This is a genomic window from Streptomyces inhibens (assembly GCF_003389455.1).
GTDB lineage: Bacteria > Actinomycetota > Actinomycetes > Streptomycetales > Streptomycetaceae > Streptomyces > Streptomyces inhibens.
On sequence record NZ_QUAC01000019.1, the window covers coordinates 1 to 56697 of the forward strand.

The 56697-nt window shown below is 70.3% G+C and carries 54 protein-coding genes and 5 pseudogenes (1 of these 59 only partly in view); 31 read left to right on the forward strand and 28 right to left on the reverse strand.

Annotation, left to right across the window (positions count from 1 at the left end; translation table 11 throughout):
* The 5 genes from DY245_RS44095 to DY245_RS03160 all read left to right on the forward strand — a co-directional run.
* Positions 1 to 2223: hypothetical protein (locus DY245_RS44095; RefSeq protein WP_181923497.1), on the forward strand; the 2223-nt coding region annotated here is incomplete at its 5' end.
* Positions 2224 to 2335: 112 nt separating this feature from the next.
* Positions 2336 to 3238 carry a hypothetical protein gene (locus DY245_RS03145; RefSeq protein ID WP_128503218.1) on the forward strand — a complete coding sequence of 301 codons (903 nt, stop codon included), beginning with the start codon at positions 2336 to 2338 and terminating at the stop codon, positions 3236 to 3238.
* The gene (locus DY245_RS03150) at positions 3235 to 4503 is read left to right on the forward strand and encodes an OmpA family protein (protein ID WP_128503220.1); all 1269 of its coding nucleotides are present in this window, start codon (positions 3235 to 3237) and stop codon (positions 4501 to 4503) included. The genes DY245_RS03145 and DY245_RS03150 overlap by 4 nt, the downstream gene beginning before the upstream one ends.
* A gap of 15 nt (positions 4504 to 4518) precedes the next feature.
* Positions 4519 to 6072, forward strand: a complete 1554-nt coding sequence (locus DY245_RS03155; RefSeq protein WP_128503222.1) for a hypothetical protein — start codon at positions 4519 to 4521, stop codon at positions 6070 to 6072.
* Positions 6069 to 6488 (forward strand): hypothetical protein, encoded by a 420-nt coding sequence (locus DY245_RS03160; protein WP_128503224.1) that lies wholly within the window; start codon positions 6069 to 6071, stop codon positions 6486 to 6488. Before DY245_RS03155 ends, DY245_RS03160 begins: the two co-directional genes overlap by 4 nt.
* A 48-nt stretch (positions 6489 to 6536) precedes the next feature.
* Here DY245_RS03160 and DY245_RS03165 read toward each other — a convergent pair whose 3' ends face one another.
* From DY245_RS03165 to DY245_RS03175, 3 genes are all read right to left on the reverse strand, one after another.
* A complete protein-coding gene (locus tag DY245_RS03165; RefSeq protein ID WP_181923498.1) occupies positions 6537 to 6977 on the reverse strand; it encodes an HIT family protein in 441 nt (146 codons plus the stop codon).
* A 147-nt stretch (positions 6978 to 7124) separates the two neighbouring features.
* Entirely contained in the window at positions 7125 to 7691 is a 567-nt protein-coding gene (locus tag DY245_RS03170; RefSeq protein ID WP_244942805.1) for a GNAT family N-acetyltransferase, read from the reverse strand.
* A gap of 224 nt (positions 7692 to 7915) precedes the next feature.
* Positions 7916 to 8221 (reverse strand): hypothetical protein, encoded by a 306-nt coding sequence (locus tag DY245_RS03175; protein WP_128503228.1) that lies wholly within the window; start codon positions 8219 to 8221, stop codon positions 7916 to 7918.
* A gap of 471 nt (positions 8222 to 8692) precedes the next feature.
* On the opposite strand from DY245_RS03175, the gene DY245_RS03180 reads away from it, so the two are divergent.
* The 8 genes from DY245_RS03180 (at position 8693) to DY245_RS03215 (ending at position 16569) form a co-directional block, all read left to right on the forward strand.
* Positions 8693 to 9304, forward strand: coding sequence for a flavodoxin family protein (locus DY245_RS03180; RefSeq protein ID WP_128503230.1), 612 nt, complete (start codon positions 8693 to 8695; stop codon positions 9302 to 9304).
* Positions 9305 to 9919: 615 nt separating this feature from the next.
* Complete coding sequence (locus DY245_RS03185) at positions 9920 to 10924, forward strand: methyltransferase (protein ID WP_181923499.1); 1005 nt, start codon at positions 9920 to 9922, stop codon at positions 10922 to 10924.
* 29 nt (positions 10925 to 10953) lie between these two features.
* Entirely contained in the window at positions 10954 to 11604 is a 651-nt protein-coding gene (locus tag DY245_RS03190; protein WP_128503234.1) for a thermostable hemolysin, read from the forward strand.
* Complete coding sequence (locus DY245_RS03195; RefSeq protein WP_128503236.1) at positions 11591 to 13159, forward strand: AMP-binding protein; 1569 nt, start codon at positions 11591 to 11593, stop codon at positions 13157 to 13159. Before DY245_RS03190 ends, DY245_RS03195 begins: the two co-directional genes overlap by 14 nt.
* The gene (locus tag DY245_RS03200) at positions 13156 to 14097 is read left to right on the forward strand and encodes a TauD/TfdA family dioxygenase (RefSeq protein WP_128503238.1); all 942 of its coding nucleotides are present in this window, start codon (positions 13156 to 13158) and stop codon (positions 14095 to 14097) included. Before DY245_RS03195 ends, DY245_RS03200 begins: the two co-directional genes overlap by 4 nt.
* The gene (locus DY245_RS03205; RefSeq protein WP_128503240.1) at positions 14094 to 14783 is read left to right on the forward strand and encodes an O-methyltransferase; all 690 of its coding nucleotides are present in this window, start codon (positions 14094 to 14096) and stop codon (positions 14781 to 14783) included. The genes DY245_RS03200 and DY245_RS03205 overlap by 4 nt, the downstream gene beginning before the upstream one ends.
* A complete protein-coding gene (locus DY245_RS03210) occupies positions 14780 to 15310 on the forward strand; it encodes a nuclear transport factor 2 family protein (protein WP_128503242.1) in 531 nt (176 codons plus the stop codon). Before DY245_RS03205 ends, DY245_RS03210 begins: the two co-directional genes overlap by 4 nt.
* Positions 15307 to 16569, forward strand: coding sequence for an amidohydrolase family protein (locus tag DY245_RS03215; protein ID WP_128503244.1), 1263 nt, complete (start codon positions 15307 to 15309; stop codon positions 16567 to 16569). Before DY245_RS03210 ends, DY245_RS03215 begins: the two co-directional genes overlap by 4 nt.
* A gap of 9 nt (positions 16570 to 16578) precedes the next feature.
* Here DY245_RS03215 and DY245_RS03220 read toward each other — a convergent pair whose 3' ends face one another.
* Positions 16579 to 17088 (reverse strand): MarR family winged helix-turn-helix transcriptional regulator, encoded by a 510-nt coding sequence (locus DY245_RS03220; RefSeq protein ID WP_181923500.1) that lies wholly within the window; start codon positions 17086 to 17088, stop codon positions 16579 to 16581.
* A 136-nt stretch (positions 17089 to 17224) separates the two neighbouring features.
* Entirely contained in the window at positions 17225 to 17773 is a 549-nt protein-coding gene (locus DY245_RS03225; RefSeq protein WP_128503248.1) for a DinB family protein, read from the reverse strand.
* Positions 17774 to 17917: 144 nt separating this feature from the next.
* Between DY245_RS03225 and DY245_RS03230 the strand changes: the two genes are divergently transcribed.
* From DY245_RS03230 to DY245_RS03265, 8 genes and pseudogenes are all read left to right on the forward strand, one after another.
* Positions 17918 to 18925, forward strand: coding sequence for an NADP-dependent oxidoreductase (locus tag DY245_RS03230; protein ID WP_128503250.1), 1008 nt, complete (start codon positions 17918 to 17920; stop codon positions 18923 to 18925).
* Positions 18926 to 19293: 368 nt separating this feature from the next.
* Entirely contained in the window at positions 19294 to 19986 is a 693-nt protein-coding gene (locus DY245_RS03235) for an urease subunit gamma (RefSeq protein ID WP_128503252.1), read from the forward strand.
* Positions 19979 to 21940: an urease subunit alpha gene (gene ureC / locus DY245_RS03240; protein ID WP_128503254.1), complete on the forward strand. Its 1962-nt coding sequence runs from the start codon at positions 19979 to 19981 to the stop codon at positions 21938 to 21940. The genes DY245_RS03235 and ureC overlap by 8 nt, the downstream gene beginning before the upstream one ends.
* Positions 21941 to 22021: 81 nt before the next feature.
* The gene (locus tag DY245_RS03245; protein WP_128503256.1) at positions 22022 to 22696 is read left to right on the forward strand and encodes an urease accessory protein UreF; all 675 of its coding nucleotides are present in this window, start codon (positions 22022 to 22024) and stop codon (positions 22694 to 22696) included.
* Between the two features lie 39 nt (positions 22697 to 22735).
* Positions 22736 to 23431, forward strand: coding sequence for an urease accessory protein UreG (gene ureG, locus DY245_RS03250; protein WP_128503258.1), 696 nt, complete (start codon positions 22736 to 22738; stop codon positions 23429 to 23431).
* Positions 23428 to 24237: an urease accessory protein UreD gene (locus DY245_RS03255; protein ID WP_128503260.1), complete on the forward strand. Its 810-nt coding sequence runs from the start codon at positions 23428 to 23430 to the stop codon at positions 24235 to 24237. The genes ureG and DY245_RS03255 overlap by 4 nt, the downstream gene beginning before the upstream one ends.
* A 92-nt stretch (positions 24238 to 24329) precedes the next feature.
* Positions 24330 to 25105 (forward strand): annotated as a pseudogene (locus DY245_RS03260) (IclR family transcriptional regulator).
* Positions 25102 to 25680 (forward strand): annotated as a pseudogene (locus DY245_RS03265) (SMP-30/gluconolactonase/LRE family protein); the annotation flags it as partial. The pseudogenes DY245_RS03260 and DY245_RS03265, both read left to right, overlap by 4 nt.
* Positions 25681 to 25797: 117 nt before the next feature.
* Here DY245_RS03265 and DY245_RS03270 read toward each other — a convergent pair.
* The 5 genes and pseudogenes from DY245_RS03270 to DY245_RS03285 all read right to left on the reverse strand — a co-directional run bounded on the left by DY245_RS03270 (position 25798) and on the right by DY245_RS03285 (position 31072).
* A pseudogene (locus DY245_RS03270) lies at positions 25798 to 26732 on the reverse strand (mandelate racemase/muconate lactonizing enzyme family protein).
* A gap of 22 nt (positions 26733 to 26754) precedes the next feature.
* Positions 26755 to 26958, reverse strand: a pseudogene (locus tag DY245_RS48100) (mandelate racemase/muconate lactonizing enzyme family protein); the annotation flags it as partial.
* Positions 26959 to 27083: 125 nt separating this feature from the next.
* Complete coding sequence (locus tag DY245_RS03275) at positions 27084 to 28376, reverse strand: nucleotidyl transferase AbiEii/AbiGii toxin family protein (protein ID WP_128503264.1); 1293 nt, start codon at positions 28374 to 28376, stop codon at positions 27084 to 27086.
* 142 nt (positions 28377 to 28518) lie between these two features.
* Positions 28519 to 29880, reverse strand: coding sequence for a M64 family metallopeptidase (locus tag DY245_RS03280; RefSeq protein ID WP_128503266.1), 1362 nt, complete (start codon positions 29878 to 29880; stop codon positions 28519 to 28521).
* 277 nt (positions 29881 to 30157) lie between these two features.
* Complete coding sequence (locus tag DY245_RS03285; protein WP_128503268.1) at positions 30158 to 31072, reverse strand: NADP-dependent oxidoreductase; 915 nt, start codon at positions 31070 to 31072, stop codon at positions 30158 to 30160.
* Between the two features lie 227 nt (positions 31073 to 31299).
* Here DY245_RS03285 and DY245_RS03290 point away from each other — a divergent pair, with 227 nt between their 5' ends.
* Positions 31300 to 32559, forward strand: coding sequence for a helix-turn-helix transcriptional regulator (locus DY245_RS03290; protein WP_128503271.1), 1260 nt, complete (start codon positions 31300 to 31302; stop codon positions 32557 to 32559).
* Position 32560: 1 nt separating this feature from the next.
* On the opposite strand, the gene DY245_RS03295 is transcribed toward DY245_RS03290, so the two are convergent.
* Positions 32561 to 32914 carry a hypothetical protein gene (locus DY245_RS03295; RefSeq protein WP_128503273.1) on the reverse strand — a complete coding sequence of 118 codons (354 nt, stop codon included), beginning with the start codon at positions 32912 to 32914 and terminating at the stop codon, positions 32561 to 32563.
* Between the two features lie 121 nt (positions 32915 to 33035).
* On the opposite strand from DY245_RS03295, the gene DY245_RS03300 reads away from it, so the two are divergent.
* Positions 33036 to 33407 (forward strand): hypothetical protein, encoded by a 372-nt coding sequence (locus DY245_RS03300; protein WP_128503276.1) that lies wholly within the window; start codon positions 33036 to 33038, stop codon positions 33405 to 33407.
* A 39-nt stretch (positions 33408 to 33446) separates the two neighbouring features.
* On the opposite strand, the gene DY245_RS03305 is transcribed toward DY245_RS03300, so the two are convergent.
* Positions 33447 to 34310, reverse strand: a complete 864-nt coding sequence (locus tag DY245_RS03305) for an endo alpha-1,4 polygalactosaminidase (protein ID WP_244942807.1) — start codon at positions 34308 to 34310, stop codon at positions 33447 to 33449.
* 219 nt (positions 34311 to 34529) lie between these two features.
* Between DY245_RS03305 and DY245_RS03310 the strand changes: the two genes are divergently transcribed.
* Positions 34530 to 36167 (forward strand): hypothetical protein, encoded by a 1638-nt coding sequence (locus tag DY245_RS03310; protein ID WP_128503278.1) that lies wholly within the window; start codon positions 34530 to 34532, stop codon positions 36165 to 36167.
* A gap of 53 nt (positions 36168 to 36220) precedes the next feature.
* Positions 36221 to 37366: a hypothetical protein gene (locus DY245_RS03315; RefSeq protein WP_128503280.1), complete on the forward strand. Its 1146-nt coding sequence runs from the start codon at positions 36221 to 36223 to the stop codon at positions 37364 to 37366.
* Positions 37367 to 37422: 56 nt separating this feature from the next.
* On the opposite strand, the gene DY245_RS03320 is transcribed toward DY245_RS03315, so the two are convergent.
* Positions 37423 to 38331, reverse strand: coding sequence for a LysR family transcriptional regulator (locus tag DY245_RS03320; RefSeq protein ID WP_128503282.1), 909 nt, complete (start codon positions 38329 to 38331; stop codon positions 37423 to 37425).
* 101 nt (positions 38332 to 38432) lie between these two features.
* Here DY245_RS03320 and DY245_RS03325 point away from each other — a divergent pair, with 101 nt between their 5' ends.
* A complete protein-coding gene (locus tag DY245_RS03325; protein ID WP_244942800.1) occupies positions 38433 to 39770 on the forward strand; it encodes an MFS transporter in 1338 nt (445 codons plus the stop codon).
* Here the strand turns inward: DY245_RS03325 and DY245_RS45730 are convergent.
* The 11 genes and pseudogenes from DY245_RS45730 to DY245_RS03375 form a co-directional block, all read right to left on the reverse strand.
* On the reverse strand, positions 39748 to 40170 hold a 423-nt coding region (locus DY245_RS45730; protein WP_244942801.1), incomplete at its 5' end, for a M55 family metallopeptidase. The two genes, DY245_RS03325 and DY245_RS45730, sit on opposite strands and share 23 nt — an antisense overlap.
* Before the next feature lies 1 nt (position 40171).
* A pseudogene (locus tag DY245_RS45735) lies at positions 40172 to 40586 on the reverse strand (M55 family metallopeptidase); the annotation flags it as partial.
* 20 nt (positions 40587 to 40606) lie between these two features.
* On the reverse strand, positions 40607 to 40996 hold the full coding sequence (locus tag DY245_RS03335) for a 5-carboxymethyl-2-hydroxymuconate Delta-isomerase (RefSeq protein WP_128503284.1): 390 nt from the start codon (positions 40994 to 40996) through the stop codon (positions 40607 to 40609).
* A 134-nt stretch (positions 40997 to 41130) separates the two neighbouring features.
* Entirely contained in the window at positions 41131 to 42282 is a 1152-nt protein-coding gene (locus tag DY245_RS03340; protein WP_128503286.1) for a prephenate dehydrogenase, read from the reverse strand.
* A gap of 91 nt (positions 42283 to 42373) precedes the next feature.
* Positions 42374 to 43309: a DMT family transporter gene (locus tag DY245_RS03345; protein WP_128503288.1), complete on the reverse strand. Its 936-nt coding sequence runs from the start codon at positions 43307 to 43309 to the stop codon at positions 42374 to 42376.
* A complete protein-coding gene (locus DY245_RS03350; RefSeq protein WP_128503349.1) occupies positions 43306 to 44556 on the reverse strand; it encodes an aminotransferase-like domain-containing protein in 1251 nt (416 codons plus the stop codon). The genes DY245_RS03345 and DY245_RS03350 overlap by 4 nt, the downstream gene beginning before the upstream one ends.
* Positions 44557 to 44621: 65 nt before the next feature.
* Positions 44622 to 45539 carry a phytanoyl-CoA dioxygenase family protein gene (locus tag DY245_RS03355; protein WP_128503291.1) on the reverse strand — a complete coding sequence of 306 codons (918 nt, stop codon included), beginning with the start codon at positions 45537 to 45539 and terminating at the stop codon, positions 44622 to 44624.
* Entirely contained in the window at positions 45536 to 46717 is a 1182-nt protein-coding gene (locus tag DY245_RS03360) for an alpha-hydroxy acid oxidase (protein WP_128503293.1), read from the reverse strand. The genes DY245_RS03355 and DY245_RS03360 overlap by 4 nt, the downstream gene beginning before the upstream one ends.
* The gene (gene hppD / locus DY245_RS03365) at positions 46714 to 47823 is read right to left on the reverse strand and encodes a 4-hydroxyphenylpyruvate dioxygenase (protein WP_128503295.1); all 1110 of its coding nucleotides are present in this window, start codon (positions 47821 to 47823) and stop codon (positions 46714 to 46716) included. The genes DY245_RS03360 and hppD overlap by 4 nt, the downstream gene beginning before the upstream one ends.
* A 250-nt stretch (positions 47824 to 48073) precedes the next feature.
* Entirely contained in the window at positions 48074 to 48694 is a 621-nt protein-coding gene (gene dhaL / locus DY245_RS03370) for a dihydroxyacetone kinase subunit DhaL (protein WP_220377850.1), read from the reverse strand.
* 359 nt (positions 48695 to 49053) lie between these two features.
* Entirely contained in the window at positions 49054 to 49830 is a 777-nt protein-coding gene (locus DY245_RS03375; protein ID WP_128503300.1) for an IclR family transcriptional regulator, read from the reverse strand.
* A gap of 58 nt (positions 49831 to 49888) precedes the next feature.
* Here DY245_RS03375 and dhaM point away from each other — a divergent pair, with 58 nt between their 5' ends.
* Positions 49889 to 50281 (forward strand): dihydroxyacetone kinase phosphoryl donor subunit DhaM, encoded by a 393-nt coding sequence (dhaM, locus tag DY245_RS03380; protein WP_128503302.1) that lies wholly within the window; start codon positions 49889 to 49891, stop codon positions 50279 to 50281.
* 43 nt (positions 50282 to 50324) lie between these two features.
* Here the strand turns inward: dhaM and DY245_RS03385 are convergent, their stop codons facing one another.
* The 3 genes from DY245_RS03385 to cynR all read right to left on the reverse strand — a co-directional run bounded on the left by DY245_RS03385 (position 50325) and on the right by cynR (position 52376).
* On the reverse strand, positions 50325 to 50834 hold the full coding sequence (locus tag DY245_RS03385) for a hypothetical protein (protein WP_244942802.1): 510 nt from the start codon (positions 50832 to 50834) through the stop codon (positions 50325 to 50327).
* Positions 50835 to 50868: 34 nt separating this feature from the next.
* The gene (locus DY245_RS03390) at positions 50869 to 51285 is read right to left on the reverse strand and encodes a hypothetical protein (RefSeq protein WP_128503304.1); all 417 of its coding nucleotides are present in this window, start codon (positions 51283 to 51285) and stop codon (positions 50869 to 50871) included.
* 188 nt (positions 51286 to 51473) lie between these two features.
* A complete protein-coding gene (gene cynR, locus DY245_RS03395) occupies positions 51474 to 52376 on the reverse strand; it encodes a transcriptional regulator CynR (RefSeq protein ID WP_128503306.1) in 903 nt (300 codons plus the stop codon).
* Between the two features lie 174 nt (positions 52377 to 52550).
* Between cynR and DY245_RS03400 the strand changes: the two genes are divergently transcribed.
* Positions 52551 to 53183 carry a carbonic anhydrase gene (locus tag DY245_RS03400; RefSeq protein ID WP_128503308.1) on the forward strand — a complete coding sequence of 211 codons (633 nt, stop codon included), beginning with the start codon at positions 52551 to 52553 and terminating at the stop codon, positions 53181 to 53183.
* A gap of 58 nt (positions 53184 to 53241) precedes the next feature.
* A complete protein-coding gene (gene cynS / locus DY245_RS03405; protein ID WP_128503311.1) occupies positions 53242 to 53712 on the forward strand; it encodes a cyanase in 471 nt (156 codons plus the stop codon).
* 95 nt (positions 53713 to 53807) lie between these two features.
* Here cynS and DY245_RS03410 read toward each other — a convergent pair whose 3' ends face one another.
* The gene (locus tag DY245_RS03410; RefSeq protein ID WP_128503351.1) at positions 53808 to 54704 is read right to left on the reverse strand and encodes a LysR family transcriptional regulator; all 897 of its coding nucleotides are present in this window, start codon (positions 54702 to 54704) and stop codon (positions 53808 to 53810) included.
* A 191-nt stretch (positions 54705 to 54895) separates the two neighbouring features.
* Here DY245_RS03410 and DY245_RS03415 point away from each other — a divergent pair, with 191 nt between their 5' ends.
* Together DY245_RS03415 and DY245_RS03420 are read left to right on the forward strand one after the other, a co-directional pair.
* Entirely contained in the window at positions 54896 to 56293 is a 1398-nt protein-coding gene (locus tag DY245_RS03415; protein ID WP_128503313.1) for a M20 family metallopeptidase, read from the forward strand.
* Positions 56294 to 56307: 14 nt separating this feature from the next.
* Positions 56308 to 56697: the 5' end (the start) of an MFS transporter gene (locus DY245_RS03420; protein ID WP_128503315.1), read on the forward strand. Its footprint extends 939 nt past the window's final position; only the first 390 of its 1329 coding nucleotides appear in the window; its start codon is at positions 56308 to 56310; its stop codon lies beyond the right edge, outside the window.

Below are 56697 nucleotides of genomic sequence, written 5' to 3' on the forward strand. Positions count from 1 at the left end.
CAGGCCGATCCCGGCCCGGCCCCGCCGTCCGCCGGCGCCGAAGCGGGCGCTGCCGGCGCCCCGGGCGACCGGGCAGCGGCGAAGAACGCGGCGGCGAAGGACGGTGACGGCCCGCGGGCGGCCCAGGATTCCGGCCGGGCGGCTCCCCGCCGGGAAACCGGCGACGGCGGCGACTTCACCCGCTACCAGCAGGCCCGCCAGCAGAACGGTCTGAACAAGATCCTGCGCAGCGCGGTCGCCACCGGCAGCGGCTCGGCCTTCTACGCCGAGCAGCTGTCCATCGGCGGCGACAACGGCATCGAGATCCAGGTGCTGAGCGTCTCCTCGCTGACCGTCGCCCAGCAGCTGGACTCCCACCAGGACGTCGACCAGCAGCCGCAGATGGCCGCACGGCTCGCGGCGCAGCACGTCCTGGTGCTCGCCGGGCAGCCGGGCAGCGGCCGCCAGTCCACGGCCCTGACGCTGCTCGCCGGCTGCTGTTCCGACGACAGCATCAAGATCCTGCACAGCGAGGCCCAGGGCATCCTGCAGGCGCTGTGCCAACGCGCCGACGAACTGCTCACCCCGGGCGGCTTCATGGTGGACCTGGGTGATCAGCCGCTGAAGCTGTCGACGGTCGAGACGCTCGGCCATCTCGCCCGGAAACAGCGCGCCTTCCTCGTCGTCATCGGCGAACTGGGCCCGGTGGACCCCGACCGGCTCCGGCCGCACGCCGTCGAACACCGGCGTCCGCCCCTCGGCGACGTCCTGGCCGTACACCTGAGCAGACTGCTCGCCGGGCACCCCGGCGCATGTGCGCACCAGGACTGCAGCGCCGAGCACACCGCGGCGTTCACCGCCCGGATGCTGGAGTCCCAGCAGGTGCAGCGCACCCTCGACGGGGCCCCGTCCGTACGCAGTGTCGTGGAGTTCGCCGAGGTCCTCGCGCAGAGCATCCACTCCGAGGACACCAGCCTCAGCGACGTCATCGGGCAGTGGCGCGACCGGCTCCGCCGCCTGGCGAAACAGCTGTTGCAGGTGTCCACCCAGACCTCGCACGGCCCGGTTCTGGACCCGCACCGCCAGGCGTTCCGTATCGCCTATGCGTTCTTCCACGGCCATCCGCTGTCCGATGTCTTCGAAGCGGGGGACGTGCTCAGCGCGACCGTGCTGCCGCGTTACGAAACCCGTGAACCGGCGCCCACCAACCACGTCTTCGAACGGGAACTGGACCAGCTGATACCGCAGGAGATGCGCGCCTCCGTGGACACCACGTCTGTTGGCGGCGTTGACGACAACCCGCGGCGGGCCAGGCTGGTGGACGAGGAGCTGATGCACGCCGTCATCGAGGTCGTCTGGCACGACTACGACAGCCTGCGCGATCCGTTGCGGGAGTGGCTGACGGCGCTGGTCGCCAGGCCGCTGGAGCGGATCCGGGTACGGGCCGCACAGATCGCCGGGATCCTGCTCAGCCATGACTTCGACAGCGTCTACCGGGACCTGATCCGCAACTGGGCCGGAGATTCCGCGGCTTATCGGCAGTCCGCCGCCCTGGCGCTGGAGATGGCGGCCCACGACCCGCGGCTGGTGCAGCGGGTACGGGGCCAGATCAGAAGCTGGCTGGGCAGCCCCCGGTGGCAGTTCCAGGACAGCGCGGCCCGGGCGTACGGAACCCTGGTCGGCGCCCAGGACGTACCGGACACGCTCTGGGCGCTGCGCGAGCTGGGCACGCGGCAGGAACTGGCGTTCAGCAGCTCGGTGGCCTTCTCGATGTCCTGGCTCTATCTGGCCGGCTCGCCGGGCCCGACGGCCGACGCGCTGGACCGCTGGATCACCTCCGAGAACGACCATCTGGCCAAACACGCCATCCGCACCCTGCTGATCCTCAGCCGCTACGGCGCCGGCCCGGACCGCCGCGACCGGCCCGTACTTGCCGACGCCGCCATGGCCGACCCGGACCGTGCGGACGCCCTGGTCCGCCTGTGGCGCCGGGCGCTGATGGGCCAGGACAGCTCGACGCGCGCCTGGGACCAGCTGCGGCGCTGGCTGCTCGCCGCGGACGCCGACAAGGAACTGGCCGCCTTCCTGGAGACGCTCGCACCGCGGATCTGCGCCCGGCCGCTGACCCTTCGTACCGGCTTCTACCTCGGTATGTGGGCCGGCCGCCACCCGGACTCGGGGACCGTCCGCCAGCTGCGGCAGCAACTCGCCAACGGCGGCCCCGCCCCCGACGCCGCGACCTGACGACGCCTCGCACACGGCGTCCCACCCACGGCGCCCGACACACGACCGCGTGCACCCGACGCCTTACACACGACGCCTTACACACCACGGCTGTACGAAAGGGAAGACGACGATGACAGAGCGCAAGGGACTGCGCACCAGGCTGCGCAACTGGTGGCGCAGGGTGACGGGAAAGAGTGGCGCGGAGACCACCACCGATCCGGAGCCCGAGGACGACACGGCCGGCACCGACACCCCGCCGGCCGGCCAAGCGGCGCAGGCCGAGGTAGGGGTGGAGCTGCCGCCCGGCGAGGACGTGCTGACAGTGGCCGCCCGCGGCGATGTCTTCACGTTCGAACTCCTCCCGCACTTCCGCTGGAGCAGCCAGGAGATGACGCTGGACAGCCTGCGCGAGCGCGCGGCGCTGCACGAGGAGGCGGCCCGCGGCAAGCTGCTGCGCCGCGCCTGGCCCATCGCCCGGACCTGCGATCCCGCCGATCCGGTGGCCGCGGAGAAGGCCATCAACAAGGAACTGCGCGGCGGCTGGTGCTACAACGACGAGAAGGGCCTGATCCGCTGCCGCCCGTCGGTACGCCTGCGCATCGACCCGGCCCTGCGCGAACACGTACTGCCCTTCCACCTCGCCGAACTGCGGCTGACGGAGGAGCACCGGCTCGGTGAGCTCAAGGCCGGCCAGGTGCAGGCGCGCACCGAGCGCTGGCTGCGGGTGATGAGCGAACTCGAACTCCTCGGCACCCTGGGGCCGGCCGAACGGCGGCTGTTGGTGCCGTTCGCCGCGGCACTCGCCGACGAGGACTTCTTCAAGGTCATGCAGGCGCTGAAGAACACCCGCCGCAACGGGGCCGAGGCGCTCGCCCAGGTCCTGACCGACGCCACCAGGAACCACGAGCAGGTGGGCCTCTTCGAGTACGCCAACGCCTACGACAAGGCCCTGAGCGAATTCTGCCGCCAGATGGGACTCAGCCCCTTCTCCTGGGTGGACACCGTGGCCGACGTCGAGGAGCCGGCCCCGTGACCCTCGCAGCGACCGGAACCGCCGGTGGACGTGGACGCCGCAGGGGAGCGCCCACGCTCGCCGGTGCCCTGGCGGCGGTGCTCACCGCCGGCCTCACCACCGCATGCGGCGACCCGCCACGTCTGGACGCCTGCGCCTGGATGAAGCAAACAGCGGATACCCCCGGACGTACGGTGGTCCTGGTCGATGTGTCCGCCTCGGTACGGGGCACTGCCGCCGGCCGCGACTACGCCCACGGCGTGGGCCGTCTGCTGGAGGCGGCGGTCGAGCGCAAGGACACCGTCTCGGTGGGCAGCTTCAGCGGCGACTCGGCGCAGATCACCTGGGCAGCCAAGGACCGTTCGGCCGACTGGATCAAGGACAACAAGAACTCGATCAATCAAAAGAAACGAAAGCAACAAGCGATCGGCTGCCTCACCGGATTTGTCGGCAAGGCCGAAAGCGCGGTGCCCAAGAGCAGCGGCAGCAATGTCCTTGCGGCTCTCACGGCAGGTGTCTCCTCGCTGGACGGCGCCTCCGGCCGTCGCAGCCTCGTCGTACTGACCGACGGACTCTCCACGACAGGTTGCGCCGATCTGCGCTCGGCCGCCTTCAGGGACAAGAGCGAGATCAACGCCATCGCCCGGGTCTGCGCGGCCCGCGACGAGCGGCCCGCCCTGAGCGGCGTGCACCTCACCCTCGCCGGTCTGGGCCAGCCCGCCGCCGACCAGCCCGCTCCCACACCGTCCCAGCGGACCTGGCTGAGCAGACTGTGGCGCAAGCTGTGCGACGCCGGAAAAGCGGCTGCTTCCGATACCTCCTGCAGCATCGCACCGACCGCCATCGGCACGACGCGGCATGGGGCGCCGCGGCACAAGCCGCCCCAGGACCCGGTGGTCCACTATGCGAACGACCGCCCCGAGACGTACGAACTCCCCGGCGCGGCGCTCTTCGACACCAATTCGTCCACCGTCCGCGCAACGGCACTCCCGCTGCTCAACGACGTGGCGGTCAACGCCCGCACCACCCCCGGCAGCAGGGTCAGCGTCTTCGGCTACGTCGACCCGCGCGGCCGGTCGGACAACAACCAGCAGCTGTCGCAGGCCCGGGCGGACGCGGTGAAGAAGGTCCTGATCGGACTCGGGGTGACCCGGGTGAACGCATACGGCAGAGGCCTGCCGGAGGGGTGCTCGACGAAGCCGAGCCACACCGCGAAAGGCCGGATGAGCGCCGAGGACAGGCTCCAGTGCGACCGGCGCGTCGACATCGAAATCGTCAGAAAGTGAGGGCCGCGGGCAGCGATGAACACCACCAACGGAACGAACCGGGCCGGGCCTGCCGCCCGCTATCAGTCGGCGGTCGACTGTCCCGGTAGCGACCCCTCCGTCGTCGAACTGGGCCTCAAGCAACGACTGCCCTCCCGGCCGGCGGATCAGACCGACAACCGGGAACAGGCCGCCCTCATGCGTGCCTTCACCGACGCCAACACCGCGCTGACCGCCGCCCAGGCGGGGCTCGGCACCGCCGCTACCGAGGTCGCCGACACCTTCCAGGAGGCGCAGACATCCATCGAAGCGGCCGAGCGGTTCACCATCGCCGGCTCGTCCCAGTGGGCGAGGGAGCGCAACGACGAACTGCGCACCCGCCATGCCGACGACGGACCGGAGAGCCTCCGGCGACCTCCGAGGCTCTGGCAGTGGCTGCTGTGGCCCACCATGATCGCCGGCGTGGCCTTCGACACGATGTTCATCGGCACCCTCATGCAGCGGTTCTTCGGACTGGCGGAGGGAGAAGTCGCCTACTACCTGGCCTACTTGCCCGGATTCGGGATCGCCGTCTGTCTGCTCGCCGCGGGCAGCCTGCTGGCCGAATCCGTCTTCCGGCGACGCACCAGGACCGCCCGCACACTGGAGCGGACACGCCGCAGGGCGAGCGTGGCGCTGCGTGAGGCGATATGGCCCAAGAGCCCGCGTACGGAGCGGCGGACGGCCGGCGAACTGCCCTGGCCGAACGCGGCCGGGCCGGTGCTCTTCGCGCTGGCCATCCTCACGGCGGTGTGCATCTGGGCCCGCATGCGCGCGGCCGACGCGGTACGCGAGCATGTGGAACTGGCCCCGGACCAGAACGCCGTCGTCATCCTCACCCTGGTGCTCAGCACCGCCGCCATCGTCGTCAAGGTGCTCGCCCACAACCCCTGCGCCGACAGCGCCAAGGAGACCGAGCAATCCGTCGTCGCCGAGGAGAAGCGCGGCAGGGAGCTGCTGGGCAAGGCACGGCGCAGCCTGGTCGAGCACACCAAGAGCTGGTGGCGGCTGCGGTCCACCGTCGAGGAGGCCGCTACCGACGCGCACCGTACGCTCGACGACGCCTGCATCCGCATCATCGAGGACCGCGCCCGCACCGGCGTGGCCGGCAGCTACGAATTCCCGCTGACCACGCCCGCCTGGCCCTACCCCAAGGCCGTGCGCAACGGCGCCGCCGCCACCCCGGCCACCGGGGACCGGCCACCCGCCCGCCCCACACCGCCCCGGGCCCGTCTCGAACTCCTCGACCAGGCCTACACGGTGCTCGAACGCTACGCCCCCGAGAAGCTCGAAGACCGCCTCAACGGCATCGCGGAAGCGCTGAACGCCCAGTTCCGGGCCCCGCACCGGCAGCCCGACCGGCCGGAATCCGGGGCTGTGCCGGCCGACGAGCCGCGGGCTCCCGACGAGACCGAGGCACCGGGCGAGCCCCAGGCGTCCGACGAGCCCGAGACGTCCGAAGAGCCCCCGGCGCCCGACGCGCCCCCGGCGCAGGAGCCCGGCAGCGCCGACGCGGACGGCCGGCCCGAAGACGGCGGGACGGCATCATGACCACGCACCCGCGCTTTCGTGCGGAGGAGGTGAAACACCTGGAATTCCTCCAGGCCGTGATCGCCCGCCACGCCAACACCTCTTTCCTCGTCAAGAGTTGGGCCATGACCGTCAGCGGCGCCTTCATCGCGGTCGCCACCCGGGGGCCGAGCTGGAAGACGGCCGCCGTCGCCCTGGGCCTGGCCGCAGGATTCTGGCTGCTCGACAGCTATTACCTGCGCCAGGAACGGAGGTTCCGCACCCTCTACGAGAAGGTCGCCGACCGCCGCACCCCGCAGGTCCCGCCGTTCACCATGGATGCCGAGCAGCACGGCGACCATGTGTCCTGGCGTGGCGTCGCGCTGTCCAGGACGATGGTGCTCTCCTACGGAGTCCTGGTCGCCATCGACACCATGACGGTCCTCTTCCTCGCCTGACGGCCGTCAGCGGTTCCTGCCCCGGGCCGTTCCCCTACGGCCCGGCGCTCATCCTTGAGTGGACCCGGCAGCGGTCCACGGCAGGAGCAGGCCGTCGCCGTCGGCGCGCGGGACGAGATGGATATGCAGATGGCGGATCGTCTGGGTGGCCGAGGGACCCCGTGAGGTGATCACGTTGCAGTCCCCGACCTCCGCCGCGAGTTCGGCGGCGCGCAGCATGGTGGTCGCCGACACCACCGGGTCCTCGGCGACATCGGCGACATGGACCCTCGGGATGACCAGCACGTGTCCGGCGGTGACACCCCCGTGACGAGGCCGGATGGCGATGGTTTCGGGCCACTCGCGCAGGACCGTTGCCGGCGCCTGGCCATGCACGATGCGGCAGAAGGGGCAGCCGCGACGGCGCGTGTGACGGGGCGGCCGCGGACTCCGCGGGCAGGCGCCCGGCGCGTCGCCGGTCACTTCGAGGAACTCCCCGGAACTGACCATGAATCCTCCGCCTCGGACTGGTCGCACTGGTGTCACCGGCCGGCGCATCTGCTGGATTCCATAATCAACCATTGGATCCAGGTATGAGTAACTCATCTGCATTTCCGGCCAATTGCACGCTGGATGACGACCCCGAGCGGGCCGTCATCACCAGAGCTTGTCGATCTCGCCCGGGTAGAGCTCGATGCGGCTGTGGGAGAAGGACGAGTGATGGAGCCGGGCCGAGGGCGAGAAGAAGTCCGCCATGGTGACCTTGTCGAAACCGGGCCGATCACTGGGGAACGGGGCCGTCGGCGTCCCGCCGATGAGCACCGTGCCGGGCAGATGGTGCCAGCCCGCGCCTTCGTAGAACGGCTGGAGCGGACGGTCGCAGGTGAACAGGCCGATATCCAGGTCCATGGCTGCCATCGCCTCGTGGGCAGCCGTCACCAGACGGTGGCCGTGCCCCTGGCCGCGAGCGGCGGCCCGGGTCACCACCGTGCTCAGCCCGGCGGCCTGATACTGCCGTCCGGCGTGCACGATCGGCTTGGTGAGGATGTCCAGGGCAGCGAGCACCGTGGCGCCGTCGACGAGCAGCATCGACACCGGCCGCAACGCCGGGTCGTGGGCGAAGGTATCGGGCGCCGCAGCGGAATCGGGGGGCCATGCCTCGTCCCGTAGCTCCGCTACCTGCGTCTGCAGAGCGGGCGGGATCCCGGCTTCCGGAAACGTCATGATCGGCACGCGCCCATTGTGACTGCCCGTGCAACCAGGGCCAAGGGAATTCCGTGCGGCTGCGCCCGGCAGTCGTCCGTGGGCCCGGGGGTGCAACCCTCTGCGGGATGGCTCTCAGGCGGATCGGCCGCCCCCGCGTGGCCGCGGACTCACGCGGGGACGGACCGCCCTACTCAGGATGGTTGTCTGCGACTACGGATGATGCTCTGTGCGTCGCGAGGGGTTTACAGGGGCCGGGCCCACAGGTCCCACTGGAGACCCGAGCCGTCGCAGAACGGGTCGGCCCACTTGCCGCTGCTCACCAGGTCGGTACCGGCGGCCTGGCATCCGCTGAGGGTCCAGAACTTCTTGCCGGTCCACACGGTTCCGGGAGGACCGTCCATCGGCTTGGCCTGGTGCTGTGCGGAGGAGGTGGCCGGTGCGGCGGCCTTGGCTCCGGTGGAGGCGGTGGCGTGAGCGGCGGCCCCCAGGCTGACGACCGTGAGCGCGGCCGCAGCGAGAGCGGTGGTGAGAATTCGCCTGTTACGCACGTGATTTCCTTTCCCCGTAGCGTCAGGGCCCCTTGCGAGCCCCGTCACCGTGCACACGGATGCGGGACCTCGGCGTATGACACCGCCGTGTGTGACCTGGGTCACAGTGCGCTGAGGGTGGTCGAGTCCTGACTGAAAAGGTATTTGACGAAGCGTCAGTCATCTGGACTCGCATGTGTGCGTCTGATTGTGAAGTGTGCCGCGGCGCCCGATTTCGCCCGGCTGCGCCGAAGTCCTGGTCGCCGCAGTCATGGTGACGGGGCGTCCGATGCGACACGCCGGGTCGGGAGGGTGGCGAGGTAGCGCCGCGAGCTGTTCCGATCTGCGGATTTACCTGTTCTTTTCGGGGTGTTGGCCGGAGGCGCTTGCCTTGGTGGCGCGGGGATGGATAGCGTACTCAGCACCTAAAGCTTTCTGGACAGCTTTAGTGAAAGCTAAAATATTGATTCGGTCCCGGGGTGGGGGAGAAGCATGCAGATCAAGGTTGCGGTGGCGTATCACAGTGGATACGGCCACACCGCGAAGCAGGCGGCGGCCGTGGCGGCCGGCGCGGAGAAAGTGCCCGACACCCAGGTACGCCTGGTCTCCCTCGCCGAGCTGAACGACGAACTGTGGGAGGTGCTGCAGGAGTCCGACGCCCTCATCTTCGGCACGCCGACCTACATGGGCGGCAGCAGCGCCGTCTTTCGCACGTTCGTCGAAGCCACCAGCAAGGTCTGGGGCGACAACATGCGCTGGAAGAACAAGATCGCGGGTGGCTTCACCAACAGCGGCAACATGGCGGGCGACAAGCTCAATGTGCTCATCGACCTCGCGCTGTTCGCCGCCCAGCACGGCATGATCTGGGTCGGTCTCGCCGAGTACGGCGGCTGGAACACCTCCTCCGGCAGCCCGGAGGACATCAACCGGCTCGGCAGCTGGCTGGGCGCCATGTCCCAGTCGAACAACGACGAGGGGCCCGACGTCACGCCCTGCGCCAGCGATCTGCGTACCGCCGAGGCGCTCGGCCGACGGATCGCCGAGACCGCCCACATCCACCGGGCCGGCCGCGCGGCGGTCGAGTTCCCCGAGGTATCCGGCTGACCTTCGGCAGCCCGCACCGAGGCTCGGCTTGTTCCGGTCGCCCACGTCCACGACGCGGGCGGCTCCCTCCGTATCGGCGAGCCGGCGAACGGCCCGCACACGGCCTGGCGAACGGCCGCAAGCAGCCTGGCCAACGGCCCGGCATGCGGCCTCGCCGACAAACACGGCGTCAGCCGCCCGATACGGGCGTCACCTGCTCGACACGGAAAGCGCGGCGGGTCCTGGGACACATCCCGGGACCGGCCGGGGCGACCGCTCCCGACGCCGCCCGTGCCCGGCGCGTTCCGGGACGCGGTGATGTCGCCGCCGCGCCCCGGCCCGGCAGCGCCTGCACCACCCGGCCCGTGGACAGGGTGCGGTCGCCCGCCACCGGCCGGAGCCCGCGCCGGGCGGTACCGCACACAGCACCTTGTCCAGCCCGCTCGCCCCCTCGGCGCAGCCGGCGCGGGTTCGCCCCCACGCGCACCCCGCTCCCACCGGTCCCGGCCGGCTGAAGCTCGTCCCCGTTCGGCAGTCCCATCACTTTTCACCGTGCCCGCGGCTCCGTGCGCGCCCGGAAAGTCCTGGCCGTGTGCCGTCCGCGCGGCTTCATCTGCCACCCCGAGGAGATCAGCCATGTTCAAGACCACCACCGACGCCGAGCTGGCGGGCAACCCGATCGACGAGGTGATCGGCTCCACCATCCGCTACGCGGCACTGACCACCGCCGCCAAGCTCGGCATCTTCACGGCCCTGGAGGAGGATGGCCCCAAGACCCTCGACGAGCTGGCCACGGCGATCGGCGCCAGCACGGACGGCACCCGTGCGGTGGCCGACGTCGTCGCCGTCCTGGGCTGGCTCACCCTGGAGGACGGGCGTTACCGCAACGGCCCGCTCGCCGAACGCTGGCTGGGCAAGAACGCCGCGTACGACTTCACCCCGGCGCTGCTGTGGGCGTACGAACTCACCCACGTCATGTGGGAACTGCCGCAGGCCGTACGGGACGGCAAGCCCGACCGGTCCCTGTGGGAGCGCTGGGCCGACAACCCCGACGCCGGGCGTGACTTCTCCGCGTACATGCAGGTCAAGTCGCGGCTCACCGTGCAGCCCATCGTCGACGCCGTACCGCTGCCCGACGGCGCCCGGCGCCTCCTGGACCTGGGTGGTTCGCACGGACTGCACTCCATGGCCATGTGCGAGCGGCACCCCGACCTCTCCGCGACCATCCTCGATCTGCCCGAGGCGCTCGCCGACACCGGCGCCGCGATCGAGAAGGCGGGCCTCGCCGACCGGATCACCCTGCAGCGCGGCAGCTTCCTCAGTGGCGACCTCGGCACCGGATACGACGTGGTCTTCCTCTTCGAGATCGTGCACAACCACACCGACGAGGAGAACCGGGACCTGGTCGCGCGGGCCGCCGAGGCGCTGCGGCCCGGCGGCCGGATCGTGGTGCTGGAGGACGTACGCGGCGAGCAGCTCGACGAGCACAACGCGGCGTTCTCCCTCGCCATGTTCGCCTGCTCCGGCGACCGCACCTACAGCCTGCCGGAGATCTCCGGCTGGCTCACCGGCGCGGGCCTGAAGTCCGTCGAGCGGATCGCGCTGCCCTCATCCGTTTCTCTGGTCGTCGGCACCAAGTAGAGCCGACGGCCGTGGAAGGGGGGAGCACCGTGCAGATCGATCTGGCACACCGGTCGACCAGCTCATGGCTGCTGGCCGCGGACCTCGCACATGACGTGTACGCCCAGGCATACGGCGCCGATGTCGCGCCCCGGCCCGACTCGTTCATCGTCGCCCGCCCGGCCCGCCACGGGGCCGAAGAGCCCGGCCCGCCACTGGCCTGCGCGGGGCTCACCTACGGCCGGGACCGGGCGCTGTTCTCCGAGCGGTACCTCGACACCGGCATCGAGGCAGCCGTCCTGGCCCACCTCGGAGTCACGGTGGACCGCAGGCGGGTGGTGGAGGTGGGGGCGCTGGCCACCCGTCGCGCCTCGGTCGGCCGCGAACTGATCCGCGCCACCCCGATCATCGCCTGGTGCCTGGGCATGGAGTACATCCTGTGCACCGTCACCAGCAGCCTGATCTCCATGCTGGGCCGCGCCGGCATCTGCTTCGTCCCGTTCGGTCCGGCCGATCCTCGGCGGCTGACCCCCGCCGAGGCGGCGCGCTGGGGCACGTACTACGACCATGAGCCACAGGTCGGCGTCATCGCCCTGAACGCGCTGGACCGCCTCTTCTCGGACGCCACCGGACGCTACTCCGTCACCGATCTCCAACTGAGCATCAGCGCAATGGAGGTGGCCGGCCATGCGGGGAATTGAGGAGAGCCTGATCAGGTTCGGTGAGTCGGAGCGCCCGCTGATCGAGGTGCTGGGGGAGGACGGTGCCCCGGCGCGGACCTTCAGCTACCAGGAGGTGACGCGCCGGGCCGCGGACCTCGCCGAACGGATCGGCCCAGGGGACGGCCGGCCGCTGCGCATCGGCGTGATCTGTGGCAACACCCCCGAATTCGTGGTCGCCGACCTCGCGCTGATCGCCGCGCGCGCCATCGAGGTGCCCGTCCCGCTCGCCTTCTCCGCCGAGCAGGCCGCCGGCCTGCTGGAGGAGACCGACCTGTGTGTGGTGGACGCGGCCGGACGGGAGCGGCTGACACAGTGGGGGCGGGACCGGGTGCTGCGCCCGGACTGCGCGGTGCTGCCGCTGTCCACGGACGAGCCCGTTCCGTCCGCGCCGCTGGTGCTGTCGCCGACCGGCATCAGCCACGCGGAATGGGAGTGCAAGGTCATCCACACCTCCGGGACGACCTCGCGCCCCAAAGGCGTACGGATCCGGGCCGCGGCGCTCGACGCACTGCTGCGCTCACTGCGTTCGGTGATGCCCCGCGGGGCCTTCGCCCGCTATCTCTCCGTCGTGCCGTTCAGCCTGCTCATCGAGCAGGTCACCGGTCTCTACATGGTGCTGCTCGACGGCGGGACGCTGGTCCTGATGCCGCCCGGCAAGGCACTGGTCGGCACCGCGGCGGCGGCCGCCGGCGACTCGCTGCCGTATGTGGCGGCGTCCCGGCCGACCGCGATGGTCGCCACGCCCGCGCTCGTCGATGCCTTCGCAACCGCCGCGGACCGGGCCGCGGCCGGCGGACGAGCGGTGGCCCCGGCCCTGTTCGGCACGCCCGACGCACCGCTCATCTGCTGCGGCGGGGCGCCCGTACACCCCGAGCTGCTGCGCCGCCTGGAGGACCACGGCCTGCCTGTGCACGAGGGGTACGGGCTGTCCGAGAACAGCTCCGTGGTCAGCTGGAACACCCCGGCCGCACGCCGCCCCGGCACCGTCGGCCGGCCGCTGCCGCACGTCCGGGTCCGGCTCGCCGACGACGGCGAACTCCTGGTCAACAGCACCTCGTTGTTCGCCGGCTACACCCGCGACGACCCCTCCAGCCTGATCCTCGACGCCGGCGGCTGGCTCCGCACCGGCGACCTGGCCCAGATCGACGCGGACGGATTCATCAGCATCACCGGACGCAAGAAGAACGTCATCATCACCGCGGCCGGCCGCAATGTGGCCCCCGAGTGGGTCGAGGCACAGTACGCCCAGCTCCCCTTCGTCCGCGCGGTCGCCGTGGTCGGTGACGGTCTCGACGCCCTGCACGGACTCTTCCTCGTCGATGAGTCCACCGATCTCGCGGCGGCCGCGGTGGCCGTCCGGGAGTTCGGCGCAGCACACCTCTCCGAGGTGGAGCGGGTCGCCGTGCCGCACCTCGTCGCCGACGGACGCCTCTACCGCAGGTTCTTCACCGTCACCGGCAGGCCCATGCGGGCAGCTGTCCGCACCGCCTTGACCAACGGAACGCTGTACGACCACCAAGGAGCAGACGCATGACCACGATCGCTGACGTGCGGCCCTACGGAGCCGCCACCGGCCGGCTCGTCCTGCCCGCCGAGGACAGGTCGCTCGGTGCGCTGGACCCCGCATGGGTCACCGGGCTGCTCGCCGACGCCGGCTTTCTGCTCTTCCGAGGTTTCCGCACCGGCCTGGAGGAGTTCACCTCCTTCGTCAAGGCGCACTCCAGCCGGATCACCCTTGACCCGGCGCGCTCCTTCCACGGGGGTGCGGTCGCCCAGAAGGTGGACGCGGGCACCGGCGCCGTCGGCCTCCACCTGGAGAACGGCAACAGCCCCTTCGGCCCCGACCTCACCTGGTTCCTGTGCGAGAAGGCCGCCGCCAGCGGCTCCCGGACCACCGTCTGCGACGGCTATCGCGTCTGGGACGCGGCGAGCGACACCGCCCGCGCGGTCTTCGGCGTCAAGGACATCATGTACAGCCGCCGGGTGGAGGAGGCCAAGTGGAAGGCGTTCGTCTGCCACCAGACGGAAGGCCGCAAGGACCCCGACGACATCACCTTCGCCGACATGAAGGAACTGGTGGGCGGCAATGTCTCCACCACCCTCCAGCTCAACGACGACGGCTCCCTCCACTACGCGTACCGCACCGGCGCCGTCCGTCCGACGCTCTTCGGCAGCCGTCTCTCCTGGGCGAACAGCGTCTTCGGCCCCTCGTACAACTACGAGGCCCCGCGCATCACCTTCGCCGACGGCACCGACATCCCCGAGGAACTGCTCACCGAATTCCGCCGCATCACCGCCGAACTGACCGAGGAACTGGACTGGCAGGACGGTGATGTGGCGCTGATAGACAACACCCGGGTGATGCACGGCCGACGCGAGATCCTGGACACCGACCGCACCATCTACAACGCGCTGAGCTACCTCGACCCCGCGCTGCTGTCCGCCGCGAGGGACGGGAGGACCCAGGGATGACCACCGCGACCACCGGACTCGACGACGAGCGGGTCGGCGCCGTCCTGGCCGAGATCGCCCGGACCGCCGAGGACAACGACCCGGACATCATGAAGCGCGCCTACGCCACGGCGGCGGACTGGCCGCAGCCGCCCACCGCCCAGCAGGCCGCCGAGCTGTGCGCCCAGGCCGCGCTGCCCGTGCACCCACAGGTCGGTACCTTCCTGTATCAGCTCGTACGGAGCCTGCGCCCGGCCCTCGTCGTCGAATTCGGCACCTCCTTCGGCGCCTCGACGATCTACGCCGCGGCGGCGCTGCGCGACAACGGCGCCGGCCGCATTATCGGCTCGGAGCTGCATCCGGGCAAGGCCGACCGCGCACGCGGGCATCTGTCGCGCGCGGGGCTCGACGGATACGCCGAGATCAAGACGGGTGACGCCCGCGAGCAGCTCGCCGACCTTCCCGGTCCGGTCGACCTGGTGCTGCTGGACGGCTGGAAGGAGCTCTACCTGCCGGTCCTCAAGATCCTCGAACCGTCCCTGCGCGCCGGCTCGCTGATCGTCTCCGACAATCTGCCGATGCTGCCCGCGGAGTTCACCGACCACGTCCGCGCACCCGGCAACGGCTACCTCTCCCAGCAGCTTCCGCTGGGCGACGGCATCGAATTCTCCCTCCGCCTCCAGGGAAAGGGCTCCGAAGACCTGTGAACTCCCGCACCCACCGCCGTACCCTGCTCCGCGCCGGTGTCGCCGCGCTGCCCCTGGCGGCAGTGGCACCGGCCGCACACGCCGCCGACGACGGCACCGGCCGGCTCACCGCCACCGACGTATCCTGCTGGACCGACGCCTATCTGGAGGCATGGCGGACCAAGAATGACACCGCCGCCGTCCGGCTGTTCACCCCCGACGCCGTGTACGAGGCGGTGCCCGGCGTCCCCGCCCAGACCTTCCGCGGCCGCGACGCCATCGGACGCTACTGGCGCGACATCACCGCCGGCCAGACCGAGATGACCGGCCGCCACGGCACGCCGGTCGTCACCGGCAACCGGGCGGCCGTCGAACTCTGGGTCACCCTGCGGGCCCCCGCCATCAACCCCGACGGCGACCACTGGGTCACGTTCCTGGAGACCAACATCCTGCTCTTCGCGCCCGACGGCCGCTGCCGCCGCAACACCGAGTACTGGAATCTGCAGATGGGCCGACTCGCACCGCCCCAGGGGTGGGGCACCGCATGACCACCGCACGGCTGCTCGTCACCGGCGGCCGGGTCCTCAGCATGGACCCGGCCCTCGGCGAACTTCCCGTCGCCGACGTCCTGGTGGAGGACGGCCGGATCACCGACGTACGGCAGGACCTCGACGCCACCGGTGTGTACGAGCGGATCGACGCGCACGGATGCCTCGTCCTCCCCGGCTTCATCGACACCCACCGGCACATGTGGCAGGCCGCACTGCGCGGCAGCGGCGCCGACCAGACCCTCGACCAGTACTTCGCGACCGTGCTGCACTCCCTGGCACCCCGGCTCACCGCCGACGATCTGCACCTGGGAAATCTGCTGAGCGCATTGGGCGCCCTGGACGCGGGGGTGACCACCGTCCAGGACATCTCCAACATCGCCAAGCCGACCGAGGAGCACACCGACGCCCTGCTCGACGCGCTCACCGACTCGGGACTGCGCAGCGTCTTCGCCTACGGACACGGCACCGCGCAGGACGCCCGGCGGGTGCGCACCCGCCGGCTGCACGCCAAGGACGCCCTGGTGACCATGGCCCTCAACGCCGAGGCCGGCGGTGACGAGACCATCCGGCGCAACGGGGACCTGGCCCGCGAACTGGAGCTGCCGACCGCCCTGCACGTCAGAGGCGGCAGACCGGTCTCCCGGCTGCGCCGCCTCGGCGTACTGCGCCCCGGCACGGTGTTCATCCACGGCACCGGGCTGGAAGCCGGCGAGCTGGAGATGGTCCGCGACAGCGGAGGGGCCCTGTCCATCGCGCCCGCCATCGAGATGACCATGGGCCACGGGCTGCCCCCGTTCGCCGCGGCGGCGGCCGCCGGATTGCGGCCCAGCCTCAGCGTGGACGTCGAAGTCGCCGCGCCGAGCGATATGTTCACGCAGATGCGGGCCGCCTTCCAGGTCGGGCGCTTCGCCGCGCTGCAAGGCCATGCGGGCCCCGGCGCGCCCCTGCTCACGGCACGGGAGGTGCTGGAGTTCGCGACCATCGGCGGCGCCGAGGCCCTCGGGATGGCGGACCGCACCGGCTCCCTCACCCCGGGCAAGCAGGCCGATCTGATCGTGCTGCGGACCGACCGCCCCGGCGTGGCACCGCTGCACGACGCCACCGGGGCCGTCGTGTCGGCGATGGACCGCGCCGACGTCGACACCGTGCTCGTCGCGGGCCGGATCGTCAAACGCGCCGGGCGGCTGCTGTACGCCGGCCTTCCCCGGCTGCTGGCGCGGGCGGAGGAGGTGCGCGAGCGGCTGGCCGGCCGCTGAAGCGCGGCGTCAGCGGCGGATCAGCACGCCCTCCTCGATGGCGGCGAGCGCGATCCGCAGCTGTTCGCTGAGGACCTTCGCGGTGCGCTCCGGAATGCGGTCGACGAGCCGGGCATGCACGGCTGTCGTGGCGCGCACCGCCGCCTCGGCGGTCTCCACACCGCTCGGCGTGAGCTGCACCCAGCTGCTGCGGGCGTCGTCCTCGGCCGCCTCGCGGGTGACATAGCCGGCGGCCACCAGGCGTTTGACGACATTGCTGGTGCCGCCGGAGGAGAGCAGGAGGGCGTGCGTGAGGTCGGTGGGCTTGAGACGGTAGGGGGCGCCGACGCGCCGAAGGGTGGCGAGCACGCCGTACTCGGCCTGGGTCAGCCCCAGCTTCTCCAGCTCGACCCCGGCCGCAACATCGAAGGCCGAAACCAACAGGGCGCTGCGCTTGGCGAGTTCCAGGGGTAGACCGGCGATTTCGGGCAGCTCGTTCCCCCATGCCGAGATGATCTCGTCTACGTGGTCAGGCTCCACTGTGATCCGCCTTCCCTCTGCCCGATAACTCAGTTCAAAGATATCCCACCGTCCGGTCGGTAGCGTTCTGACCTGGGGAGACCTTGTGGTCGTCAGACGCGGACCCGGTGAAAGCCACCGGGCGGCGCCTGAGTTCTCATGCTCCGGTGGAACCGTCGATCCGCTCACGCAGCAGATCCGCATGACCGTTGTGCCGGGCGTACTCGGCGATCATGTCCACCATGATGGAGCGCAGTGAGACCGGTTCGCCGGTTCTCAGCCGGATCCCCGTCGCGTCCAGCGACTCCGCGGCGGCCGTGATCTGCCGGGACCGCTCGCTCTCCGCCCGCCAGACGGCGAAGTCCTCGTCCACATCACCGTCCACGAACTCGAAGTCCTGGTCGGGATCCTCGTCGGAGTAGTAGAGCAAGGGCAGGTCCTCGCCGGCGAACTGGATACGGAACCACCAGCGCTCGACACCGGCCAAGTGCCGCACCAGACCGTGCAGGGAAAGCGCGGAGGGCGGCACCGCGCGTTCGGACAGCCGGTCCGACGGCACGCCCGTGCACTTGAGCTCGAACGTCGCCCGGTGCCAGTCCAGGGCCGCAGTCAGCGTCTCCCGTTCGCCGCCAACGGCAGGCGCCGCGCTGCGGGTGTCGCTCGTCAATCGTGGTCCGAAATGCCGGGGAACGGCTCGGTCGGTCATCGTCTGCTCCCAGATCGTGGATGGACTCGGCCGAGTCTGGCAGGCACCACTGACAACCGCCGTGCGTGCAGGAATGTTCCGGGTCCGGCGGGCGCTGCTTCCGTACACAGGAATGGCACGCCGCACACAAGAGGAGAGCAGTGCATGACCGGCGCCGTGCAGGAGTGGCAGTTGTTCGCGCGCCCCGTGGGACGCCCTGTGCCGGGAGACTTCCGGCTCGTGGAGCGGGAACTGCCACCACCGGCCGACGGTGAGGTGTCGGTCCGCAACACCTACCTCTCGGTGGACCCGTATATGCGCGCCCTGATGGGCACCACGGAGTCCGGGGACCTGGCATACGGGCTGGGCCGGCCGATGACGGGCGGAGCGGTCGGTGAGGTGGTCGAGTCGCGGGCGGCCGGACTGTCCCCCGGGGACCTGGTGCTCAGCGATCTCGGATGGCGAACCGGCGCCGTCGCACCGGCCGCACGCTTCACCGCGTTACGGCGGGTCGAGGGCGTACCGGACTCCGCGTTCCTCGGTGTGCTCGGCATGCCCGGTCTAAGCGCCTACGCCGGGCTGACCGAGATCGCGAAGCTGCGCGAAGGAGAGACGGTGTTCGTCTCCGGCGCCGCCGGTGCGGTGGGCAGTCTGGCCGGACAGATCGCGCGGCTGCGCGGGGCGAAGACGGTGATCGGCAGCGCCGGATCCGAGGAGAAGGTGGCGTACCTGACCGGCGAACTCGGCTTCACCGCCGCCTTCAACTACAAGACCGGCGAGGTGCGCAAGCTGCTCGCCGAGGCCGCCCCGGCCGGTATCGACGTGTACTTCGACAACGTCGGCGGGGACCACCTGGAGGCCGCCATCGATGCGCTGACCGTGGACGGCAGGGCCGCACTGTGCGGAGCGATTTCCGGATACCACGCCACCGAACCCCCGCCGGGGCCGCGCAACATGATCGAGCTGGTCAAGAAGCGGCTCACCCTGCGCGGGTTCGAGGTGGGCGATCATGCGGGGCTCCAGCCGCGCTTCGCCGACGAGATGGGCGGCTGGCTGGCCGAAGGGAAGCTCACCTTCCGGGAGACCGTCGAGGACGGCATCGGCAGCGCGGTGACGGCATTCCTCGGACTGATGGACGGCCGGAACACCGGGAAGATGGTGGTGCGCATCTGACGGGCGTCCACGACTCGGAGCGTTGGCCCAGCGGGGGCGGAGGAGAAGCCGGAGAGCCGGCGGATGAGGGCCGCTGAGGCGCCAGTTGGCCACGAGTGGACCACCTGAAACCTCAAGTTCGAGCGTACCGGCCCGACTTCACTCATTCGGGCTAGGTCGGGCCGTACGCCGTTTCCGGCTCCGCCGGCGTGATCATGATGCCCTCGCGAGGGGTTGGGGCCGGCGGCCGAGGAAGCTGTGCCGCACCGATGGCGGGGGGAAGTCCTGGTGACTCCGCCCTGGGTTGCCAGTGGTGCAGGGCCAGGTCAGGTCCCAGCGCGCGAACCCAGGACAGAAGCTCTGGGTAGGACGAGCACAGGGTAAGGGCCATGCACCTGACTCCACATGAACAAGAGCGCCTGATGATTCATCTGGCGGCGGACGTCGCCGAGAAACGTCGGGCCCGGGGGGTGCGGCTCAACTACCCTGAAACCGTGGCGCTGTTGACCGTGCATGTTCTTGAGGGCGCCCGGGACGGCCGCACCGTCGCCGACCTCATGTCGTCCGGGCGCAAGGTACTTGCCCGGGAGGAGGTCATGGAGGGCATCCCCGAGATGATCAAGAACGTACAGGTGGAGGCCACGTTCCCCGACGGCACGAAGCTGGTCACCATCCACCAACCCTTCCCGGAGGCGGGCAAGGACGAACAGCCGCTCGTCTCCCCGGGGAAGGTTGATTACTCCACGGAGCCGGAAGACGAGTTCGTGCCCTTCAACGAGGGTCGCGACGTCACGTGCCTGGCCGTCAGCAATCCGACCGACCGTCCCATCCAGGTCGGTTCCCACTACCACTTCGCCGAGGCCAACGCCGGGCTGGAGTTCTGTCGTGAGGCCGCGTGGGGCAAGCGCCTGCATGTCCCTGCCGGCAGCTCCGTACGCTTCGAGCCCAACATCACCGAAGACGTCGAGCTCGTACCCATCGAGGGCAGACGATTGGTCTACGGTCTGCGCGGCCAGGCCGGCGGCCCGCTCGACAGCGCCGAGAGCCCGTCCGACGCGGCCGGGGGTGAGCTCAATGACTGAGTGCCCCGAATGCCCCGAGCCCCCCAAGCCCTCCGACCCCCTGACCCGCGCCGAGTACGCCGACCGGTTCGGCCCGACGACCCGTGACCGTATCCGCCTCGCCGACACAGAGCTGCGGATCGAGATCGAGGACGACTGGGCGGGCGGCCCCGGGCGCAGCGGGAACGAGATGGTCTTCGGCGGCGGCAAGGTGATCCGTGAGTCGATGGGGCAGTCCATCGCGCCGCGCGACCCGGGCGGCCCCGACGAGACCGAGAGCCTTGACGAGCCCGGGGGCGCCGACGAGTCCGGTGACTCCGGCGAGTCCGGCGGCAGCGATGTCGTGGAGCCGCCCGACACCGTGATCACCGGCGTCGTCATCCTGGACCACTGGGGCATCGTCAAGGCCGATGTCGCCATCCGCGACGGCCATATCGCCGCGCTCGGCAAGGCGTACAACGACGAGACCATGGACCGCCTCCACGACGGGCCCAGGATCGCGCTGTACGACGGCCGTCCGATCCCCACGGATTTCGTCATCGGTCCCGATACCGAGGTCATCGCCGGCAACGGGAAGATCCTCACCGCCGGCGGGGTCGATACGCACGTCCACTTCATCTGCCCCGAGCAGGTCGGCGAGGCGCTGTCCGCGGGCGTCACCACGCTCATCGGCGGCGGTACGGGACCGGCGGAGGGCAGCACCGCCACCACGGTCACGCCCGGCTCCTGGCACATCGCCCGCACCTTCGAGGCGCTGGACGCCTTCCCGGTGAACATCGGGCTGCTCGGCAAGGGCGCCACCATGTCGGAGAAGTCCATGTACGACCAGGTGGACGCGGGCGTCATCGGCTTCAAGATCCACGAGGACTGGGGTGCCACTCCGGCCGTCCTCAAGAAGTGTCTGGAGGTCTGCCGTCAGACGGGCGTCCAGCTCGCACTCCATGCCGACTCGTTGAACGAGGCGGGCTTTGTCGACGACACCATTGCGGCCATCGACGGCCGCTCCATCCACGTCTTCCACGTCGAAGGCGCGGGCGGCGGCCACGCCCCCGACATGATCAAGATGGTGAGCGAGCCGAATGTACTGCCCGCCTCCACCAATCCCACCCGGCCGCTGACCATCAACACGGTCAAGGAGCACTTCGACATGGTGATGGTCTGCCATCACCTCAACCCGAAGATCAAGGAGGACCTGGCCTTCGCGGACTCCCGGATCCGGCCCTCCACGATGGCCGCCGAGGACATCCTGCACGACCTCGGCGCCATCTCGATCATGTCGTCGGACGCCCAGGCCATGGGCCGCATCGGCGAGATGATCACGCGCACCTGGCAGACCGCGCACGTCATGAAGGTGCGCCGGGGCTTCCTGGAGGGCGACAAGCTGCCCGAAGGTGAACGGCCGACGGGTGACAAGGGAGCCGATAACAAGCGCGCCCGGCGGTACGTCGCGAAGTACACCATCAACCCGGCGATCGCCCAGGGCATCGATGCAGTGGTCGGATCCGTGGAGATCGACAAGCTGGCCGACCTGGTGCTGTGGGAGCCGAAGTTCTTCGGGGTCAAGCCGCACATGGTCATCAAGGGCGGACAGATCGCGTACGCGCAGGTGGGAGACGCCAACGCGTCCATCCCCACCCCGCAGCCGGTCCTGCCCCGCGCCATGTGGGGTGCCACGGGGCTGGCGCCCCGCTCCACCTCGTACAACTTTGTCACCGAGCGCGCCATCGATGGCGGGTTGTCCGAACGGCTCGCGCTGGGCAAGCAGTTCAAGGCCATCAGTTGCACACGTGACGTCGGCAAGGCAGACATGAAGGAGAACAGCGCCACTCCGGACGTCCGGATCGACCCCGACACCTTCGAGGTGATTGCCGGGGGCGAGAAGGTGGAGGACGTGTCTACGTGGGTCGAAGACCAGCTCGTCGAGCGGAACTATCCCCGTGAACTCCCCATGGCGCAGCGGTACTTCCTCTTCTGAGATCTTGAACCGAGGGCCGCGGAGCGACCCGGGCGGCGAGCTGGGAAAGGTGAGCCCGACGATGAGGAAAGGTGACCTTGGATGAGTCGCGCCGCGCTGTTCGTCCTGGCCGACGGCCGGTTCCCCGCCGGAGGGCACGCGCACTCCGGTGGAGCCGAACCGGCCGTGGCCGCGGGCCGTATCAAGGATGCGGACTCGCTGCGGGAGTTCTGCCGGGGGCGGCTGCACACCGTGGGCCTGGTCGCGGCGGCGCTGGCCGCCGCGGCCGCCGCGGGCCACGATCCGGTGGCGCTGGACGAGGCCGCTGACGTCCGTACTCCGGTGCCGGCCCTGCGGACCACCGCCCGCAAGCTGGGGCGGCAGATGATGCGGGCTGCCCGCGCGACCTGGCCGTCGGCCGAGCTGGATGCGCTGGCCGCGGCCCGGCCGCGGGGCGCGCACCAGCCGGTGGTGCTGGGCCTGGCCGCGCGGTCGGCCGGGCTGGCGCCACTGGATGCCGCATATGCGGTGGCGTACGAAACCGTCAGCGGGCCGGCCACGGCGGCGGTCCGGCTGCTGAGCCTGGACCCGTTCGACGCCACCGCCGTCCTCGCCCGCCTCGCCCCCGGCCTCGACCGGACCGCCGCGGCGGCCACCGCGGCCGCCGCACGCATCCCCGAGGAGGGGATCGACGCACTGCCCGCCGCCTCCGCGCCGCTGCTGGACATCACCGCGCAGCAGCACGCCGCCTGGCCCGTACGCCTCTTTGCCTCCTGACCACCACGCCACGACACACGACGAAAGACCGGAGTCCGTATGCACCTCGACCACCAAGAGACGTTCCCCGAGCGGTACACCTACAGCGCCGCCGAACCGGTGCGTGCGGACGGCACCCGGCGGGCGCTGCGGATCGGCCTGGGCGGGCCGGTCGGCTCGGGCAAGACCGCCACCGTCGCGGCGCTGTGCCGGGCGCTGCGCGACGAGCTGTCCATCGCCGTCGTCACCAACGACATCTACACCCGCGAGGACGCCGAATTCCTGCTCCGCGAGGCCGTACTGCCCGCCGAGCGGATCACCGCGGTCGAGACAGGTGCCTGTCCGCACACCGCTATCCGCGACGACATCTCCGCCAACCTCGAAGCCGTCGAGGACCTGGAGGACGCCATCGGCCCGCTCGATCTCGTCCTGGTCGAATCCGGCGGCGACAACCTCACCGCCACCTTCTCCAAGGGCCTGGTCGACGCCCAGATCTTCGTCATCGATGTCGCCGGCGGCGACGACATCCCCCGCAAGGGTGGCCCCGGCGTCACCACATCCGACCTCCTCGTCATCAACAAGACCGACCTCGCTCCGTACGTCGGCTCCGACTTGGAGGGCATGGCGCGCGACGCCAAGGCACAGCGCGGCGAACTCCCCGTCGCCTTCACCTCTCTCAAGGCCGAGGGCGGTGTGAAGCCGGTCGCCGACTGGGTCCGCGAACGCCTCACCGACTGGAGCGCGGGCCCCGCATGACCCTCGCGACCCCGGAAGCCGTGCCGGCCCCTCGACGGACTGCCGTAGGCGTGCGTGCCACCGCTCGCATCCAGGCAGCCGTCAGGGGCGGCACCACCACGCTGCCCGTCCTGGACGGCGACGGGCCCTTCGAACTACGGCGGCTGCGCTCACGCGGGACCGAGGCGCGGGTGTGCGTCGTCGGCGCCATGAGTGCCCCCCTCGGCGGCGACCGGCTGCGGATCGAAGCCGCCGCCGAGCAGGGCGCGGCGCTGCACATCACCTCTGCCGCCGCGACCCTCGCCCTGCGGGGCCGGACCTCCGAGCACGCCACCTACGACGTGCGGCTGACCGTAGGAGAGCAGGCGCAGCTCCACTGGCTCCCCAAGCCGTTGATCTGCGCGGCCGGCAGCCATCTGCGCCAGACCTGGACCGTCGACCTGGCTCCCACCGCACGGCTCGTACTGCGTGAGGAACAGGTCCTTGGACGCGCCGGTGAGCCGCCGGGCCATGTGGCGAGTCGTCTCACCGTCCGACGCGGTGGGTGCACTCTGCTGGACCAGCAGGCCGCATACGGGCCGGGCGCACCCGGCTGGGACGGCCCGGCCGTTCTCGCGGGCCACCGCGCGGTCGGGCAGCTCCTGATCGTCGACCCGGCTTTCGAGGAGACGCCCCCCGAAGTCCACCTGCTGGGCGGCGCTCCGGAAGGCGGCCAGGCCGTGCTGGCTCCGCTTGCCGGCCCTGCCGCGCTGGTCACCGCCGTCGCCCCGGACGGCCTTCGCCTGCGGCACCTCCTTGACGCGGCACACCGGCTGCGGCATCGCTGACCATTGCCCGGTGCGTGCGTCACACCCAGGCTCTGTTCGCGATACCGGTAGATGGTCGGGATATCGAACGAGACGGTGAAGGGCGAGGGCACATGGGGCGGCTCGTACCGGCGGTGACGCGGGGGCTGGACATACTTGAACTCTTTCTGCAGCAGGGCGGCGCGCTCTCCGCGCCCGACATCACCCGCAAGCTCGGACTGCCGCGCGCACCAGCGTGCATGAACTGATCACCACGCTCGTCGCACGCAACTACCTCGTCCCGGTGCCCGAGCAGCCCGGGCACTACCGGCTCGGGGTGCGTAACTACCAGCTGGGCAGCCGGTACGCCGAGCAGCTCGATCTCGCCGCGGAGGGACAGCAGGTGGCCCGTACGGTCGCCGAAACGTGCGGCGAGACCGTCCATGTCGCCCTCCTCGAAGGCGCCGATGTCATCTATATCGCCAAGGTGGACAGCAGACACGCGGCGCGGATGGTCTCGGCCGCGGGGCGGCGGCTGCCCGCGCACTGCACCGCGGTCGGCAAGATGCTGCTGGCTTCGTTGCCGGAGGGCGAGGTGGCGGAACTGCTGCCGAAGGAGGGGGAGTTGGCGGCGATGACATCGCACAGTCTCACCTCCGCCGACGCGTTGCGGGCACAGCTCGCCGAGATCCGCGGGCGCGGTGTGGCGGTGGAGCGGCGGGAGTCGAACCCGGATGTGAGCTGTGTGGCCGCGCCGGTGAGGGACTCCACGGGACGGGTGGTGGCGGCGCTCAGCGTGTCGGTGCCGATGATCCGCTGGAGTGAGGAACGACGCCTGGAGTGGGAGGAGTTGGCGCTCAAGGGCGCCGCCGATCTGTCCGCGCGGCTCGGGTACCGGGAGCGGGCATGAGCGCGGGGTGGGAGGTGGCGGTGGCCGAGCCCGCGTGGCTCGGCGAGGGACCCACTTGGGACGCGCCTGCCTGCCGGCTGATCTGGGTGGACATTCCTTCCGCCCGGGGCCACACCTTCACCCCGGCCACCGGCCGCCGTACGGTCATGGCCACCGAACAGCATGTCGGCGCCGCCAAGCCGCGCGCCGGCGGGGGAGCGGTGGTCAACCTCCGCGACGGAGTGGGGTGTTACGACGCCTCCGGCGCGTTCTCCTGGTTGTGCCGGGAGCCGGTGCCGGGCCGCCGGGGCAACGACGCGGCCGTCGCGCCGGACGGTTCCCTGTGGGCGGGCACCATGCGCTACGACGAGAGAGCGGGCGGCGGTACGCTGTCCCGGGTCGCGCCGGACGGCACGGTGACACGAATCCTCCCGGACGTCACCGTCAGCAACGGCATCGGCTGGAGTCCCGACGGGCGGCTGATGTACTACGTCGACTCACCGACGCGTCGGGTCGATGTCTTCGATCTCGACGACAAGGGGTTGGTACGGGGCCGCCGTCCCTTCGCGCGGATCTCGGAGCCCGAGGCAGCGCCTCGACGGCGGGCTTTCCGGGGCCGGGCAGCCGCGTCGGCGCCGTGACGAGGCAGTGGTGGCCGGGCCGGTCGACGACGAGCGAGCGGGTGCGGGACCCCGCGGCGGCGGTTTTGGCCCTCACCGGCCGGCCCCCGCCGGGTCGCGACGCTCCCGGCCCTCGGCCCATAGGTCGAACCGGGCCTGCTGCTGGGGGAATTCGGCTGCCGCGTCGGTGTCCAGCTCGACACCGAGTCCGGGCGCGTCGGGCAGCGTGAAGTAGCCGTCCACGACCTCTCGTGCGCCCTTGACCACTCGCTTGATCTCGGCGTCCGCGAAGTCGTTGAAGTGCTCCAGCACCTTGAAGTTCGGTGTGCAGACCGCCAGTTGCAGGACGCAGCGGTGAGCACTGAGCCGCCCACGCTGTGCGGAGCCACCAGCACGTAATGCGTTTCGGCGGTCGCGGCCGGCTTGCGGGCCTCCAGGATACCGCCGATGTGCCCCAGGTCCGGCCGGATGACGTCGGCCGCCTGGGACTTGAACAGTTCCCGGAACTCGATCCGGTCATGGATGCGTTCGCCGGTCGCGATCGGCGCCGCCACCTTGCCGGCGACCTTCGCCGGCGCCCTGAGGTTCTCCGGGGGCACCGGCTCCTCCAGCCAGGCCGGATCGAAGGGCGCCAGCTCGTGGGCCAGCCGTACGGCCGTCGCCGGGCTGAACCGGCCGTGCATCTCCAGCATCAGCTCGCAGTCCGGTCCGATCGCGTCCCGTACGGCCTCGATCAGCGCGACCGCGGCGCGCGTCGCCGGGGGATCGAGTTCATGGTGCCCGGTGCCGAACGGATCGATCTTCAGCGCCCGGTAGCCGCGGTCCACGACCCTGCGGGCCGCCGCGTGATACGCCTCCGGAGTGCGTTCGGTGGTGTACCGGCCGTTGGCGTACGCCTTGACGCGGTCGGTCACCCGGCCGCCGAGAAGCTGCCACACCGGGACGCCGAGCGCCTTGCCCTTGATGTCCCAGCAGGCCATCTCCACACACGCGATGCCGGACATCACGATCTCCCCCAGCCCGCCCATAATCGCCGTACTTCATACGGTGCACCAGATCCTCGACCGCGAACGGATCCGAGCCCACGACGTGGTTCGTCTCGGCCTCCCGCAGATAGCCGAGCAGCGCGTCGGTACGGCCCAGCATCCGCGTCTCGCCGACGCCCGTCAGACCCTCATCGGTGTGGACCTGGACATAGGTCAGATTGCGCCAGGGGGTTCCGACGACATGCGTGCTGATACCGGTGATGCGCACGGGAGTTGCCCCTTCGTCGCGTTCGAAATTTCGTCACGCGTTCGAAATGGTGGCGAGACCGTAATGACCGTGCGCAAGCGGTGTCAATGGCCGTGCGTCAGGGCATCGCGTCGCGGACCGACACGTCAGTGCAGCTCATCGACGACCGCGAGCCACCACCGGGGGTTCTCCCGCCAGCCCCGCCACCCGTCGTGACCAGCAATGACGACACCCAGCGCGTCCTCCACGCCAAGGGCCTGACGTCCCACCACCTCACGCACGATCACGACGGTCGCCAGCAGGCCCTCCCAGCCGCCGCCCGCAAGATGCCCGAGGACGGCCAGAGGATCGGCTGCGGCCGCCCCGCGAGTGGACTCCACCAACGGGCGCAGCCACCGGACCCACCGGTCATAGGCACACTCACCGGGGGGCTCCGCCACAGCGAGCAGCGGCGCCAACGCCCGTCCGAGCCGCTCCCGGTAGCTGTCGGCGGTGTCCGTCACCCAGGGACAGTCGGCGGTGAAGTGTTCCCAGTCGTCCGCCACCCGCAAGGTGTCGATCCACCAGGAGCCGGCCGGCCGCAGCCCGTCGACCCCGCCGAGCACGAAGGCGTCCCGCACCAGCTCGTAGGACGGTGGGGTGTGCTCGGCCAGCAGCACCGCGTCGTAGAGGTCCTTGCCCTGCGGATGGAAATCGGTGACCAGCCACAACAGTTTCCAGGCCAGTGACAGGGCGGGGGAGGCTGCCAGCACGCGGCAGCCGGGACCGTCCCCCAGCGGCCGCAGCGTGGTGAGCTCCGGCGGGGCCGGCAACGGCTCGTGGAACACCACATCGAGCTGAACGGTGCCGCCCGCGGTCCCCGGCGCCGTCCAGGGAAGCAGCATCCGGCGGCCGGGCACCCGCTCGTACGTCCAGATGTCCTCGGTCACCATGCCGGCCGCGTCGATCCGGACCGGACCGCCGTCACTCGCCGCTGCCGCATCCCGAGCGATCCCCTCGAACAGGCCCGCCGTACGAGGCCCGTCCATCGCCCAGTCCTGCGGAACGACGACGAAATCCAGGTCGCCCGGGTCCCGGGCCGCATCCCGGAACCAGGTAGCCATCAGCACACTGCCACGCAGAACGAGATGCCGCGCCCAGGGCCCGTCGGCGATCGCGGTGAGCACCACATCCAGCGCGGTCCTCCGCGCCCGATGCCAGGCCCGGCCCGACGCCTCGTCCTCGAAGCGGGGCTCGCCCGCCCGGTAGGCGCGGGAGAACTGCTTGAGGGCGGGATCGAAGACCGCCGGCCGGCTCATCCCGTGCGGCGTCGGCAGCAAGGTGCGCGGCAGGCCCTTCCGGAGCCGGGTCTCCTCGTCGAGAGGGACATGAGGGATGCCGGAAGAAGCGGGCCACGGCGCTTCCCAGGCGCCGGCGTCGTCCTGAGCGGGCGGCGTCATCGTGCAGGCTCCTTGGTGATCAACCTCCAGGCCGAGGCGGGCGGTGTGGAGGCTACCCGGTCACCGGTGCGCTCCGTGTGCCGGTACCGGGCGGGTGCGTTGACCGGCCCGCCCGGTACCGGGGGAGTGTGCGAGTGACCCGTTACGGGGCGATCCGCCAGGTCAGCGATCCGGACAGCTGCTTGCGCAGCGCCGGGTCACGGACCGCGTCCGTACGGTCGGTGGCGCGGGCCGTGACCCGGTGGGCGCGGCCGTCGGCAGGGACACCGAGGGTGCGCGGAACGACCGAGGCCTTGCCCCGTGCGGCCTTGCGCTCACGGCCGTCGACGTACCACCTCACCTGTGCGGAGCCGGGCACGGTGACCCGGATGCGGTCCCCGCGGGACAGCTTGTGATCGGTGGCGACCGGGCTGCTCAGCACGCTCGCCCAGCGGTAGAAGCCCGCGATCATCGCCTCACGGCCGGGAAGGTTGAACTCACGGCCCAGCGACCGCATGATCGAGTTCTCCGTGGGCCGGTTGAGCCCGTACTGGTAGTAGCCGCCGCCCTCGAACGCGCCGACCGTGCCGCCGTCCGGCGACTGCTGACCGATCCAGCGGTACCACTTCTGCTGCTGGGCGGTCATCTGGTCGGCGGAGAGCGTGGTGATGTTGGCCTGGGTGGGCTCCGGGCCGGAGTAGGTGCCGGACTGTCCGTAGTCGTACTCGTCGGCGAGTTTGCCGAGCGAATGACCGGTCTCGTGCACCGCGATCTGGTCGGACTGGTCGTTGTCGGAGGAGGCGGTGGCGATCCCGTCGTAACCGACCTGCGAGGAGATGTCGTTGTAGCCCGCGCCACCGTACTTGGTGGAGTTGGAGAGCACGACGACGAGGTCGGCGGCCGGGGCCTTGGAGGCGTACGACTCGACCTTGCCGGTGTCGACGCAGAGCAGTCGCTCGGTGCCTTCGCAGAAGAACGCGGAGTCGAGGGCGGTGTCGCGGACCACGTCCTGTGTCGGGTCACCGGAGACACCGGACTCGTTGGAGACGGCGTCAACGGCCCAGACGTTGAACAGGCCGGAGTACGAGGCGTACGGCTCCACGGCGCTGATCTTGGCCCACTTGGCGCGGACGTCGGCGTGGAAGTCCTCCTGCTGGGCGGCGGTATAGCCGTCCCCGACGAAGACGACATCGAGCTTCGAGCCGACGGGCCCGTTCTGCACGATCGAGGTGACATCGCCGTCGGAGGCGATCGCGGACCTGGCGGACTTGGTGAGCGGCGGCGAGACCGGCACGGTGGTCTGCCGGGGGTGACCGTTCGCCCCGGTGAAGTACTCGACTTTCTGGGTGCGTTGGTCGTGCGTGGGCGGGGCCGGAGTGGCGCCTTGAGCCGTGGCCGCGATGGTCGTCGTGGCCGCCAGCGCCGCGACGGCCAGGCCGGCGGCGACGCCGGTACGTACGGAGATCCGTCTGGAGGGGCGTATGGAGCTGCCGGTGGAAGCACTTGTGGAGGTGCGTCTGAACATGGGGGGTCCTCCCGAAGCCCGCCGCAGAGCGGCGAGTTGAGCGAATTCAAGCGCGCTCAACGTAGAGGCTCCAGAGGATCAAGGCAATGGAAGGTGCAGAAGTGCAGCTACCTCAACATCCTCGTCCCACGCCGACGTTGCGATGGATATTGTGTGCGCGACGAGGCGGTCACCGCCGCTTCGAAGGCAGCGGGGCGGTGCGCTGCCGGAAATCGGCTGAGGGAGGGCGCGGGCGCGGGTGTCCATGTCCCCGCCCGCTTCCCCACCGCCGCGCGGCTCAGATCTCGATGACGAGCTTGCCGCGTACGTGACCCGCCTCGCTCAACTCCTGCGCCTTGGCGGCGTCGGCCAGCGAGAAGGTCTCGACGACCGGTACGGTCAGCCTCCCCTCGACGGCGAGCCGGGCGTGCGCCGCCAGGCCCGCCCGGACCTGCTCCGACGGCGTACCGCCCGAGGAGAACGGCACACCGTGATCGGCCGCGTTCGGGTCGGCGATGGTGACGATGCGGTCCGTCGTCCCGCCGCGCAGCGCGATCGAGACCGGCAGCGTGTCCTGCCCGGCCGCGTCGAAGACCGCGGCGACACCCTGCGGGGCGGCCGCCCGGACCCGGTCGGCGAGACCCGCTCCGTACGCCACCGGAACCGCACCCAGCGTGCGCAGGAAGTCGTGGTTGGCCGGGGACGCCGTGCCGATCACCGTCGCGCCCAAGGCCACCGCCAGCTGGACGGCGACCTGGCCGACCGCGCCCGCCGCACCGTGCAGCAGCAGGGTCTCGCCCTCCTTCAGGCCCAGCAGATCCAGGACGCGCTGCGCGGTCTCACCGGCGATGGGAAGGGTCGCCGCGGCCTGGAAGGAGAGCGCGGCGGGCTTGGGCGCGATGTCACCCGCGATGGCGTACTCCGCGTAGGCGCCTGTCTTGGTCCAGCCGAAGACCTCGTCGCCGACGGCCGTATCGGTGACACCCTCGCCGACCGCGTCCACGACCCCGGCGAACTCCAGCCCGGGCACCGCGGGAAACGTCGTCGGGTAGAACTGCTCCACCCATCCGTAACGCCGCTTGTAGTCGAGCGGATTGACGCCGACCGTCACCACCTTCACCCGCACTTCGCCCGGGCCGGGCACCGGCTTGTCGGTGTGCCCGAGGGCGAGCACGTCCGTGCCACCGAATTCGTTGTAAATGATCGCCTGCATATCGGTCTCCCCGCTGAATGCGCAAAATGCGTCAGAAGTCTTGGAAGTCGTGGAAGCCAAGGAAGTCTTGGACGTCTCGGAAGTGATGGCTTCAGCTTTGTCCTTGAGGAGTCGGGTGGCCGCCAGCCATCCGGACAGTCCCACCTGGCCGAAAGGCCAGCGCCGGCCCCGGGGGCCCTGGTTAGGGCCCGGCCATGCCCCATCGGACAGGCCCTAGGCTGAGGCACATGGAGTTGACCGGATCCGTGCCCGCCCTGACCGCCGCATACGAGGTGATCCGCCAGCCGCTGGGCGAGATCCTGCCCCGCCTTTCCACAGTCCTGGCCGGACTGGTCCGGCACCGGGCAGTGGCCGAACTCTCCACCCACTGCGCCCACTCGCCGTTCAAGACCTACGGCGATCCGGAGATCATCGGCCGGCTCTCCACCGCCGACCTGACGCCCCTGCTCGCCTCGGGCACCCCCGGCCGCCCGTGGCAGGGCACCCTCACCCTTGCCGGCGCCGAGCGGCCCGTATTCGTCGCGACGAGCCATGCGACACCCCGGGGCGCCGTCCTGCTGCTGGTACGGGACGGCGACGCCGCGCCCGTCGACGAGAGCGCCGCCGCCCTCGTACAAGCGCTGTGGGACGTGGTCACCAGCCATTTCGACCGGCTGGCGGAGGAGGCCATGCCCGGTGCGCTGGCCCGCTCGCGGACCGCCGCCGGGACCCGGGCCCGGGTGATCGCGGAGCTGGGCGAGGCGTACTCGGCCGCGCTCACCGGGCTGCTGGGCGTCCTGCGCAGCCGCACCCTCGACGATGCGGCGGCCCGTGCCACCGCCACGGATCTGGCGGTCTCGGCGCTGGTGGAGCTCCGTGCGGAGGCGGAACGGGACCAGGAGATCGCCGAGGAGCCGGCCGGCCAGGCCTTCGCACGGCTCGCCGATTCGCTCCGGCCGCTCGTGCGCTACAGCCCCGTACGGCTGGAGCTGGGCGCGCCCGACTCCACCCGGACGGTGGCCGCCGACGTGGCGCACACCGCGCGAGTGATCGTCCGGGCGGTGCTCATGAAGGCCCTGGAGCAGGAGACGGTGAGCCGTGTCCACGTCGGCTGGCAGCTCACCGACGACGAACTGCGGGTGACCGTACGGGACGATGGGCCCGGCACACTCAGCCACTGCGATCTGGCCCCCGGCCGGGTCAAGGAGCGACTCGACGTACTGGACGGGCGGTTGGATGTCGACGCGGTGCCCGGGTGGGGCACCACGGTGGCGGCGGCGATCCCGCTGCGAGTGTCCCAGGATCCGGCACCCGACCCGCTCATCGCCCTGGGCGAGCGGGAGTTGCAGGTGCTGGCCCGGCTCGCGCTCGGCCACCGCAACCGGGCGATCGCGCAGGAACTCCACATCAGCGAGTCGACGGTGAAGTTCCATGTCGCGAAGATCCTGACCAAGCTCGGCGTCGAATCACGCGGCGAGGCGGCGGCCCTCTTCCACGCAGTGGCGTAGATCAGGCGTCGTCACGCCCCACGAGCGCATCGAAGAGCGGCCAGCCGTCCAGCTCCTTCTCCGTGGAGGTGACCGGCAGTTGGCCGCTCGACGCCACCTCGTCGAAGAGCCGGCGGACGGTGCCGGGCTCGTGGAGATTGAGTACCGCACGACGGTCGCCGACCCCGCCCGAGTGCAAGAGGCCGTCGGGGACGAGGCGCCCTGGGCGGGTCCGGAAGACGATCCGCAGGGTGGCCCGTGTGGCGTCGTGGTGGAGGGACAGAATTTCGCGGCACTCGGGGTGCCGGTGGCGGACCGACCACAGCCAGGTCTCCTCGCCGACGACCAGACGGCGGAGTTGATGCGTTTTCCTCACGCGCCCGAGAGTAGGGGAGCCCGCTGCTCCCGGCCCGCGGTTTGAACGGCGGCGGCCGGCTTCCCGTATCTCTCCATATCCGTGCCCCGTGGGGCATCGGTCCACGACGTGAGGAGCGCTCATGACTGACCCCGGTATCCCGCAGCTCCAGGCCCTGCCGGACGGAGACGCCGAGCTCTCGCTGGTGGTGCGTCTGCAGTGGGAGGATGTCGCCGCGCTCGGTCAGGAGGCCGCCCGGCTCGCCGCCCGGTTGAAGCGCCCGGTGACGCTGGACGAGGCCGCCGGTCAGCGGTTGCGCATCCGGCAGCCCGCGCCCCGGGCCACAGTGGCGCAGGAGCGTGCACAGCCCGCCGTGGCGTCCACGGCCGTGGCGCAGGAGCGCGCGCAGCCCGCTGTGGCGGCCTCCGCGACCGTGTCGCCGCTGCCCGCCCGCTCCCCGCAGGAACAGGCCCGGCAGGCGATAGAGAAGATCAACGGGACTGGCGGTTCATGAGGCGCCGAGAACACCCGCGGCGCCGCCGGAGCGGAGTGGTCAGCAGCGCTGGTCGACATGGCCGGCGCTGCCCGCGGGGCGGACATCGCGATCGCGCAGGGTGAGGGAGAGGCGCTTGCCCCAGGCGCGGCAGGCGGCGGCGAAGTCCTTCTTCTCGTACTCGATGGCAAAGACCCTGTTGGCGTAGGCGTCCGCGAAATCGCCGCATTCCTGGTAGTGGGCGCATTCTTCGACGACGGCGAAGTCGAAGCCGATGCTGTGGCGCCGGGGCAGCAGATCGGTGGTGTTCTTCTGGGCGACGGCCAGCTGTCGCTGGTGGGCGCGGCGGGTCAGGAGTTCGGCGAAGGCCGCCGCATGCTGTGCGGTGAGCCTGCCGTGGGACCGTTCGTAGGAGTCGAGATTGTCGGGTTCCACGGCGTCATAACCCGCCTTGGCGCAGCCGTCGAACCAGGGGCCGATGATGTCCATGAGAGCTGCTCTTTTGGCGGCGGTGGAGATATCGAGCAGGGGCTCGTCCCAGTCCTGGTCGATGACGGGATGTCCGCGCTCGTCCCGCAAAAGGAGCTCGGGGTGGTGGTCTTTCCAGGTGCCGGTGTCGTCGGGCTGTGCCTGGAAGGCGTTGACGTAGCAGATGTTGTAGAGACCGGGGGCGGGCTTGGCCGTGCGGTCGCGGGAGACCGCCCGGACCGTGTCCGGTGGCGGATACGGGCCGCCGAGCTGATAGTCGAACGCTGCGTTGGCGGCCGGCGGCCGTACGGCGGTCGGGGCAGTGGCCACATGCGACGGCGCCGGCATCCCGGGGCTGGCGTCCTGCGGGGAGCGAGCGGCGGAGCACGCCGAGCTGAGCGCCGCGATCAGGACGAAGGTGCTGACGGCGAGGGGGCGTAGAGGATGCACGGGCAGAGCTTATAGTTCGCATTTCATCCGGTGCGGAGCCGGCCATCGGCCCGGCCTGCCTGCCGCGGCGACGCTCATTGGGCCGTTTACGCGCAATTTCTCATACCGCACGCCGTCAATGTCGAAAATGCACGCCGGGATTTGATGGTCTTTCCTGGGAGTGCGGTCCTCGTGGGGAACGCTCCCGCAGTTTCCCGAAACCGAGCAGGCGGCGAGAGGACGGGAATGCCCGAGGAGTTTTCGGAACGGCGCCGGGCCACGGCCTGGCTGCAACGCCCTGCCGGACTGTTCGCGCAGGAGCACGTAGAGGACGACCTCGGGGCCGGCCATCCCGCTCTCCGGGCCGGCCGGCTCTACCGCAGGGTGAGCGGGGTGGACCGGCACGCCAGAGAGGTGGGCCCGGAGGAACTCGCCGCCCTGGGCGACCCCATGGCCACCCTCTTCTTCCGACGGAACGTCTTCCCGATGGCCGTACAGGACCTGCTGGACGGGCTGCCCGATGCGCCCGATCAGCCCAAGGTGTACCTGGTGAGCGAGGCGGGGACGATCCCGTCGGTCGGTGCACCGCACCTCCGACGCGACATCCGCTTCGCCATCACCTACGCCGTGCGGGGCACCGAAGCAGACCTGATGATCAGCACCGGCGCCAACAGCGACCCCCGGACGACCTTTCTGCAGGTCGCCGCCTGGGACGACACCCACCAGGTCTTCAACTACTACATGCGGATCGCCCCGGCCTGGGTGTGGACCGGCAACTCCTGGGACGCGCTGACGCCCGGCTCCCGCGGCAGAGGCTGCTTCGACAGCCACATCAACGGCAGCGTCGTGATGAAGGAGCTGAAGCAGCCGTGGCCCAACTGGCAGTCCCAGTCGGCCGCCATCCAGCTGGCCGAGGACGACCCGCTGCGCGACAACCCCCTGTACCAGCGTGTGATCGGCGCGGAGAACCTGGAGACGACGATCCGCTCGCAGATCAACCGGTGGACCCGGGCCCGGCTGCGCGCGGTCACCGCCGACGGCACCGTGCAGCACCCGGACCATCTCCTGCGCCAGCTGTTCACCACAACGGCGGTCAACCTCACCAGCACCGCCACACAGAGCGCGAGCATCCGCCCCGGCGACGACCCGCTGCCGCTGCCGATGGGGTTCTGGCTGAACAACGACGCGCTGCTCGACGACCTCGAACTGGAGGTGGAGGCCGCCGTCCCGGCCACGACCACCGCCCGCTACACGCACAGTCTTGAGGCATTCGGGTTCCGGCTGGAGGAGAAGGCCAGCGGCTTCAGCCGGCCCGGGGACACCTTCTTCGCCTTTGTGGTGCCCGAGGCGGCCCTGGAGGACAACACCGTCGTCCGAGTGCTGTGCGAACAGGGCCTGATCTCACGGAAGTTCGCGGCGTGCGTGCTGATGGTCGACTTCCCCAACCCCGTCTTCAGCCCCGACCGCGCCCGGCTGATGCGGTACGTGCCCACTACGGCCACCGCCGCCGACGCCCTCGGCGACCAGCTCGCGCACCGCATCCTGGACGCCGCCGCCGAGCTGCCCGCCGACAGCCCCGAGGGCCGCTTCGCCGCGCACTGGAACCGCCCCGATGCCACCTGGCGCACCGACTTCTCCCGGCGGCTCACCGACTACCTGGAGAAGGTCCAGCAGCGGATCACCACCGAAGAAGGCTTCGACGACTACGTCCGACTGGCCGAGTCACGCCGCAGACGGTTCAAGGCCATGAAGCTCAACGAATTCGAGCTGACCCTGCCGACCACCGACATCCCCGCCACCGCCGCACAGCTGCGGATGCGTGAAGACGCCACCGTGGAAGAAGCCGAGGCGGGAGGAAGCAGCGTGGAAGCCTCCACCGGGTAATAGGCCACCGAAGAACGGGGCCACCACGACCGCACAGACCGAGGAGCACCACCATGACCACCATCAGCAGCTATTCGCCGCCCGGAAGACTGACCGACCTCAGCGACTTCGGCCGCAAGGCATGGGACGTCTTCGTCTCCGACAACGTCGACTTCGCCATCAAGGGCCCCGACCCCGGCCAGGTGCTCCACGACGGTCCGCGATCGCAGTTCTACAACCTCACCAAGACCGACACCGCCGCCGACGCCCGGACGGCGACCGTCAGCTGGACCGCGTTCCCCCGCATCCTCAAGGTCCACTCGACCTCCGACACCCAGCGCTGGAAGAAGGCCGAGGCCAGCCGCAAGGCCCAGGACGAATACTGCGAGTGGAGCGTCACCCGCAAGGACGGCAAGATCACCAGAGCCACCTTCACCTGCGAGAGCCCCGAGTACTGGGACGTCCTGGCGAAGACCAGCCCGGAGACCGTCCTCCGCCTTTACCGCCGGTTCATCAGCCCCGACGTGCAGGAAAGCGATCTGTTCGTCAACGGCGTCTACGACCGCTCCAACAAGTGGAACAACACCACCACACAGGGCGCCATGCACCTCATCCAGAAGAACAACACGCTCGCCGCCGAGATCGAACTGGCCGCCGCGGCCACCATCCGCCGGGTGATCGACGGCACCGAGCTCACCGCCGAACAGGAGCTCGTCAAGTGCAGCGACTACGGCCAGGCCGAGCGCAACAGTGACCCCCACATCGGCGGGTCGGTCAACGCCCTCGCCCGTCAGAAGGCCTCGATCAGCCTCACCGACCCCGTCGGCCTCTACTTCGACGGCCTCTCCACCGAGGGCTGGGTCGCCCCCGACGGCTCCGACCCCCAGAGCTACTGGACCTACGAACGCGGCGACACGGAGCACCGCGTACGCGCCGTCTACGAGGTCCCCGCGAGCAAGAACTTCACCGTCGGAGACATCACCATCAACGGCAGGCCCATCGAGTACGGCGCCCAGATCGCCGACTTCGTCACCATCAAACTCACCGCCGTCGCCTGCCGCTTCGGCCGGTCCACCACCGAGCCGCAGACCGCCTGCAAACAGGTCGCCACCACCGAACTCGCCCGCCCGGAACACGCCTTCGTGGCCAGCGCATTCTCGGCCTACGGCTACCTGGGCACCGCACCGGAGCGAGCCCTGCGGCCGACTCGTAACGCCTGACGCCGCGATATGCCCGACCACGGTGCTGCGACCGAGGCCGGCCGGACCCGCAGGTGTCACCTTTCGATGCGTGGCCTCAGTTCCGGGGCCAGGGCGACCGTCAGAGCGCGGAAGATCTTCACTTCGGGGTTGCCGTCGTCGGCCCGTACGGCGAGGTAGCTGCTCTCCCACGGCGCGTCCAGGACCGGCACGAACACCGCGCCAGGCCAGGCGTAGTACCGGGCGAACGACTTCAGCCCCGAACCGGCCGCGCGTCCGGCGACCACACCGGTCAGCACCTCCTGCGGCGTCAGCGCGAAGTCCGGGCCGCGGCGCTGCGCCTCGTGGTTGAAGTAGAGATAGTCGGTGAAGACGGGCGGTGTGTGGCCCGGCAGCCGGACGAACGGCAGGTCGATGATGTCCGCCACGCGCACACCGTTCTCCCGGGCGTCCGCGATCGCGGACGTCTCTGGCACCGCGACGATGCGCTGCTCCGTGGTCAGTACGTCGGTGGCGATGCGCTCGTCGTCCGGCGCGGGCCGTACGAAAGCGACATCCACACGGTCCTCGACCAGCGCCGTGACATGTTCGGTGAAGTTCAGCTGCCGCAGCTCGACGGGGACGTCGGGGCGGGCCCGCCGGAAGGCATTGACCGCGGCGGGCGTCAGCTCCGCCGAGCCATGGCCCATGATGCCGATCCGCAGCGGGCGGGGGGCGTCGGCCGAGGGGCCCTGTATGACGTCGGCCATGTCGTCCATCGCGGCGTTCGCGGCGGCCAGCAGGGTGCGCGCGTGCCCGGCCAGCCGGGCTCCCGCGCGGGTGGGGGAGACCGGGTTGCGGTGCAGCAGCCGGGTGCCGAGCTCGCTCTCCAGCTGCCGTATGTGCTGGGTGACCGCGGGCGGGGAGAGGAACAGCCGGGCGGCAGCCCGTTTGAAATGCCCTTCCTCGACCACCGCCAGGAAGGACGACAGCAAGCGAAGGTCCATGCACACCAGCCTAAAGCGCCAGGTGAGCGGGGACCCAAGCGCATTCATGAATCGTGAACGCGGGCGGCGGCGACGGGCCGGCGGTGGTGAGACTGACCGCCATGAGCACCACAGTCAAGCGCCCGGCGGGATCCGGGCAGCCGGACGACGCCCGTGTCCGCGGCACCACCCCTCTTCCTACGACCACCCCACCCCGCCGTCGCCACGGGCTACGAGTGGGCTGGATGATGACGGCCTCCGGCTGGAGCGCCAACCAGTTCTCCGCCCTCCTGGGCTCCTACCGGTCCGAGATGGGCCTGTCGGAATCCGCGGTGACCGGACTGTTCGCGGTGTATGTCGTCGGTCTGGTCCCCGGGCTGCTGATAGGCGGCCCGCTGGCCGACCGGCACGGCCGTCGGCCGGTGGCGCTCATCGCGCTGGGCGTCAACCTGCTGTCGACCTGTCTGCTGATGGTGGGCGCGGCCACCACAGGATGGCTGCTTCCGGGACGCTTTCTGACCGGTCTGGGCGCGGGCGCGCTGCTGGCCGCCGGCAGCGCCTGGGTCAAGGAGCTGTCCTCCCCGCCGTTCGACCTGACCACGTCGCCGGGCGCCGCGGCCAAGCGGTCGGGGATGTTCGTCTCCGCGGGCTTCGCCTCGGGCGGGTTGAGCGCCGCACTGATCGCCCAGTGGGCGCCATACCCCCTGCTGACCGCGTATCTGCCGCATCTGGTGCTGGCCGTCGCCGCGGGAGCGGTCGCGTTGGGTGCGCCGGAGTCCCGGCCGTCGCGCTCCCGCCCGGCCGCGGCCGCTCCCGCCTCGGCGGAGGGGAGCGGCGCCCCTCCCGTCGCACCGGCAGCGACGCCCTTCCGGCGGGCCCGCTTCTGGCGGGCGATACTGCCGGTCGCCCCCTGGGTCTTCGCGGCCCCGACGGTCGGCTTTGTCACCCTGCCCGGCCTGGTCGACGGCGGCTTGACGGGATGGCAGACCGTCTACGCCGGAGTCGCCACGGCCGTCGTCCCCGGTGCCGGGCTGGCCGTCCAGCCGGCGGCCCGGTACCTCGCCACCCGCCACCGACTGGCCACCGGGGTCGCCGGACTCCTGGTGATCGCGGTCGGATTCGCACTTGCCGCGCCCGCCGCGGCCACCGAGCAGCCGGTGCTCGCGCTCGCCGCCGCCGCGGTGCTCGGCGCCGGCTACGGGCTGACCCTGAGCTTCGGCCTGACCGAGGTGGCCGCCCTCGCCCCGCGGGCGCGCCTGGCCCGGCTGACCTCGCTGTTCTGGACGCTGGCCTATACCGGCATGTTCACTCCGTACGCCATCACCGCGCTGTCCACGACGTTCGGCGTGCCCGCGCTGCTCCGGGCGGGCGCACTGCTGGCGGTGCTGGGCTGCGCCGCCTTCGTGCTGCTGAACCGCGGCGAACGCCGGCCCGCTCTCACTCCGCGATGCCCCGGGTGAGCAGCACCACGGTGACGAAGGTCCGGTACAGCCGGATCGCGTCCTCGTCGCTGACCCGCACCGTCAACTCATCGGCCCGTTCCACCCTGTTGATCCATGTCGCCATCTCGGCGAGGTCCGCATTGCGGAAGCGGATGGTGAGCGTGGCAGGCAGATCGATCGCGGGCGGCGCGGCAGCCGGCAGCCGCAGGACCGCTTCGCGGGCCGCCTCCCTGATCACCTCGCGCGCCTCCTCCGGATGCAGACTGTCCGCCGCGAAGCGCGAGACCGAGGTCTTGACCACCGCGGCACGGATGCCCGGACAGAACGGCTCGATCTCCTCGGCGGTCGTCCGGTCACCCGTGATCAGGACCACCGGCACCCCGTGCCCGAGCGCGACCAGGGCGTTGATCCCGCTCTCNCGTGCCCGAGCGCGACCAGGGCGTTGATCCCGCTCTCGCCCGCAGGCGTCCCGTTCAGCCACACCCCGGCGATGGCCCGTGGGTTGTAGGTGTGCGAGAGAGCCGACGGGGCACCGCCCATCGACCCGTGGTACGAGACGAAGAAGACCCCGTCGAACGAGGCGTCGAGGCCCTGCATCATGTAGAGCGGTTTGTGACGGCCGGACAGGTACCGGGCGCGGCCCGCGAGCCGGTCCGGCCGGAGGTTGGCCATCGCCGAATGCGAGTCGTTGACCAGGAATTCGCTCGCGCCGGCGGCCATCGCGCCCTCGATCGCGGCATTGACCTCTTCCTGGAGCAGATCGCGGAAGTACCCGTACTGGGCGCCCGACGGTCTGCACTGGTCCCAGTCGACGACCCCGGCGGTGCCCTCCATGTCCGACGAGACAAAGATCTTCACAGTGCTCCCGATGCCCCGGGGGTGGCGGGGGCGACATGTTTGCGGTAGGCCGCACCGAGGTCGCGCACGTCCACGGATGCATGGACCGTCGTGCCGGGCACGGACGCCGTATGGCTGCGCACCAGCCCCAGGACGGCCTGGCTCAGCGCGGACTTGGCCTCCGCCGTACGGCCGGGAAGGATCGCGAACTCCACGTGAATGAGGGCTTGTTCGGGCTCACCGTGTGCGATGACGGCCTCGTCGACGCACCGGAAGCGTGTCTTGCAGCTTTCGACGGTGATGCCGTCGACCGTCTTGGCGGCCAGTGAGTGAAGTTCGAGCGCGAAGCGACGACGATCGAAGGACCCTTGCAGCGCTTCGTCGTACTCAACGAGGATGTGCGGCATTCTCTCTCCCGGTTCGGACGGTGTCTTGCTCAGGGACTGCTTTACGGACTGCTTTCAACGACTGCTTTTACGGACTGCCTCACGCACTGTCTTACGGACCATGGCCCGGCGGAAGTACGCGTAGGAGCGGGACGCTAACGGACCGCCCAGCCGCGGTCGCGCAACGCGTCGGTGAGGGGGCGCGCAACGTCGGGGGCGACCAGCAGCTCGACCGAACCGTGTGGCGGCGGCACCCTGTGCGACGCACGCCGCGCCTCCGGCGCATCCCGCACATCCGACGCGTCCGCCCCGTTCGGCACAGGCGGAAGGACCATGCCCTCCAGGTCCACCCGCGCGTCGCCCACGTCGTCGAGCAGCCGCTCCAGCTGCCGGCTGCGGTCGTCACCGAGGGCGACCGAGAGTGCGGCGGGGGGATGTGCCCCCGGGCTGCCGTACGGGGTGGCGATGCGCCCCCGGCCCTCGTTGCCGCGACGCAGTATCTCGGTGAGGTCGGCCAGGGCAGCGCCGTGCTGTTCCGGTGAGTCCTGCGTCAGCCGGCCCAGCGCCTCGGCGGTTCGCTGCAGATCCGCGGTGAGTTCGGTGAGCAGCGGGCCGACGGCCGCGGCATTGGCGGCGAGGATGTCCGCCCACAGCGCGGCATCGCCGGCCGCGACCCGGGTGACGTCCCGCATGCCGCGGCCGGCCAGCCGTACCGCGTAGTCCTCGCCCTCCAGCAGCCGGGCGGCGGTCAGACTCGCCATCACGTGCGGCAGATGGGAGATCAGCGCCACGGCCCGGTCGTGGTCCGGCGGGTCCAGCAGCACCGGTACGGCGTTGCACAGCGACACCAGCTCCAACGCACGGTTGAGTGCGCTCTCGCTGGTTTCGGGTGTGGGCGTGAGCACCCAGTGACGGTCCTGAAAGAGATCGGCGCGGGCCGACAGCGGTCCGGAGCGTTCCCGCCCGGCCAGCGGATGCCCTCCCACCAGGACGGTGGTGTCGCATCCGAGGGCCAGGCATTCGGCGTGCGGAAGCGCCTTGACGCTCGCCACGTCCGTGTACACCTTGGCCAGTTCGGCCTTCTGATGGTCCGCGATGGTTCTGGCGATGTCCGAAGGAGGGACCGCGATCACCGCGATGTCCACCGGGGCCGACGGTGGTTCGGGCGTCCCCGCGCCCCGCGCGGCGGCGATGCGCAGGCTCTCGCGGTCGCGGTCGATCAAGTGGGTGGTCACTCCCCGGGCGGTCAGTGCCAGGGCGATCGATGTACCGATGAGACCGGTGCCGACGACTGCAGCGGAATGCAAGGTGTCGCTCCTCGACCGTGGTGAGATGGGCGGCGAGCCGTCCGGGCCCGGACGGAGTGCTGGGCGGGCCCGGACGGTCCTCGGGACGGCGCTACCCGTCGGCCGGGGCCTGTGCCGCCGGCTCCGCGGGGATTTCCTTGCGGGTCAGACGCCGTAGCAGCGCCGGATTCATCAGCATCACGGCGTTGCCGATCAGGATCAGCACCACGCCCGCCAGGTCCCGCGCCGTCCAGTGGAATTTCTCGAACACCGTGGACAGCAGAAGCGCCACGATCGGGAAGAGCACCATCGCATACGCGGCGCGCTCGCCCCCGATCCGGCCGAGCAGGGTGAGATAGGCGCCGAAGCCGATCACCGAGCCGAAGACGGCGAGGTAGACGAGCGAGCCGGCGTACTTGAGCGTGGGATCGAACAGCGCTCCGTCACCGAAGATCGCGGCGAACGGCACCAGCAGCAGCGCCCCGTAAGCCATCGCATACCCGGTTCCCTGGACCACCGGAATACCCGCGGCCTGGGTCTTGCCGGAGACCACATTGCCCAGGCAGAAGACCAGGGTGCCGATGGCCGAGAGCACGATGCCCTGGCCCGATCCGGAGCTGAGGCCGAAGTGCTGGAACTCCGGCCAGAACACCGTGACGATGCCCAGCAGCCCGACCCCGCCGCCGATGAGCATCTTCGTGGTGATCGAGCGGCGGAAGAAGAGCCGCGCGAAGACCATGTTCACCACCAGCGACATCGCGAAGATGATCGAGACAAGGCCGGTGGTCAGATGCTGTTCGGCAAAGTAGAAACAGACGAAGTTGGTGGAGAACATCAGCCCGCCCATGAGCGCGAACTGACCGTGCACACGCAGCGGATAGCGCAGCGGCAGACCGCGCAGCCGAGCCCACGCCAGCAGGATCAGCGCCGCCAGGGCGAAGCGGTACGCGATCGACACCGTGGGGTGCACATCCCCCAGCTGGCCCTTGATGGCCAGCCAGGTGGAGCCCCAGATCAGCACCGTCACGACGTACAGGACGGCGTTCATACACAGCTCCGTTCCAGCAGACCGACCAACCGGCGGGCGCCCTCGGCGACTTGGTCCGGCGTCAAATAGCTCAGGGAGAGCCGCATCTGGTACCGGCCGCCACCGCCGTCCGGATAGAAGTAGCTCATCGGGGTCCAGATCACTCCGTGCTCGCGGGCGGACTCCTCCAGCAGCGCATTGTCCGCCGGGACGGGGAGGGTCAGGGTGAGGAAGAACCCGCCCTCGGGCGAATTCCAGTGGATCCCGGCCGCCTCGCGCCGCTCCGGAGGCAGCAGCCGTTCGAGGGAGTCGAGCAGGACCGCCAGATTCTCCTGGTAGAAGTCGGCGGCCGGTTTGTTGGCCTCCCGCAGACGGAAGTCGTGGGTGAGCAGCATGCCCCCGATCACCGCCTGGCTGAGCGCCGGGGTGTTCACCGTCACCATGCCCTTGATCTTGGACAGTTCGTCCGCCAGCAGGGTGCGGCTGCCGTCCGCTGCCTGGACGAGCTGGTCGGCGACGACATAACCGACCCGGGCGCCAGGGAAGCAGGTCTTGGCGAAGGAGCCGAGATAGATCACTCGCTGCCGGGTGTCCAGCGCCTTGAGCGTGGGCAGCCCGGTGCCGGTGCGGGTGAAGAACCCGTACGGATTGTCCTCCAGGAGGAGCAGGTCCTCCTCCTCGGCCAGTTCGAGCAGTTGTTGGCGCGTGGTGAGGGGCAGACAGGTGCCGGTGGGGTTGGAGAAGTCCGGCACGACATAGAACGCCCGCGGCCGCTTCCCGGCCGCCCGCAGGTCGGCGACCGTCCGCCGCAGTACTTCCGGGTCGGCGCCGTTCTCACCGTCCGGTACATGCGCGGTCTCGATGTCCAGCAGCCGGGCCGCTCCCGTGATGCCGACGTAGCAGGGAGAGGAGACCAGCAGGACGTCCGAGGGGTCGGCGAACAGGGCACGGAGGACGATGAACATGCCCTCCTGGCAGCCCACGGTGACCACCAGGGACTCCGGGGCCGCTTCGATGCCCTCGTCGTTGCGCAGGGCGCGGGCCACCAGTTCATGGATCTGGCCGTTGGTGCGCCCGTACTGGAAGAGCAGCGTGCGGACCTCGTCCGGGGTCCGGCCCTGCTCCTCGGAGAGATACCGCTTGTAGGCGTCGAGGTAGGAGCCGATCCGCTCGACCTCGAAGAGCCCTTCGTACGGGCGGCCCGGACCGAAGGAGATCGCCTGGGGGTAACGGGAGGTGACCTCGTTGAGGAAGTTCATCACCTCCATGAGCGGATCGCCGAGCGAGCCGTGCAGCCCTTGGGCCGACAGCACGGTGGTGGGGGAGCCGTCACTCACCGGGCGTCCTCCCACAGGACGGGGCAGAAGGCCGGGTCGGTGTAGTCGGGGTGGCCCTGGGCGTCCGCGCGGACGAGTACGTCGTTGTTGTAGACGACGCGCTCGCCGTTGGACAGACCGAAGGGCCGCCACTGGTTGGTCCGGTCCTGCAGATGCAGGGAAATCGCGCGGCGGGGGCGGTCGCTGACGTTGTATCCGCTGCCGTGATAGGTGCGGCAGTGGTGGAAGCTGATGTGTCCCTTGGGGATGTTCACGGGGACCTTTTGTACCTCAGCCTGGTTGTAGGCGGCGTTCTCCGCGAGCATGTCCTCCAGCTCCGACCGGTCGCGGTCGGCGAAGTGCCGGCTGGTGGAGTCGTCCCCGCCGATCTCCTTCCAGCGGTGACTGCCGTCGACCATCGTGATCGTCCCCATCTCCTCGTCACAGTCGTGGAAGGGGATGAAGGCGGTGAGCATCTCGTCGGAGGAGCAGGTCTGCCAGTAGTGGCGGTCGAAGTGCCAGGGCACGATGTTGCGGGAGTCGTCCGCACGCGGCGGCTTGTGGATCAGCGTGCTGTTCCACAGCCGTATCTGGCTGGTCTCCGCTATGCGCGCCGCGACCGCCGCGATGATCGGCTTGGACAGGATGCTGCGGATGGTGTCGTCCTCGTAGAAGATGTAGTCGTTGTGCCGGTGCACATCACCCTGCGAGGGCTCCCAGTACGCCAGGCGCGGCGGCCGCGTCGGCAGGGTGCGGTCCCGGTGGCCGGCGTAGAAGCGGTCACTGGCGGAGTTCAGCAGATCGACCTCCTCATCGGTGAGCAGCTTCTTCGACAGATACCAGCCGTGCTCCTGATAGAACTGCACCTCGTCGTCCGAGGGCAAGAGGTCCTGCTCGGCAGCGGTCAGCGTGAAGCGCGCGTCATTGTTCGTCATGCCATGTCCCTGTCGTTCGTAGTGAGGGGGTGTGCAAGGCCGGGGGAGTGATGGAGCAGATCGGGGGTGAGGGCGTCGAGGCGGGGCCGGCCGGTCAGTGCCATCGCCTCCTCCAGTTCCGCCCGGAGGGTGGAAAGGACCCGTTCGACGCCGGCGGCACCGTCGACGGCCAGGCCCCACAGGACCGGGCGGCCGACCAGCACCGCCCGGGCACCCAGCGCCAGCGCCTTGAGCACGTCCGTACCGCGGCGGATCCCGCCGTCGACGAGGACCTCGCACTCGCTCGGCACGGCCGCGACGACCTCGGGCAGTGCGTCCAGCGCCGCCACTGCGCCGTCGAGTTGGCGGCCGCCGTGCGTGGACACGATCAGACCCTCCACCCCGAGGCCGGCCGCCTGCCGGGCGTCCTCCGCGGTGAGTACGCCCTTCAGCACCAGCGGCAGGCTGGTCAGCGAGCGCAACCAGGCCAGGTCCTCCCAGGTGAAGGCGGCGTCGTGGTGCCGGGCCGCGTGGTCGGCCAGTGTGGAGCCGCCGGCGCGACCGCTGTGCAGCCCGGCCTTGTGGCCGTCGTCGAGATTGGCCGGCCGGATGTGCGACGGCAGGCTGAAGCCGTTGCGCAGATCGCGCTCCCGGCGCGCCATCCGGGGGGTGTCGACCGTGATCACCAGAGCCCGGTAGCCGGCGGCCTCGGCCCGGCGCACGAGCGACTCGGTGACCTTCCGCTCGCGCAGCACGTAGAGCTGCAGCCACAGCGGTCCGGTCGCGGCTCGCGCGCTCTCCTCCAGAGTCCGGCTCGCGAAGGTGCTGGCGATCGTGAGCGCGCCCACCTCACCGGCCGCGCGGACGGTGGCGGTCTCGCCCTCCGGATCGACCAGTCGGTGGTACGCCATGGGCGCGATCCCGATGGGCAGGGCCACCGGACGGCCGAGCAGGGTGGTGCTCACCTCGCAGTGGGACACATCGACCAGGACCCGGGGGCGGAACCGGTACCGGTCGAATGCCGCGCGGTCGCCGCGCAGGGTCACCTCGTCGCCGCTGCCGCCGGCGATGTAGTCCCACACGGCCCGGTCCAGCTTGGCCCGGGCCGCTGCCGCATAGTCCTGCGGGGACAGCAGCACGTCCCGCTCGGGGGCGTCGGTCGCGTCGGACCGGCCGGCAAGGTCGGCCCGGGCGGTCATGCGCCGGCCCTCGCCGCGGCGCCGACGGGTACGGCCGCATTCGGATCGGTGCCGCGCTCGCGCTCCACGGCCTCGTAGAGGGCCTTGATGTTGCCGCTGCCGAAGGTACGGGCATCGAGCCGCTGGATCAGCTCGAAGAACACCGTCCGGCGGGCGTAGGGGGAGCGGGTGAACACCTGCACCAGCTGGCCCCATTCGTCGCGGTCGGCCAGCAGACCCAGCTCCTGGAGCACCGCCGGGTCGATGTCCACCTCGATGCCGCGGTCGGCCAGCGAGGAGTAGTAACCAGCCGGCGTGGAGAGCAACTCCACGCCGGAGTCGCGGAGTTCGCGGGCCGCCCGGACGATGTCGTCCGTGCCGTAAGCCACATGCTGGACGCCGGGGCCGTCGAAACCGTCGAGGAAATCGTTGAGCTGACCACGGTCGCCGACCGGGTCGGGCTCCACCATCGTGAAGGTGATCCCCCGGGTCTCGTCCTGCACGACCTTCGACGCCATCGCCTGGCCGCCGATCACGATGTACTCGTCGTAGGTGTGCCGCAGTCCCAGCGCCCGCTGGTAGAAGTCGACCATGGTGTCCAGCGAACCGGCGCGCAGGCACAGCGCGAGGTGATCGACCGACCGCAGCAGCGCGGGCCCCGAGGCGACGCCGTCCCCGATGGGGCGGTATCGCCCGGGCAGGAAAGGACCTGACGGGTCGTCACGCTGGACGAACGTATGGACCAGGTCGTTGGTCGCCGCGATGGTGGCCCGCGTGACCCGGCCATCGGCGTCCTCGAACGTCTCCGGTTCCGCGACGGCGTCGGCGCCGGCGGCCACCGCCCGCTCGAAGTCGCCGACCGCATCGGTCGACCGCAGGGCCACATCGCGCACCCCGTCGCCGTGCCTGCGCACAAAACGCGATGCCGCATGGTCGGCGTGCAGGGCGGAGGTCAGCACCAGGCGGACGCCGCCGTGCGCCAGCACCAGCGAGCGGGCGCCGGCCAGCCCGGTGAGCGGGCCTGCCTCGGCCACCACCTGGAAGCCGTAGGTGCCGCAGTAGTAATGGGAGGCCTGATAGACGTCCCCCACGAAGAACTCGACATGGTCGATGGAATGGGCGGTCACGTTGATCCAATCGTCGTTCGGGATGGGGTGCGGGCGCGCCTTTGCGTCGTACGGGAGCTGGGGAGTCGGCGGCAGCGGGAGGCTCCGCCCGACTGGCCGCGGCAGGCTGTCACCTGCCGCGTCGCCGGGGGCCGCTTCCGCGGCGACTCCGGGCGCGAACAGCGCCACGCCGGCACGACGGGGCGAACCGTCGGCCCGTGGACGCCAAGGAGCGTTGGGGGGAAGAGTTACGGAGTGGCCGGCCGCGGCGTCACTGGCGTCGGCCGGGGCCCTCCGCCGCCTCGGCGAGCGCGTGAAACACATAGGCGGTCGACGTGGCACCGGGGTCCTGATGGCCGATGCTGCGTAGCCCCAGGTACGACGCCCGGCCCTTTCTGGCCTGGAGCGGGACGGTGGCTCGCATACCGGCTTCGGCCGCATCGGCCGCGGAGTGTGCGGACGTACAGAAGTCGGCGCCGGAGTGCGCCGCGTCACGGAAGGCGTCGACCGCGGGGGAGTAGGCGTCGATCATGGTCTTGTCGCCGGGGACGGCCGCACCCAGCTGCTGCACCTTTGCCAGCGCCGCGGCGAGCGCCGTGGCGAACTGCGGGGCGTCGACCTCCGCGGACGCGCCGAGGGACTCGCCGAGGGCCCGGAATGCGCCGCCGAACAGCGGTCCGGAGGCACCGCCGACGACCGACACGAGAGAGTTTCCCGCGGTCGTCAGGACCTCGCCGACCGAGGCCGGGGTCTTCGACGGGTCGTCGAGCCGGTCGCGCACCGCGGTGAAGCCCCGGGCCATGTTCGCCCCGTGATCGCCGTCTCCGATGGCGGAATCGAGTCGGGTGAGGTGCTCTTCGTTCCGGCTCATGGCCGAGGTGATGTTCTGCATCCAGTCGAGAGCGAGCGAAACATCCACCGGTTCTCCTCTGGCGTTGCGGATCGCGGACTCCGGTGTCGGCGGTGCGGACGAGGATAAGTTGTCGATCGTCTTCGCAGGCTTCCGCATGGCAGGCGCTCCTTCGTTCCCCCGTGCCCGCAGCCTTGAGCAGCGAGTCGGTTAACTAACGCTATCCCGAAAGCTGTTCGGCAATGCCGAATGCCAAAGGAAGCAAAACGCAGCGACCCCGGCGCCGTCAAGGGCTTCCGGCGCAGTGGTCCCACGGGCACCTCGTCTGAGGCCCGATGGCCGCCTTCATGCAGCGAGTTGATGAAGTCTCCATGAAATATGGAGGGGTCTTTACCGAAGCATCAGCCGCAGGCGCGCAGACCCGCGTTGCGCGGTGCCCCGAGGTCCCGGGACAGACTGCGAGCGACTTCGCGGACCGCGATCGCACACTCCTGACGTGCACTTTCGGTCAGCAGGCGCTCGACAGGGCCCACCAGGCCAAGGCCGCCCACGACCTCACCGGTACGATCGAAGACGGGAGCTGCGATGCCGGCGTCGCCCAGGGTCAACTCCTGGTCGTCCAGCGCGTATCCGATCTCGCGCACCCGGTCCAGCTGTGTGGTGAGCCGTGCCGGGTCGACGATGCTGGCGCCGGTGACCCGGGGCAGCTCGCCCGCCAGGAGTTCGGTACGCCGTTCGGCGGGCAGAAATGCCGCGATCGCCTTCCCCAGGGCGCAGGTGTTCCAGGGCAGGCTGGCCCCCGTCTCCAGCACCTGTACCGACCCGCCGGGCCGGAAAGCGTGGTGGACCACAAGAACATGATGGTCCGTCAAAACTCCGACCCACACGGCGGCACCGGCCTGGGAGGCGAGCAGATCGGCCCACGTCACCGCGCGGGTACGCAACTCGTGCGAGTCGAGGTAGGCATTGCCCAGGGTCACCAGACCGGGGCCCAGCTGGTACTTGCCCGTCTCGCGGTCCTGGACGACCATGCCCTCCGCTTCCAGGGTGCGCAGGAGGGCGTGCACGGTCGGCTTGGCCACGCCGATACGGTCGGCCAGCTCCGTCACGCCCAATCGCGGCGTCGCCGTGGCGAGCTCCCGGAGAACGTGGATCGCCCTGTGCACCGCCTGGACCATGCAACAACTCCCTGTTCAGTATTGATGAACGACGTTCTGAACCATAGGGTCCTTGTTCATGACACCGCTGGTTGGCATCGTACTTGTGTCGCACAGTGCGGAGATCGCCCTCGGCGTACGGTCCCTGGTCGAGCAGATGGCCTGCGAAGGGGTCGTCGTCGGCACCGCCGGCGGCACCGACGACGGTCGTACCGGGACGAGCTACTCCCGCATTCTCGCCGCCCTGCGCACGGCGGACAGCGATGCCGGCGTGGTGGTCCTGCCGGACCTGGGAAGCTCGGTCCTCACCGCACGCCTCGTCCTGCACGACCACCCCGGCATCCAAGCCGTCCTGGCCGACGCCCCGTTGGTCGAGGGAGCCGTCGCCGCCGCCGTCACGGCCGCGAGCGGCGCCGACCTGTCGACCGTCGTCAAAGCGGCCGAGGAGGCGCGTCATATCAGCAAGTTCTGACCGGTCACCGGGCATGGGGTGACGGCACGTACGAGCTACTTGCTCAGTACATTCGCCACCACGATGCACAGCCCGAGCAGCATGTCCACGCCACCGACCCGGCAGGCCGCCGCCCAGCCCCGTCCCGCCACCCGGGCCGCCCACACCCCCAGCCGAACAGCGCCACCGTATTGAAGGTCAGAGCGACATCGATCGCGGCTTCCTCGCCCCACCATCCCGCGTACGCGCCGAACAGGGCGGCCACCGTCGGCAGCATCGCGGCCACCAGTGGCCACTCGGTCAGCATCGACCGTACGGCCGTGGTGGTGACCGGCGCCTTGTCGCCCGTTCGGTGTGCGATGGAGTGTGCGTAGCCGTGCGCCGCGGCTGACGCCGCCCCCGCCAGTAACACCCACACCGCGTCATATCCGGGATCCGAGGTCCCGGTGTCATGGCCCAGCGCGGCGGCCAGCACGCTGGCGAGCACCGATCCGTACACCCCGCCGAACAGCAGCCGCTGCAACGGCTCTTCCCGTCGGCGAGGACGTCTGGAAAGCGTGGTGCTGGTCGACATGGCGCCACCTCACAGGTCGGGGATGTGCGCCCGTTCAGGCGGCGGCTGCGGCCTCGTGCAGCGCATGGGTGATGAGCGGCAGGTCGGTGGCGTCCACCTGGTGGAGCACCTGTCGCAGGCTGACGTCGCAGTGGCCGACCAGAGAGGCCGCGACCCGCAGGACCGCCAGCTCGCTGGGTGAACCCACGTTCCAGGGCCCGGCCAGCAGGCGCAGGCCCACCGCGTTCCAGTCGACCGTGGGGTGGCCGTCCGGATATTCAAGAAGCGAGCCGAGCCCGACGCTTTCGTTCTCCGCGCTCTGCTCGCAGAACAGATGAAGCCAGAAACCGTTGCGGTGGCGGCCGAGCAGGCGCACGGCGGCACGCATCTGGACGTTGCCGACCGGGCGAACGAGGCGTTCGGCGAGGTCGTGACCGTCCTGGGGCGTGAGTTCCTTGACTGACTGGGGCATGGGTTCTCCGTCCGTGGGGATCGCTCACCACCATGCCCCTCCCGGTGCACGGAGCCGGCAGTTCGCCGCGAGAGTCACCCGTGTCGCAGCGTTCGCGCAGCTCTTCAGGTGAGACTGGTGCGCGCCTGGTTGATGTGCCCCCGTTCCGTCTGCGGGTGCCCCGCACGAAACCGTGCGGGGCACCCGGCTCAGGTCTCTCCGGGCTGTTCCGCCGCCCAGCCGCGGGCCACGCGGGTGAAGGCATGGGCGGCGGCGCTCCGGTAGGCGGTTTCGCGGCGGAGCAGGGTGACGGTACGGGAGGGCAGCGGCGGGTCGAGGGGGACGGGGTGGAGGTGGGGGTGGTCGTGGGTGATGGCGTCGGGCAGCACCGTGGCGAGTGGGGTGCGCCGGACGATTTCGGTGAGGGCGTTGAGGGAGTTGGCCTCCACCGCGATATGCGGGGCGACCCGGTGCCTGCCGAAGTGGGCGTCGATATGCCCCCGGGTGACGAAGTCGGCGCTGAGCAGGGCGAGTTGGAGAGCGTTCAGGGCGCTGATCGGCAGCGCCTGAGTGCGCCCGGCATGGGGGTGCTCGGTGCCGACGACGAGGCCGAGGGTCTCGGTGAACAGTGCGGTCGCGGCGATGCCGGGCAGATGGGGTCCGCCGAAGGCAATGCCGAGGTCCAACTCGTCGGCGAGCAGGGCCGATTCGATGTGGTCCTGCGTTATCTCCCGCAGCTCCAGAGTGATGGCGGGATGCCGTCGGTGGAAGGCCTCCACCAGGGGCCCGACGAGGTAGGCGGTGAATGTCGGTGTCATCGCCAGCCGCAGGGAGCCGCGCGAGAGGTCCTGGACATCGAGCACCGCGCGCTCGGCGGCCGCGAGGTCCTGCAGGGCGCGGCGTGCGTAGTGGACGTAGGCCTCGCCCGCGTCCGTCAGGCGCACACTCCGGCCGGAGCGGTCCAGCAGCTGCACCTTCAGTGACCGCTCCAGCTGCTTGACCTGCTGCGACAGGGTGGGCTGGGAGATGTGCAGCGCTTCGGCGGCACGGGTGAAATTCGCATGCTCGGCAACCGCGAGCAGGTAGCGCAGATGACGCAGTTCCACCATCACACCTCACCTCATCTGCGGATACGGCCCTGGCCTCTGCGGACCATCCAGCTATAGATATGACCAATCGCAGTCATGGATTCTGCGACTTGGACACTATAGGCGCAGGTCACGCATGGTGGATGACGTCGGCCCCCCGCCGGCCCCCCGAGCCCCGATCGAAGGGAGTGAGTGACCATGCAGCACCTGGCCGAAGGAGTCCGGCGCTTCCAGCAGGACGTCTTCCCCGCCCAGGCGGCGCGCTTCGCCCGTCTCGCCACCGCCCACACACCGACCGCGCTGTTCATCAGCTGCTCCGACGCTCGCGTCGTGCCCGAAATGATCACGCAGCGCGAGGCGGGTGAGCTGTTCGTCATCCGTACCGCCGGCAATCTCGTCCCCGCCTACACCCCGGGCGCGGACGGTGTGGCCGCCGGCATCGAGTACGCCGTCAGCGTCCTGGGCGTCGCCGAGATCGTCGTCTGCGGGCACTCCGCCTGCGGCGCCATGACGGCCCTCGCCGACCGCCACGACCTCACCCACCTGCCCGCGATCGCCGACTGGCTACGCCACGCCGATGCCTCCCGGGCCCGCACTGCCGGCACCGGCCGGGGCGGGAGCCGAACCGACGCCTCGGCCGGTGCCCCGGTCGACGCCCTGGTGCGCGACAACGTCCGCGCCCAGCTCGCCAACCTCACCACCCACCCCTCGGTGGCCCGCGCCCTGGCCGAGCACACGCTCACGCTGCACGGCTGGTGCTTCGACATCGCCACCGGCGCCGTCGAAGCGCTCGATCCCACCAGCGACCGATTCGCCGCCCTCACGGCCTGATCGCTCCTTACCTCTCTCCGCATTCCCCACCATCCCTTCAGCGATAAGGAAGCCCCTCATGGTGCACGCACAGTTCGACCCCACCGCCCGCCGGCAGCTCGCGATCGCCGCGGTCGAGGCCAAGACCCGCAAGGACCTCACCTGGCAGCAGATCGCCGATGCCGCCGGTCTGTCGGTCGCCTTCGTCACCGCCGCCGTGCTCGGCCAGCACGCGCTTCCCCAGGCGTCCGCCGAGGCCGTCGCCGAACTGCTGGGCCTCGACGACGACGCGGCGATGCTCCTGCAGACCATCCCGACCCGCGGTTCCCTCTCCGGTGCCGTCCCGACCGACCCGACGATCTACCGCTTCCACGAGATGCTCCAGGTCTACGGCACCACCCTCAAGGCCCTGGTCCACGAGCAGTTCGGCGACGGCATCATCAGCGCGATCAACTTCAAGCTGGATGTGCAAAAGGTCGCCGACCCCGAGGGCGGCGAGCGCGCGGTCATCACCCTCGACGGCAAGTACCTGCCCACGAAGCCGTTCTGACCGCGGCGTCCGCTCGGATCGGACGCCAAGGGCGCGCGGGCCCGGCGTACGGCCCCTGCGAGGTGGCACCTCGATCATGCGGTCGTACGCCGTGCTCACGCCCCGTCCATGCGCTCCATCAGGTGCGTGAGGAATGTCTGCACGGCGACGGGCAGTACCCGCCGGGCCATGGACTGGATCTGGACGGAGCGCTCCGCCAGCTCCGGATTTCGTACCGGGATCGCCACGACATCCTCGCCAACACCGCTTCCCCGTACTGCCAGTTGGCCCGCCAGAATGATTCCGCCGCGCAGCCGGGCGAAGGCATGCAGCGCTCCGCTGTCGTTGCTCACGAATACCGGCTGGAAAGTGAGATCTTCCAGGCTCGCGCAGATATCGAAAAGCTGCCGGATGGTCGTGGTCTGTTCCATAAGTCCGAGTGGATACGGCAGCAGATCCGAAATCCAGAGCTCGGTGTGTCCGGCGAGCGGATGGCCTGTCGGAACGAGCGCGAGAATGGGCTGCCGAAGCGCGTATTCGACCTTGATGCCCTCTTCGGGCGCCAGGCTGTAGGTGACCGCCAGATCGGCTTCGCCGTCCCGTACCCGCCGGGTGGCGTCCCCGGGGGTCGTCACATGCAGATGGAACCGCACCCCTGGATGCGTCTCCCGGAAGGCGACGACGGCCTCCGGCAGGAAGCCCCGGGCGAAGCCCTCCGAGCTGGCGATCCTGACCGTGCTGTGCCGCAGCGTCCCCAGCCCGCGAAGATCCGCGAGGACCTGTTCGGACTCCAGCTGCGAGCGTCTGGCATGGGCCGCCAGCATCTCGCCGGCCTCGCTGAGGACCATGCCGCGCGGCCTCCGCTCGAACAGCGGGACCCCCACCTCGTGCTCCAGACGCGCGATCTGCCGGCTGATGGCCGAGCCCGCCACGTGGAGGTGCGCCGAAGCCTGGTTGATCGATCCGGTACGCGCGACTTCGAGGAAGTACCGCAGTGCCGGCGCCGGTTCCATCGATGTCACGTTGCCACCTCATTGCTGCGCCGCTGTGCGGCAGACCACGTGACCCTACCGCCCGCATCGTCGGGTGCAACCTTGCCTGTTCGGCAATGCTCCGTTGCATTTACGGTAATTGTGCCGCGCCTCGGGCTGTGGCTAGCCTGCGGTTCCTGATGTTCCAGGGATTCTGGGAGAAAGGAACTTTCGTGCCGCGCTCTGAGGCAATCGACCGGGCATTGGAATATTTCGATTCCGGTGCATTTCTCACGGATCTGGAACGGCGGGTCGCCATTCCCACCGAGAGCCAGTCCGGAAACCCGGTGGAACGGCAGCGGCAGCTGCGGTCCTACCTGACGACGGAAATGGCTCCCGCGGCCGCCCGGATCGGCTGCACCACCCGGATCGTCGACAACCCGGTGGCCGGCGGTGGCCCGTTCCTCGTCGCCACCCGGCATGAAGGTGAAGGGCTGCCCACCGTGCTCACCTACGGGCACGCCGACGTGGTGCCCGGCGAGGCGCACCGGTGGCGGTCCGGCCTGGAACCATGGCGCCTCGTCGTCGAGGGGGACCGGTGGTACGGACGCGGTACCGCGGACAACAAGGGCCAGCACAGCGTCAATCTTGCGGCACTCGAACAGGTACTGCGCACCCGGGGCGGCAGCTTCGGCTTCAACCTGAAGGTGATCGTCGAGACGGGCGAGGAGACCGGCTCGCCCGGCCTGCGCGCCCTGTGTGCGCAGCTGCGCGACGAACTCGCCGCCGATCTGCTGATCGCCTCCGACGGGCCCCGCATCTCCGCCCCACGCCCGACACTGTTCCTCGGCTCGCGCGGCAGTGTCGCCTTCACCCTGCGCGTTGCGCTGCGCGACAGGGCCCACCACTCCGGTAACTGGGGCGGCCTGCTGCGCAACCCCGCGACCGTCCTGGCCGGCGCGCTGGCCACCCTCGTCGACGGCCGCGGCAAGATACTCGTACCCGGGCTGCGCCCCCCGTCGATCCCGCCGGCAGTCACAAAGGCCCTGGCCGACCTTCCGGTGGGCGGCGGTCCGAACGACCCCGTCATCGACGAGGACTGGGGCGAGCCCGGCCTCACCCCGGCCGAGCGGCTGGTCGGATGGAACACCCTGGAAGTCCTCTCGCTGGGCGCCGGAAACCCGGACACACCGGTCAACGCCATCCCCGGTACCGCACATGCGCATTGCCAGCTGCGCACCGTCGTCGGCACGGACGCCGAGGGCGTGGGCAAGGCCCTGCGCGCACACCTGGACGCGCACGGGTTCCCCATGGTCGACGTGGAAACCGGCCGGCGGATGTCCGCGACCCGCTCCGACCCCGACGGCCCCTGGGTGCGCTGGGCCGCGCAGTCCCTCGCCCGGACCACCGGCGCCGCGCCCGCGATCATGCCCAACCTGGGCGGGTCCATCCCGAACGACGCATTCGCCGATGAACTCGGACTCTGCACGATCTGGGTGCCGCACTCCTACCCCGCCTGCGCCCAGCACGCCCCGGACGAACACCTCCTCGCGCCGGTGGCGCGCGAGGCGCTGCAGATCATGGCCGGTCTCTTCTGGGACCTCGGCGACCCCTCCACCCGACCCCTCTGAGCGCGGAGAACCCCATGGACACACCCATCGCAGGAGACCGGCCCGACACCGCGCTGCCGGAGGCGGCCGTCACCACCACCAAGGCGCACCGCGTCATCGTCGCGGCGTCGATCGGGAACGCTCTTGAGTGGTTCGACATCATGGTCTACGCGTTCTTCGCCGGGACCATCGCCAAACTGTTCTTCCCCGCGGCGGACGACACCGTGTCGCTGCTGCTCGTGTTCGGCACATTCGGTGTGACCTACGTGGTCCGTCCGCTCGGCGCGGTCGTCCTCGGCCGGTACGCGGACCGTGCGGGCCGCAAGGCAGCCCTGATGGTGTCCATCCGCATCATGATGCTCGGGACGTTCCTGATCGCCGTCATGCCGACGTACCCGACGATAGGCATCGCCGCCCCGATCGCG

Bases quoted from the DNA above. Each gene is read 5' to 3' on its own strand.
- DY245_RS03145 (WP_128503218.1), top strand. From the start codon at position 2,336: ATGACAGAGCGCAAGGGACTGCGCACCAGGCTGCGCAACTGGTGGCGC.
- DY245_RS03155 (WP_128503222.1), top strand. From the start codon at position 4,519: ATGAACACCACCAACGGAACGAACCGGGCCGGGCCTGCCGCCCGCTAT.
- DY245_RS03160 (WP_128503224.1), top strand. From the start codon at position 6,069: ATGACCACGCACCCGCGCTTTCGTGCGGAGGAGGTGAAACACCTGGAA.
- DY245_RS03165 (WP_181923498.1), bottom strand. From the start codon at position 6,977: ATGGTCAGTTCCGGGGAGTTCCTCGAAGTGACCGGCGACGCGCCGGGC.
- DY245_RS03170 (WP_244942805.1), bottom strand. From the start codon at position 7,691: ATGACGTTTCCGGAAGCCGGGATCCCGCCCGCTCTGCAGACGCAGGTA.
- DY245_RS03180 (WP_128503230.1), top strand. From the start codon at position 8,693: ATGCAGATCAAGGTTGCGGTGGCGTATCACAGTGGATACGGCCACACC.
- DY245_RS03185 (WP_181923499.1), top strand. From the start codon at position 9,920: ATGTTCAAGACCACCACCGACGCCGAGCTGGCGGGCAACCCGATCGAC.
- DY245_RS03195 (WP_128503236.1), top strand. From the start codon at position 11,591: ATGCGGGGAATTGAGGAGAGCCTGATCAGGTTCGGTGAGTCGGAGCGC.
- DY245_RS03200 (WP_128503238.1), top strand. From the start codon at position 13,156: ATGACCACGATCGCTGACGTGCGGCCCTACGGAGCCGCCACCGGCCGG.
- DY245_RS03205 (WP_128503240.1), top strand. From the start codon at position 14,094: ATGACCACCGCGACCACCGGACTCGACGACGAGCGGGTCGGCGCCGTC.
- DY245_RS03215 (WP_128503244.1), top strand. From the start codon at position 15,307: ATGACCACCGCACGGCTGCTCGTCACCGGCGGCCGGGTCCTCAGCATG.
- DY245_RS03225 (WP_128503248.1), bottom strand. From the start codon at position 17,773: ATGACCGACCGAGCCGTTCCCCGGCATTTCGGACCACGATTGACGAGC.
- DY245_RS03230 (WP_128503250.1), top strand. From the start codon at position 17,918: ATGACCGGCGCCGTGCAGGAGTGGCAGTTGTTCGCGCGCCCCGTGGGA.
- DY245_RS03235 (WP_128503252.1), top strand. From the start codon at position 19,294: ATGCACCTGACTCCACATGAACAAGAGCGCCTGATGATTCATCTGGCG.
- ureC (WP_128503254.1), top strand. From the start codon at position 19,979: ATGACTGAGTGCCCCGAATGCCCCGAGCCCCCCAAGCCCTCCGACCCC.
- DY245_RS03245 (WP_128503256.1), top strand. From the start codon at position 22,022: ATGAGTCGCGCCGCGCTGTTCGTCCTGGCCGACGGCCGGTTCCCCGCC.
- ureG (WP_128503258.1), top strand. From the start codon at position 22,736: ATGCACCTCGACCACCAAGAGACGTTCCCCGAGCGGTACACCTACAGC.
- DY245_RS03255 (WP_128503260.1), top strand. From the start codon at position 23,428: ATGACCCTCGCGACCCCGGAAGCCGTGCCGGCCCCTCGACGGACTGCC.
- DY245_RS03275 (WP_128503264.1), bottom strand. From the start codon at position 28,376: ATGACGCCGCCCGCTCAGGACGACGCCGGCGCCTGGGAAGCGCCGTGG.
- DY245_RS03280 (WP_128503266.1), bottom strand. From the start codon at position 29,880: ATGTTCAGACGCACCTCCACAAGTGCTTCCACCGGCAGCTCCATACGC.
- DY245_RS03285 (WP_128503268.1), bottom strand. From the start codon at position 31,072: ATGCAGGCGATCATTTACAACGAATTCGGTGGCACGGACGTGCTCGCC.
- DY245_RS03290 (WP_128503271.1), top strand. From the start codon at position 31,300: ATGGAGTTGACCGGATCCGTGCCCGCCCTGACCGCCGCATACGAGGTG.
- DY245_RS03300 (WP_128503276.1), top strand. From the start codon at position 33,036: ATGACTGACCCCGGTATCCCGCAGCTCCAGGCCCTGCCGGACGGAGAC.
- DY245_RS03310 (WP_128503278.1), top strand. From the start codon at position 34,530: ATGCCCGAGGAGTTTTCGGAACGGCGCCGGGCCACGGCCTGGCTGCAA.
- DY245_RS03315 (WP_128503280.1), top strand. From the start codon at position 36,221: ATGACCACCATCAGCAGCTATTCGCCGCCCGGAAGACTGACCGACCTC.
- DY245_RS03320 (WP_128503282.1), bottom strand. From the start codon at position 38,331: ATGGACCTTCGCTTGCTGTCGTCCTTCCTGGCGGTGGTCGAGGAAGGG.
- DY245_RS03325 (WP_244942800.1), top strand. From the start codon at position 38,433: ATGAGCACCACAGTCAAGCGCCCGGCGGGATCCGGGCAGCCGGACGAC.
- DY245_RS03335 (WP_128503284.1), bottom strand. From the start codon at position 40,996: ATGCCGCACATCCTCGTTGAGTACGACGAAGCGCTGCAAGGGTCCTTC.
- DY245_RS03345 (WP_128503288.1), bottom strand. From the start codon at position 43,309: ATGAACGCCGTCCTGTACGTCGTGACGGTGCTGATCTGGGGCTCCACC.
- DY245_RS03350 (WP_128503349.1), bottom strand. From the start codon at position 44,556: ATGGAGGTGATGAACTTCCTCAACGAGGTCACCTCCCGTTACCCCCAG.
- DY245_RS03355 (WP_128503291.1), bottom strand. From the start codon at position 45,539: ATGACGAACAATGACGCGCGCTTCACGCTGACCGCTGCCGAGCAGGAC.
- DY245_RS03360 (WP_128503293.1), bottom strand. From the start codon at position 46,717: ATGACCGCCCGGGCCGACCTTGCCGGCCGGTCCGACGCGACCGACGCC.
- dhaL (WP_220377850.1), bottom strand. From the start codon at position 48,694: ATGCAGAACATCACCTCGGCCATGAGCCGGAACGAAGAGCACCTCACC.
- DY245_RS03375 (WP_128503300.1), bottom strand. From the start codon at position 49,830: ATGGTCCAGGCGGTGCACAGGGCGATCCACGTTCTCCGGGAGCTCGCC.
- dhaM (WP_128503302.1), top strand. From the start codon at position 49,889: ATGACACCGCTGGTTGGCATCGTACTTGTGTCGCACAGTGCGGAGATC.
- DY245_RS03385 (WP_244942802.1), bottom strand. From the start codon at position 50,834: ATGTCGACCAGCACCACGCTTTCCAGACGTCCTCGCCGACGGGAAGAG.
- DY245_RS03390 (WP_128503304.1), bottom strand. From the start codon at position 51,285: ATGCCCCAGTCAGTCAAGGAACTCACGCCCCAGGACGGTCACGACCTC.
- DY245_RS03400 (WP_128503308.1), top strand. From the start codon at position 52,551: ATGCAGCACCTGGCCGAAGGAGTCCGGCGCTTCCAGCAGGACGTCTTC.
- cynS (WP_128503311.1), top strand. From the start codon at position 53,242: ATGGTGCACGCACAGTTCGACCCCACCGCCCGCCGGCAGCTCGCGATC.
- DY245_RS03410 (WP_128503351.1), bottom strand. From the start codon at position 54,704: ATGGAACCGGCGCCGGCACTGCGGTACTTCCTCGAAGTCGCGCGTACC.